The 56,302-nt window shown below is 72.3% G+C and carries 54 protein-coding genes and 1 riboswitch (2 of these 55 running past the window's edge); of the genes, 32 read left to right on the forward strand and 22 right to left on the reverse strand.

What is annotated here, in order from left to right:
- The 11 genes from QC385_RS23350 to QC385_RS23400 form a co-directional block, all read right to left on the reverse strand.
- Positions 1–406, reverse strand: partial view of a pentapeptide repeat-containing protein gene (locus tag QC385_RS23350; protein ID WP_443032970.1) — the start only. 437 nt of this gene lie to the left of the window's left edge; the window shows 406 of its 843 coding nt (coding positions 1–406); the start codon lies at positions 404–406; the stop codon falls past the left edge of the window.
- Between the two features lie 40 nt (positions 407–446).
- Entirely contained in the window at positions 447–1,340 is an 894-nt protein-coding gene (gene sigJ / locus QC385_RS23355) for an RNA polymerase sigma factor SigJ (protein ID WP_279543284.1), read from the reverse strand.
- Between the two features lie 29 nt (positions 1,341–1,369).
- The gene (locus QC385_RS23360; RefSeq protein ID WP_086846014.1) at positions 1,370–2,104 is read right to left on the reverse strand and encodes a PIG-L deacetylase family protein; all 735 of its coding nucleotides are present in this window, start codon (positions 2,102–2,104) and stop codon (positions 1,370–1,372) included.
- A gap of 50 nt (positions 2,105–2,154) precedes the next feature.
- Positions 2,155–3,456 carry an alpha/beta fold hydrolase gene (locus QC385_RS23365; protein WP_279543285.1) on the reverse strand — a complete coding sequence of 434 codons (1,302 nt, stop codon included), beginning with the start codon at positions 3,454–3,456 and terminating at the stop codon, positions 2,155–2,157.
- 121 nt (positions 3,457–3,577) lie between these two features.
- A complete protein-coding gene (locus QC385_RS23370) occupies positions 3,578–4,603 on the reverse strand; it encodes a LacI family DNA-binding transcriptional regulator (protein WP_279543286.1) in 1,026 nt (341 codons plus the stop codon).
- An 87-nt stretch (positions 4,604–4,690) separates the two neighbouring features.
- Positions 4,691–6,115, reverse strand: a complete 1,425-nt coding sequence (locus tag QC385_RS23375; RefSeq protein WP_279543287.1) for a BNR repeat-containing protein — start codon at positions 6,113–6,115, stop codon at positions 4,691–4,693.
- A gap of 17 nt (positions 6,116–6,132) precedes the next feature.
- A complete protein-coding gene (locus tag QC385_RS23380; RefSeq protein WP_279543288.1) occupies positions 6,133–6,453 on the reverse strand; it encodes an L-rhamnose mutarotase in 321 nt (106 codons plus the stop codon).
- Positions 6,454–6,485: 32 nt separating this feature from the next.
- Positions 6,486–7,571, reverse strand: a complete 1,086-nt coding sequence (rhaS, locus tag QC385_RS23385; protein WP_086846005.1) for a rhamnose ABC transporter substrate-binding protein — start codon at positions 7,569–7,571, stop codon at positions 6,486–6,488.
- 30 nt (positions 7,572–7,601) lie between these two features.
- Positions 7,602–8,594, reverse strand: coding sequence for an ABC transporter permease (locus QC385_RS23390; protein ID WP_279543289.1), 993 nt, complete (start codon positions 8,592–8,594; stop codon positions 7,602–7,604).
- On the reverse strand, positions 8,587–9,627 hold the full coding sequence (locus tag QC385_RS23395) for an ABC transporter permease (protein WP_279543290.1): 1,041 nt from the start codon (positions 9,625–9,627) through the stop codon (positions 8,587–8,589). The genes QC385_RS23390 and QC385_RS23395 overlap by 8 nt, the downstream gene beginning before the upstream one ends.
- Positions 9,624–11,141 carry a sugar ABC transporter ATP-binding protein gene (locus QC385_RS23400; protein ID WP_279543291.1) on the reverse strand — a complete coding sequence of 506 codons (1,518 nt, stop codon included), beginning with the start codon at positions 11,139–11,141 and terminating at the stop codon, positions 9,624–9,626. The genes QC385_RS23395 and QC385_RS23400 overlap by 4 nt, the downstream gene beginning before the upstream one ends.
- 270 nt (positions 11,142–11,411) lie before the next feature.
- Here QC385_RS23400 and rhaI point away from each other — a divergent pair, with 270 nt between their 5' ends.
- From rhaI to QC385_RS23430, 6 genes are all read left to right on the forward strand, one after another.
- Entirely contained in the window at positions 11,412–12,572 is a 1,161-nt protein-coding gene (gene rhaI / locus QC385_RS23405) for an L-rhamnose isomerase (protein WP_279543292.1), read from the forward strand.
- Positions 12,573–12,679: 107 nt separating this feature from the next.
- Positions 12,680–14,719, forward strand: coding sequence for a bifunctional aldolase/short-chain dehydrogenase (locus QC385_RS23410; RefSeq protein WP_279543293.1), 2,040 nt, complete (start codon positions 12,680–12,682; stop codon positions 14,717–14,719).
- Positions 14,716–16,164 carry a rhamnulokinase gene (locus QC385_RS23415; RefSeq protein ID WP_279543294.1) on the forward strand — a complete coding sequence of 483 codons (1,449 nt, stop codon included), beginning with the start codon at positions 14,716–14,718 and terminating at the stop codon, positions 16,162–16,164. Before QC385_RS23410 ends, QC385_RS23415 begins: the two co-directional genes overlap by 4 nt.
- 71 nt (positions 16,165–16,235) lie before the next feature.
- Positions 16,236–16,991, forward strand: coding sequence for a (Fe-S)-binding protein (locus QC385_RS23420; protein WP_279543295.1), 756 nt, complete (start codon positions 16,236–16,238; stop codon positions 16,989–16,991).
- Positions 16,988–18,466: a LutB/LldF family L-lactate oxidation iron-sulfur protein gene (locus tag QC385_RS23425; protein ID WP_279543296.1), complete on the forward strand. Its 1,479-nt coding sequence runs from the start codon at positions 16,988–16,990 to the stop codon at positions 18,464–18,466. The genes QC385_RS23420 and QC385_RS23425 overlap by 4 nt, the downstream gene beginning before the upstream one ends.
- Entirely contained in the window at positions 18,463–19,110 is a 648-nt protein-coding gene (locus QC385_RS23430; protein WP_279543297.1) for a LutC/YkgG family protein, read from the forward strand. Before QC385_RS23425 ends, QC385_RS23430 begins: the two co-directional genes overlap by 4 nt.
- 1 nt (position 19,111) lies before the next feature.
- Here the strand turns inward: QC385_RS23430 and QC385_RS23435 are convergent, their stop codons facing one another.
- Positions 19,112–19,906, reverse strand: coding sequence for an SDR family NAD(P)-dependent oxidoreductase (locus QC385_RS23435; protein WP_279543298.1), 795 nt, complete (start codon positions 19,904–19,906; stop codon positions 19,112–19,114).
- Between the two features lie 145 nt (positions 19,907–20,051).
- On the opposite strand from QC385_RS23435, the gene QC385_RS23440 reads away from it, so the two are divergent.
- The 7 genes from QC385_RS23440 (at position 20,052) to QC385_RS23470 (ending at position 27,308) form a co-directional block, all read left to right on the forward strand.
- Complete coding sequence (locus QC385_RS23440; protein ID WP_279543299.1) at positions 20,052–20,513, forward strand: GMC oxidoreductase; 462 nt, start codon at positions 20,052–20,054, stop codon at positions 20,511–20,513.
- Positions 20,514–20,534: 21 nt separating this feature from the next.
- Complete coding sequence (gene iolE / locus QC385_RS23445) at positions 20,535–21,455, forward strand: myo-inosose-2 dehydratase (RefSeq protein WP_279543300.1); 921 nt, start codon at positions 20,535–20,537, stop codon at positions 21,453–21,455.
- Positions 21,452–22,738, forward strand: a complete 1,287-nt coding sequence (locus QC385_RS23450) for an FG-GAP repeat domain-containing protein (RefSeq protein WP_279543301.1) — start codon at positions 21,452–21,454, stop codon at positions 22,736–22,738. Before iolE ends, QC385_RS23450 begins: the two co-directional genes overlap by 4 nt.
- 137 nt (positions 22,739–22,875) lie before the next feature.
- Positions 22,876–23,661, forward strand: a complete 786-nt coding sequence (locus tag QC385_RS23455; RefSeq protein WP_279543302.1) for an ABC transporter ATP-binding protein — start codon at positions 22,876–22,878, stop codon at positions 23,659–23,661.
- A 3-nt stretch (positions 23,662–23,664) separates the two neighbouring features.
- Positions 23,665–24,975: an FtsX-like permease family protein gene (locus tag QC385_RS23460; protein ID WP_279543303.1), complete on the forward strand. Its 1,311-nt coding sequence runs from the start codon at positions 23,665–23,667 to the stop codon at positions 24,973–24,975.
- 120 nt (positions 24,976–25,095) lie between these two features.
- Entirely contained in the window at positions 25,096–25,953 is an 858-nt protein-coding gene (locus tag QC385_RS23465; protein ID WP_279543304.1) for an AAA family ATPase, read from the forward strand.
- Positions 25,950–27,308, forward strand: a complete 1,359-nt coding sequence (locus QC385_RS23470) for a vWA domain-containing protein (RefSeq protein ID WP_279543305.1) — start codon at positions 25,950–25,952, stop codon at positions 27,306–27,308. Before QC385_RS23465 ends, QC385_RS23470 begins: the two co-directional genes overlap by 4 nt.
- 29 nt (positions 27,309–27,337) lie before the next feature.
- On the opposite strand, the gene QC385_RS23475 is transcribed toward QC385_RS23470, so the two are convergent.
- The 3 genes from QC385_RS23475 to QC385_RS23485 form a co-directional block, all read right to left on the reverse strand.
- Positions 27,338–27,697, reverse strand: coding sequence for a cupin domain-containing protein (locus QC385_RS23475; RefSeq protein ID WP_279543306.1), 360 nt, complete (start codon positions 27,695–27,697; stop codon positions 27,338–27,340).
- Between the two features lie 61 nt (positions 27,698–27,758).
- Entirely contained in the window at positions 27,759–28,739 is a 981-nt protein-coding gene (locus QC385_RS23480) for a pyridoxal-phosphate dependent enzyme (protein WP_279543307.1), read from the reverse strand.
- Positions 28,736–29,428, reverse strand: a complete 693-nt coding sequence (locus QC385_RS23485; RefSeq protein ID WP_279543308.1) for a helix-turn-helix transcriptional regulator — start codon at positions 29,426–29,428, stop codon at positions 28,736–28,738. The genes QC385_RS23480 and QC385_RS23485 overlap by 4 nt, the downstream gene beginning before the upstream one ends.
- 168 nt (positions 29,429–29,596) lie before the next feature.
- Here QC385_RS23485 and QC385_RS23490 point away from each other — a divergent pair, with 168 nt between their 5' ends.
- From QC385_RS23490 to QC385_RS23505, 4 genes are all read left to right on the forward strand, one after another.
- Entirely contained in the window at positions 29,597–30,520 is a 924-nt protein-coding gene (locus tag QC385_RS23490) for a metal ABC transporter solute-binding protein, Zn/Mn family (protein WP_279543309.1), read from the forward strand.
- A complete protein-coding gene (locus tag QC385_RS23495) occupies positions 30,517–31,365 on the forward strand; it encodes a metal ABC transporter ATP-binding protein (RefSeq protein WP_279543310.1) in 849 nt (282 codons plus the stop codon). The genes QC385_RS23490 and QC385_RS23495 overlap by 4 nt, the downstream gene beginning before the upstream one ends.
- Entirely contained in the window at positions 31,362–32,243 is an 882-nt protein-coding gene (locus tag QC385_RS23500) for a metal ABC transporter permease (RefSeq protein WP_279543311.1), read from the forward strand. Before QC385_RS23495 ends, QC385_RS23500 begins: the two co-directional genes overlap by 4 nt.
- A gap of 325 nt (positions 32,244–32,568) precedes the next feature.
- A complete protein-coding gene (locus QC385_RS23505; protein WP_279543428.1) occupies positions 32,569–33,369 on the forward strand; it encodes an alpha/beta fold hydrolase in 801 nt (266 codons plus the stop codon).
- 7 nt (positions 33,370–33,376) lie between these two features.
- Here QC385_RS23505 and QC385_RS23510 read toward each other — a convergent pair whose 3' ends face one another.
- Entirely contained in the window at positions 33,377–34,216 is an 840-nt protein-coding gene (locus QC385_RS23510; protein WP_279543312.1) for a (2Fe-2S)-binding protein, read from the reverse strand.
- A gap of 187 nt (positions 34,217–34,403) precedes the next feature.
- Between QC385_RS23510 and QC385_RS23515 the strand changes: the two genes are divergently transcribed.
- The 4 genes from QC385_RS23515 (at position 34,404) to QC385_RS23530 (ending at position 40,345) form a co-directional block, all read left to right on the forward strand.
- Entirely contained in the window at positions 34,404–35,576 is a 1,173-nt protein-coding gene (locus QC385_RS23515; protein ID WP_279543313.1) for an ATP-grasp domain-containing protein, read from the forward strand.
- Complete coding sequence (locus QC385_RS23520) at positions 35,573–37,303, forward strand: IucA/IucC family protein (RefSeq protein ID WP_279543314.1); 1,731 nt, start codon at positions 35,573–35,575, stop codon at positions 37,301–37,303. Before QC385_RS23515 ends, QC385_RS23520 begins: the two co-directional genes overlap by 4 nt.
- Positions 37,304–37,397: 94 nt before the next feature.
- Positions 37,398–39,134: an IucA/IucC family protein gene (locus QC385_RS23525; protein ID WP_279543315.1), complete on the forward strand. Its 1,737-nt coding sequence runs from the start codon at positions 37,398–37,400 to the stop codon at positions 39,132–39,134.
- Positions 39,131–40,345: a type III PLP-dependent enzyme gene (locus QC385_RS23530; RefSeq protein WP_279543316.1), complete on the forward strand. Its 1,215-nt coding sequence runs from the start codon at positions 39,131–39,133 to the stop codon at positions 40,343–40,345. The genes QC385_RS23525 and QC385_RS23530 overlap by 4 nt, the downstream gene beginning before the upstream one ends.
- A gap of 63 nt (positions 40,346–40,408) precedes the next feature.
- Here the strand turns inward: QC385_RS23530 and QC385_RS23535 are convergent, their stop codons facing one another.
- The 3 genes from QC385_RS23535 to QC385_RS23545 all read right to left on the reverse strand — a co-directional run bounded on the left by QC385_RS23535 (position 40,409) and on the right by QC385_RS23545 (position 42,502).
- Entirely contained in the window at positions 40,409–41,041 is a 633-nt protein-coding gene (locus QC385_RS23535; protein WP_279543317.1) for a sigma-70 family RNA polymerase sigma factor, read from the reverse strand.
- Between the two features lie 169 nt (positions 41,042–41,210).
- Entirely contained in the window at positions 41,211–41,897 is a 687-nt protein-coding gene (locus QC385_RS23540) for a hypothetical protein (protein ID WP_279543318.1), read from the reverse strand.
- 128 nt (positions 41,898–42,025) lie between these two features.
- Positions 42,026–42,502, reverse strand: a complete 477-nt coding sequence (locus QC385_RS23545; protein WP_279543319.1) for a DUF4396 domain-containing protein — start codon at positions 42,500–42,502, stop codon at positions 42,026–42,028.
- 90 nt (positions 42,503–42,592) lie between these two features.
- Here QC385_RS23545 and QC385_RS23550 point away from each other — a divergent pair, with 90 nt between their 5' ends.
- Positions 42,593–43,390 (forward strand): SDR family NAD(P)-dependent oxidoreductase, encoded by a 798-nt coding sequence (locus tag QC385_RS23550; protein WP_279543320.1) that lies wholly within the window; start codon positions 42,593–42,595, stop codon positions 43,388–43,390.
- A gap of 17 nt (positions 43,391–43,407) precedes the next feature.
- Here the strand turns inward: QC385_RS23550 and QC385_RS23555 are convergent, their stop codons facing one another.
- Positions 43,408–44,256, reverse strand: a complete 849-nt coding sequence (locus tag QC385_RS23555) for a class I SAM-dependent methyltransferase (RefSeq protein WP_279543321.1) — start codon at positions 44,254–44,256, stop codon at positions 43,408–43,410.
- 190 nt (positions 44,257–44,446) lie between these two features.
- Here QC385_RS23555 and QC385_RS23560 point away from each other — a divergent pair, with 190 nt between their 5' ends.
- The 9 genes from QC385_RS23560 to QC385_RS23600 all read left to right on the forward strand — a co-directional run bounded on the left by QC385_RS23560 (position 44,447) and on the right by QC385_RS23600 (position 53,673).
- The gene (locus QC385_RS23560) at positions 44,447–45,244 is read left to right on the forward strand and encodes a VOC family protein (RefSeq protein ID WP_279543322.1); all 798 of its coding nucleotides are present in this window, start codon (positions 44,447–44,449) and stop codon (positions 45,242–45,244) included.
- Between the two features lie 78 nt (positions 45,245–45,322).
- Complete coding sequence (locus QC385_RS23565; protein WP_279543323.1) at positions 45,323–45,859, forward strand: GNAT family N-acetyltransferase; 537 nt, start codon at positions 45,323–45,325, stop codon at positions 45,857–45,859.
- 26 nt (positions 45,860–45,885) lie between these two features.
- Positions 45,886–47,736: an ABC transporter permease subunit gene (locus QC385_RS23570; protein WP_279543324.1), complete on the forward strand. Its 1,851-nt coding sequence runs from the start codon at positions 45,886–45,888 to the stop codon at positions 47,734–47,736.
- Positions 47,737–47,767: 31 nt separating this feature from the next.
- Positions 47,768–49,096, forward strand: coding sequence for an MDR family MFS transporter (locus QC385_RS23575; RefSeq protein WP_279543325.1), 1,329 nt, complete (start codon positions 47,768–47,770; stop codon positions 49,094–49,096).
- A 165-nt stretch (positions 49,097–49,261) separates the two neighbouring features.
- On the forward strand, positions 49,262–50,686 hold the full coding sequence (locus QC385_RS23580) for a serine/threonine-protein kinase (protein ID WP_279543326.1): 1,425 nt from the start codon (positions 49,262–49,264) through the stop codon (positions 50,684–50,686).
- 90 nt (positions 50,687–50,776) lie between these two features.
- Positions 50,777–50,961, forward strand: a riboswitch (cobalamin riboswitch).
- Between the two features lie 30 nt (positions 50,962–50,991).
- Complete coding sequence (locus tag QC385_RS23585) at positions 50,992–51,693, forward strand: energy-coupling factor ABC transporter permease (protein WP_279543327.1); 702 nt, start codon at positions 50,992–50,994, stop codon at positions 51,691–51,693.
- Positions 51,690–52,058 (forward strand): energy-coupling factor ABC transporter substrate-binding protein, encoded by a 369-nt coding sequence (locus QC385_RS23590; protein ID WP_279543328.1) that lies wholly within the window; start codon positions 51,690–51,692, stop codon positions 52,056–52,058. Before QC385_RS23585 ends, QC385_RS23590 begins: the two co-directional genes overlap by 4 nt.
- Positions 52,059–52,063: 5 nt before the next feature.
- Positions 52,064–52,813 (forward strand): cobalt ECF transporter T component CbiQ, encoded by a 750-nt coding sequence (cbiQ, locus tag QC385_RS23595; protein WP_279543329.1) that lies wholly within the window; start codon positions 52,064–52,066, stop codon positions 52,811–52,813.
- On the forward strand, positions 52,810–53,673 hold the full coding sequence (locus QC385_RS23600; RefSeq protein ID WP_279543330.1) for an energy-coupling factor ABC transporter ATP-binding protein: 864 nt from the start codon (positions 52,810–52,812) through the stop codon (positions 53,671–53,673). The genes cbiQ and QC385_RS23600 overlap by 4 nt, the downstream gene beginning before the upstream one ends.
- A 219-nt stretch (positions 53,674–53,892) precedes the next feature.
- Here QC385_RS23600 and QC385_RS23605 read toward each other — a convergent pair whose 3' ends face one another.
- Complete coding sequence (locus QC385_RS23605) at positions 53,893–55,020, reverse strand: amidinotransferase (RefSeq protein WP_279543429.1); 1,128 nt, start codon at positions 55,018–55,020, stop codon at positions 53,893–53,895.
- Positions 55,021–55,204: 184 nt separating this feature from the next.
- Between QC385_RS23605 and QC385_RS23610 the strand changes: the two genes are divergently transcribed.
- Positions 55,205–55,861 carry a maleylpyruvate isomerase N-terminal domain-containing protein gene (locus tag QC385_RS23610; RefSeq protein ID WP_279543331.1) on the forward strand — a complete coding sequence of 219 codons (657 nt, stop codon included), beginning with the start codon at positions 55,205–55,207 and terminating at the stop codon, positions 55,859–55,861.
- Positions 55,862–55,975: 114 nt separating this feature from the next.
- Here QC385_RS23610 and QC385_RS23615 read toward each other — a convergent pair whose 3' ends face one another.
- Positions 55,976–56,302: the final stretch of a hypothetical protein gene (locus QC385_RS23615; protein WP_279543332.1), read on the reverse strand. The gene runs 342 nt beyond the window's last position; only the last 327 of its 669 coding nucleotides appear in the window; its start codon lies off the right edge, out of view — the gene reads right to left on this strand; its stop codon occupies positions 55,976–55,978.

The following is a 56,302-nucleotide window of genomic DNA, read 5'->3' on the forward strand; positions in this document are numbered from 1 at the left end:
CGGCGTGGACGGGACGGGCCGCGGGCAGGGAGAGAGCCTCGGTCAGGTACCACAGCAGCTCGTGCAGCTGCCGGACGACCGGGAAGACGTCGAACATGCGGCGGGCGTGCTCCGGCGGTGCGGACCTCCAGTCCCGGCCGCCGAAGGTGATCTGCGAGACCTGCTGCCCTGCGCCGAAGCAGTCGTAGACCGTGCAGCCGGTGAACCCCTTCTGCCGCAGCCGGGCGTGGATGCCGCAGCGGTGATCGCTCTGGAGGTTGCGGCAGGGGGTGCCGGCGTCCTTGTCGACCGCGAAGTCGGCCGAGGCCGCGAAGGGCAGGGCGACGCAGCACAGTCCGAAGCACCGCTCGCAGTCGCCGCGCAGTTCCCCCCGCGCGGCCTTGTGATCTCGCATGCCGTTCAGCATACGAAATGACAACCCGCCGAGCTCATCGCCCCGCTTTGAGTCAGCCCGCGAGGCCGGGTGCCTCCAGGCGCTCCAGCCGCTCGGGGTCGGCCAGGATGTACATGCCGGTGATCCGGCCGTCGGCGATCGTGACCCCCATGACCGACTGCACGTGTCCCTGGGGCGCGTTCACGACCCCGACCGAGCCGTTGACCAGCACCAGCTCCGCGGACTGCGCGAACCGGGCGAACATGAGCGCCTGCTCCGCCACCGCCTTCGCCCCCTGGAGGGCCTTGGACACGGCCGCGCCGCGCACCAGGGCGCCCGAGTCGGCCCGCAGCACCACGTCCGGGTGCAGGAGCGCGAGCAGCGCCTCGAAGTCCCCGCCGCGCGAGGCGGCCAGGAAGGCGTCGAGGACCTCCTTCTGCCGGCCTAGGTCCGGCTCGGCCGCCGGGGTGGCGCCGCGCACTCGGCGCCGGGCGCGGCTCGCCAGCTGCCGGGTCGCGGCCGGGCTGCGCTCCACGATCGGCGCGATGTCGTCGAACGGCACGGCGAACATGTCGTGCAACACGAACGCGAGCCGCTCGGCGGGCTCCAGGTTCTCCAGGACGACGAGCAGGGCCAGGCCCACCTCGTCGGCGTGCAGCACCTCCTGCTCCGGGTCGATCTGCGACAAGGGCCTGAGCACCGGGTCCGGGACGAAGGTGTCGTCCATGGGTTCCTCGCGGCGCGCGGTACGTGAGCGCAGGAGGTCCAGGCACACCCGGCCGGTCACCGTGGTGAGCCAGCCGCCGAGGTTGTGGATGTCGCCGGCGTCGGTGCGGCCGAGCTTCAGCCAGGCCTCCTGGACGGCGTCCTCCGCCTCGGCGAGCGAGCCGAGCATGCGGTAGGCGACGGCCTTCAGCCGCCCCCGGTGCTCCTCGAACTGCTCGGCCAGCTCCTTGCTGTCTGTCATGGTCTCCCCCGTCTCCCCTGTCATCCGCGTCATCTGCCGAACAGTTCGAACGCCACCGCCGGCCTGCCCCCGAACCGCTCCCCGGTGGCCTCGGCGTGCTGGGTGAGGAAGCCCCGGACGTAGGTCTCCGGGTCCTCGTCGGTCAAAACCTCGATGTAGGTGCGGTGTTCCAGCAGTGAGCGCACCGCGCGTTCCATGCCGGGCGTCGCGTCGACCGCGTGCGTGGGGGTGCTGGAACCGGCGACGGCGACCCAGCGCACGCCGTCCCACGGTTCGAGGCCCCGCTCGGTGAGCTCCGGGAAGATCCACCGGTTGCCCGCGTCGCCGGCCGCGTCGAGCGTGGCACGGCCGACGGCCACGTGGTCCGGGGTGTTCCAGGCGACGCCGCCCCAGGTGTCCCGGTGGTTGAGCGTGATGACCAGCTCGGGCCGGTGCCGGCGGATCGCGGCGGCGATGTCGCGGCGCAGAGCGGTGCCGTACTCGATGACACCGTCCTTGTGGTCGAGGAACTCCACGGCCGACACGCCGACCACCGCCGCGCTCGCCCGCTGCTCCCGCTCCCGCAGCGGCCCGCACCGCTCGGGTTCCAGTGTGTCGATGCCCGCCTCGCCCCGGGTGGCCAGCACATAGGCGACCTCGCGGCCCTCGTCGGTCCAGGCCGCGATGGCCGCCGAGCAGCCGTACTCGAGGTCGTCGGGGTGGGCCACGACCGCGAGGGCACGCCGCCAGTCGTCGGGCATGGGCTGGAGTTGAGTGGTCGTCATGTCGGCAGACTAATCCGCGCCGCCGACATCATCACGCGCCCGGCACGGCATCACGCCTCGTTCCGCACGAGCGCCAGCAGCCGGTCCAGGACCCGTTGACCGCCGGTGCGCACGCCGTCGTGCTCGAACTCGTCCGTGACCCAGGTGCGCAGGCCGCGGATCGTGCGGGCGGTGCGCAGGGAGTGGGCGGTGTCCACGTACATGTCGTCGTGGTAGACGGCGGCGACGACCGGTACGTCGTTCGCGGCGAGGCGGGCCGGGTCGTACAGGGGCGTCCAGTCGGTGCGGGCGGCGAGCAGGTCGGCGGTCTCGCGCAGGGGGCGCAGCGCCGGGTCGCAGTCGAACATCCAGGGGTGGATCGACTCACCGGTGAACAGCAGCGGTTCGTCACCCGCGAGGGCCTTCGCGGCGTCGAACTGCGGGAACTCGGCGCGGACCCGCTCGGCCGACCAGGCGGTGGGCCGGGCGTCCTGGCCGTAGATCGACTCATGGATCAGGGCGTACAGCGGGTGGCGGGCGTAGGACAGCATGCCCTGCGCCTGCTCCTGGAACGCGTCGGAGAGCGTGAAGCCCTCCGGCGTGCGGACGAAGGCGTTCTCGAGGAGGTAGTGCAGGCGGTGGGTGCCGTCGCCGGTGCCGAGGACGATGCCGAGGGACTGGAAGGCCTCGACGGTGAGCCGGTAGCCGTTCGGCAGGACCACGTCGTGGGTCAGGAGGTGGTCGGCGATGCGGCGAGCACGTTCGGCGTCCAGCGGATAACGGGCGTAGTGGGCGGTGACCTTGCGTTCGATGCGCGGGAAGGCGGCCCGGTAGACGTCGTCGGCATGGGCGTCCAGGGAGGGCAGTCCGCCGGTGATCACGGCGGTGGCCAGGCCCTCGGGCGAGAGGGAAAGGTAGGTGGTCAGGCAGAAACCGCCGAAGCTCTGGCCGAGGACGGTCCAGGGGGCGCCGCCGGTGACCTGGGCGCGGATGGCCTCGCAGTCGCGGACGATCGAGTCGGCGCGGAAGTGCGTGAGGTAGTCGGCCTGTGCGGCGGGACCGCCGCGCAGCGGGAGCGTCTGCCGGTTGGCGGGCGTGCTGTGGCCGGTGCCGCGCTGGTCGAGCAGGAGCACGCGGTACTCCTTCAGCGCGCGGCCGAGCCAGCCGGGCCTGCCGACGGAGCGGTCCGCGCCGAAGCCGGGTCCGCCCTGAAGGTAGAGCAGCCACGGCAGGTCCTGGTGCGCCTTGTCACTCGCGACGACCTCGCGGGCGTACAACTCGATCGTCTCGCCCCCGGGGTGGTCGTGGTCGAGGGGGACGGTGAAGCGGCGGTCGGTGAGGACGACTCCGGGCTGGCGGTAGCTGAGGGTCAACAGGGCTCCCGGGACGGACGGATTTTCGGACCGCGTCCCAGTTCATCACAGGGAACGTCCGCGGGTGGCCCCTTCGGATCATGAAATCTTCCTGAACGACGGTTCAGGTTCAGCGGACGGGTCAGCGGGCGGACAGACTGGAGCGGCGGACCACCAGCTCGGGCTGGAGCACGACCCGCCGGTGCTCGTGCGGCCGGGCCGGGCCGTCCTCCTCCGTCTCCTCCAGGAGCAGGTCGGCCGCCATCGCGCCCATGGTGACGGCGGGCTGCCGTACCGAGGTGAGCGGGACGGCGGCGGCCGCCGCGAACTCGATGTCGTCGTAGCCGACGATGGCGAGGTCGTCCGGGACGCCGACACCGGCCGCGTACATGGCCTGGAGGACACCGAGCGCCAGCAGGTCGTTCGCGCAGAACACGGCGGTCGGCCGGTCGGCGAGGCCGAGCAGGCGGGCACCGGCGTCGCGGCCCGCCGCGACGTCCAGCCGTTCGGTGGGCAGCTCGCGCAGCGCGTCGGGGCCGAGCCCGGCCTCCGCGAGCGCTTCGAGGGCGCCCGTGCGCCGGTCGCGGACCTGGTTGAGGCCGGGCGGGCCGCTGACGTAGGCGATGGAGCGGTGCCCGGCGTCGACGAGGTGGCGTACGGCCAGGGCGCCGCCCGCGACGTCGTCGACGGAGACCGAGCACTCGGTGGTGCCCTCGGCGACCCGGTCGACCAGGACGAAGGGGATGCCGTGCCGGCGGAACGCCTCGATGTTGCGGCCCGTGGCGTCGGCCGGGGTGAGCAGCACGCCGCGCACGCGCTGCTCGGCGAAGAGCGACAGGTACTCGGCCTCCTCGCCCGGGTTCTGGGCGCTGTTGCAGACCATCACGCCGAGTCCGGCCTGCCGTGCGGCGCGTTCGGCGCCGCGGGCCACGTCGACGAAGAACGGGTTGCCCATGTCGAGGACGAGCAGCCCCATGATCCGGCTGCGGCCCGCGCGCAGCTGGCGCGCGGACTCGCTGCGGACGTAGCCGAGCCGGTCTATCGCGGACAGCACGCGGGCCCGGGTCTCGGTGGCGACCGTGTCCGGGCGGTTGATCACGTTCGAGACCGTGCCGACGGAGACTCCGGCGACGCGGGCGACGTCCTTGATACCCACCGACTGGGCCATCGGGCAGGGACCTCCTGGTGAGATGAGGGGGGCGGCGGCCGGAGCGGCTTCACATTACCGGCATGCCGCCCCGGCGACCGGCTTCGGTCAGGCGGGCAGGCGGAAGTCGACCACGCGCAGCGCCGAGGGCGTCGTACCGCTGGACTTCTCCTGGTACATGAAGGACAGCACACCGTCCTGCGCGACGCGTGTCTCGTCGATGACGACCTCACCGAAGGCGTTGAGGCCGCTGCCGTCGAACAGGATCTTCCAGTCGGTGTGCCCGGAGGCCGCCGAGGCAGCGGCGATCCGGCCGAACGGGAAGATCGCGTAAGCGTTGTTGTATTTGTCCATGACCAGCTTGGTGCGCTGGCTGGAGTTCAGCGGCACCGGTATCTCGGTTTTCTGCCAGGGGCCGGAGGAGCTCTTGCGGACGAGGAAAGCGCGACCGTTGGCCGTGCGGTTGGCGACGTAGTTCGTCGTGCACTGGCCGAAGCGGCCGGGGACGTAACTGATGATGGCGTGGGGGCGGCCGGCCGAGTCGGTCCACTGGCTCTCCTGGTTCATCAGGGAGTGGTCCGGGTTGAGCGGGTCCACGACGAGACCGGCGTCGTTGACGGAGACCCGGTCGGAGCCGCCGGTGGTGCCGACGACGGCGCCCGCGTTGTTGCGCCAGGTGCGGCCCAGGTCATCCGAGTAGACGTAGCCGGTGTCGTGGTTGGTGATGCCGCCGCTGTTGCACATGACGCTGTTGCTCTGCTCGCGCCAGGTGAACATGGCGTGCAGACGCCCGTTGCGGTCGTAGTCGATGCCGTGCAGGTACATGTTGCGGGCGGTCGAGGAGCCGTGCTCGCTGGTGTACGTGCCGGTGGAGCTGGTCCACTCGCCGAGGTTGGTCCAGGACGTGCCGTTGTACTCGGCGAGGGCGTTTCGACCGTTGCCGGAGATCCCGGCGCGGTAGCTCAGCTGGAGCTTGCCGTCGGGCATCGAGATGAACTGCGGGTAGGTGAACTGCGAGGTCAGCGCCAGGCCGTCCAGGGTGGACTGGGGCGCGCCGAAACGGCTCGCGGTCCAGCTCAGCCCCCCGGGATTGTCCAGGAGCCCGGCGACCGACTTGACGTAGGTGAAGCCGTCGCTGTGGGAGTCCATGTTGAGGTGAAGCCGGCCGTCGGCCTTGGAGACGCCCATGGAGATGACGTTGTGGGAGTCGTTGTACCGCAGGGTGTGCCCGACCTTGACCGTCGACCAGGTGCCGGCGCCGAGGGCCCGGCGTCCGACCACGGCGTTGCGGTCGGCGGTGTACCAGACGGCGTACTGGTAGCCCTTGTAGGTCAGCAGGCCGTTCTTCTGGAACGCGTTGTTGTTGACCAGGCCGTCGTACGACACGAAGAACAGGGCCTGGCTGTCGAGCGTGGTGGTGCCGGTCCGGGTGACGGAGGGGCCGGGGTCGGCGGCCCGCGCGGTGCCGGAGGCGAAGGCGGGGGTCACCACGGCTCCGGCCAAAGCGGCGGCCAGCAGCGTACGTCTGTGCATCTCATGAACTCCATTGTTCAGGCGAGGTGGAACACTTCCGTGAGCGGTTTCATGGCCTCGTCGGGCCGGGCGCCGTCCAGCGACTCGAAGAACGGCGCCATCTCCGCCTGCCAGCGGGCGTTGACGTCGGTGGCTTCCATACCTGCCTGGGCGGCCGCGAAGTCCTCGGTCTCCAGGTAGCCGACGAGCAGTCCGTCCTCGCGCAGGAAGAGCGAGTAGTTGTGCCAGCCGGTGTCCGAGAGCGCCCGGAGCATCTCGGGCCAGACGGCGGCGTGCCGCTCGCGGTACTCGTCGAGGCGGTCCGCCCGGACCTTCAGCAGGAAGCACACGCGCTGCATCAACAGCCCTTTCCGTGATCGGGACGCGGTGATCAGAAGTTGAACTGGTCGATGTTCTTGGCGTCGAACACGGTCGGCTTGCCGAGGCTGATCACGCCGTCCTTGCCGATGGTGTACTCGCCCATGGAGCCGGCCTTGAAGGTCTCGCCCTCCTTGCCGGTGATCTGCCCGGAGGACAGGGCGACGGCGGTACGCGCGGCCAGCTCGCCGAGCTTCGCCGGGTCCCACAGCTCGAACGCCTCGACGGTGCCGTTCTTGACGTACTTGCGCATGTCGTTGGGGGTGCCGAGGCCGGTCAGCTTGACCTTGCCCTTGTACTTGGAGCCCGACAGGTACTGGGCGGCGGCCTTGATGCCGACGGTGGTCGGGGAGATGATCCCCTTCAGGTTCGGGTACTCCTGGAGCAGGCCCTGGGTCTGCTGGAAGGACTGCTGGGCGTCGTCGTTGCCGTACGCGGTCTTCACCAGCTTCATGTTCTTGTACTCGGGCTTCTTCAGCTCGTCCTTCATGAAGTCGATCCAGGTGTTCTGGTTCGTCGCGGTCTGCGCGGCGGACAGGATCGCGATCTCGCCCTTGTAGCCGATCTGCTTGGCGAGCAGCTGCACCTCGGTACGGCCCAGGTCCTCGGCGGAGGCCTGCGAGACGAAGGCGTTGCGGCAGTCGGGCGTGGTGTCTGAGTCGTAGGTGACGACCTTGATGCCGTTCTTCATGGCCTGCTTGAGCGCGGTGCACAGGGCGCCCGGGTCCTGCGCGGACACGGCCATCGCGTCGACCTGCTGCTGGGTGAGCGTGTTGACGTAGCTGACCTGCCCGGAGGTGTCGGTCGCGCTGGACGGACCGACCTCCTTGTAGCTGGAGCCGAGCTCCTTCAGCGCCTTCTCGCCGCCCTTGTCGGCGGAGGTGAAGTACGGGTTGTTGACCTGCTTGGGCAGGAAGCCGACGGTCAGCCCCTTCTTCAGCTCGGCGTTCGGGTCGGCCTTGCCGGCCGCGGCGGCGGAGCCGCCCTCACTCTGCACGTCCTTCTTGGTGGTGCCGCCACCGCAGGCGGTGAGCGCCAGCGCGAGAGAGGTGGCGGTGGCGAGGGCCGCGCAGCTGCGGCGGAGGGTTGACTTACGCATGACGATGATCCTTTACGAGGAAGGGCTGGGTTACGAGGTCGGAGTCGAGGCGGCTCTACGGCCCGCCCTCGCTACGGAGATCTGCCGTGCGACCCGGGGGCCGAGCACGGACAGGACGAGCAGAACGCCGGTGACGACGATCTGCGACTGGGCGGAAACATCCTGGAGGCTCATGACGTTCTGGAGCGCCCCGAGCAAGAACACCCCGGCGATGGCGCCACCGAGCGTCCCCTTGCCACCGTCGAAGTCGATGCCACCGAGCAACACCGCGGCCACAACGGACAGTTCGAGCCCCGTCGCGTTGTCGTACCGCGCACTCGCGAAGTGCAGCGCCCAGAAGATGCCGGTGAGCGACGCCATCAGGCCCGTCACCGTGAACAGGATCAGCTTCTGCCGCTTGACCCGGATGCCGGCGAACCGCGCCGCCTCCTCACTCGCCCCGATCGCGAACAGCGACCGCCCGAACGGCGTGGCGTGCAGCGCGACCACGGCGATGGCGAGCAGGACGAGGAACGGCAGGAAGGCGTCCGGGACGAACGTGTCGCCGATGCGCCCGGCCGCGAATTCCAGGTACTGGGTGGGGAAGTCGGTCACCGCGTCCGACCCGAGCACGATCTGCGCGACGCCCCGGTACGCGGCGAGCGTGCCGATGGTGACGGCGAGGGACGGCAGCCCCAGCCTGGTCACCAGCAGGCCGTTGATCAGCCCGCACACGACACCCAGCAGCAGGCAGATCGGGATGATCGTCTCGATGGCCATGCCCTGGTTCCACAGGGCGCCCATCACGGCACCGGACAGACCCGCCGTCGAGGCCACCGACAGGTCGATCTCCCCGGAGACGACCAGCAGGGTCATCGGCAACGCGATCAGCGCGATCGGCAGCGTGTTGCCGATGAAGAACGACAGGTTGAGCGCGTTGCCGAACCCGTCGACGAAGCCGAAGGAGAACAGCAGCACCACGATCAGCAGGGCGCCGACGACCGTGTCCCAGCGGACCGCTCGGCTCAGGGAGATGTCAGCCATGGCGGGCGTTCCTCTTCTTCAGGGCGGAGGCCACGCGCAGCGCGACGATCCGGTCGACCGCGATGGCGAGGATGAGCAGGATGCCGTTGATGGCCAGCACCCACACGGAGCTGACGCCGAGGGCGGGCAGCACACTGTTGATGGAGGTCAGCAGCAGCGCGCCGAGGGCCGCGCCGTAGACGCTGCCGGAGCCGCCGGTGAAGACGACACCGCCGACCACGACCGCGCTGACGACGGTGAGTTCGTAGCCGTTGCCGGTGCCGGAGTCGACGTTGCCGAACCGGGCGAGGTACATGGCGCCGGCGAGTCCGGCGAGGGCGCCGCAGAAGGTGTACGCGGCGAGGATCCGCTTGCGCACGGGGATGCCGGCGAGGCGGGCGGCCTCGGGGTTGGAGCCCAGTGCGTACAGCTCGCGGCCGCTGGCGAAGTGCTTGAGGTAGTAGGCGGTGGCGATGAGGACCGCCAGCGCGATCAGCGCCAGGTACGGCACCGCCGAGATGCCTCCGGAGCCGAAGTCGACGAACCCGCCGGGCAGATCGGCCGCGGTGATCTGGCGGGAGCCGACCCAGATGGAGTCGATGCCGCGGATGATGTAGAGCGTGCCGAGGGTGACGACGAGCGCGGGCACCTGGCCGAGGCTGACGAGCAGGCCGTTGAGCAGTCCGAAGCCGATGCCGAGCAGGACCGCCAGCGCGATCGCCACGACCGGGTTGCCGCCGCCATGGAGATACGTTCCGGCGGCGAAGGCGCTGATGCCGAGCGTGGACCCCACGGACAGGTCGACGTTGCGGGTGATGACGACGAGGGACTGACCGGTGGCGACGAGCACGAGGATCGTCGCGTTCAGCAGCAGGTCCTTGATGCCCTGTTCGGACAGGAACTGGCTGTTGCCGACCTGGGTGACGGCGATCATGACCAGGAAGACGACGAGGATGGCGAGTTCGCGCATCTTGAAGACGCGGTCGACCAGCCGGGTGCCGCTCGACTTGGGCACGTCGGCCACGGGGGCCTCTTGGGGAGTGACGACCGTCATGCGGCGGCCCTCCCGGTGGCTGCGGCCATCACGGTTTCCTCGGTGGCGTCGGAGCGTGGGATCTCGGCGGTGAGCCGGCCCTCGTGCATGACCAGCACGCGGTCGGCCATGCCGAGGATCTCGGGCAGGTCGGAGGAGATCATCAGGACGGCCACGCCGTCGGCGGCCAGTTGTGACAGCAGCCGGTGCACCTCGGCCTTGGTGCCGACGTCGATGCCGCGGGTCGGCTCGTCGACGATCAGCACCCTGGGGCCGGTGGCGAGCCACTTGGCGAGCACGACCTTCTGCTGGTTGCCACCGGAGAGGGTGTTGACGGTGTCGGCGATCCGGGCGTACTTGACCTGGAGCTTGACGGCCCAGTCGAGGGAGCGGCTGCGCTCGGCTCCGCGGTCCATCAGGCCCGCCTTCACGGTGGTGCGCAGCCCGGTCAGCCCGATGTTCCGCTCGATCGACATGTCCATCACCAGGCCCTGGGCGCGCCGGTCCTCGGGGACCAGGGCGAGTCCGGCGGACATCGCGGTGGACGGGGCGCCGTTGACCAGGGCCTTGCCGTCGACGGTGACCTCGCCGGCGTCCCAGCGGTCGATGCCGAACACGGCCCGGGCGACCTCCGTACGCCCGGCGCCGACGAGTCCGGCGAGGCCGACGATCTCGCCGTGCCGTACGTCGAAGGAGACGTCGGTGAACACACCCTCGCGGGTCAGGCGGCGCACGCTCAGGGCGACTTCGCCCGGCTGCACGTCCTGCTTGGGGTAGAGCTCGTCGAGGTCGCGGCCGACCATGCGGCGCACGAGGTCGTCCTCGGTCATGCCCTCCAGCGGCTCGCTGCCGACCAGGGCGCCGTCGCGCAGGGTGGTGACCCGCCGGCAGATCTCGAAGATCTCCTCCAGCCGGTGGGAGATGAACAGCACGGCGGCGCCCTGTTCGCGCAGGGTGCGTACGACGCCGAAGAGGCGGGCGACCTCGCTGCCGGTGAGCGCGGCGGTCGGCTCGTCCATGATCAGGACGCGGGCGTCGAAGGAGAGGGCCTTGGCGATCTCGACGATCTGCTGGTCGGCGATGGACAGGCCGCGGGCGGGCCGGTCGGGGTCGAGTTCGACTCCGAGGCGCTCCATGAGGGCGGCGGTCGCGTTGTGGGTGGCCTTGTGGTCGATCCGGCCGAGGGCGCGCCGGGGCTGGCGGCCCATGTAGATGTTCTCGGCGATCGACAGGTCGGGGAAGAGCGTGGGCTCCTGGTAGATCACGGCGATGCCGGCGTCGCGGGCGTCGCCGGGGCCGTGGAAGGTGACGGGCGCACCGTCGAGCAGCACCTGGCCGGCGTCCGGCCGGTGCACTCCGGCGAGTGCCTTGATGAGGGTGGACTTGCCGGCACCGTTCTCACCGGCGAGCGCGTGCACCTCCCCGGGGAACAGCTCCAGGGAGACGTCCCGCAGTGCGCGGACCGCGCCGAAGGACTTGGAGACGTCCTTCAGTGCCAGAACCGGGGCCGGACCCGTGGTGGACGGGTGGGTCATGGGGGCTCCTCGACGACGCCGGCGGGACGGCCTCTCGGCGTCGTGGGCGTCGTGAAAGGTTTCAACTGGGTTGCCGGGACGTTAGGCGGGGCGCGCATGTCACGTCAATGGGTTCCGGTCGAAAATGTTTCGAGGACAGAAGGTCACGCCCTGATCACGAGTAACCGTGTTGACCGGAGGGGTTGACACCCCTTCGGGGGGCCCATAACTTCGCCTCCTGAATCGTTTCATTCGGTGGTCATTACGACCCGATGCCTCAGGAGCCCTGACGTGACCGAGCTCGCCGCGGTGAAGGCCGCTCTCAAGACCCAGGCAGTCGAGACGCCGTCGTGGGCGTACGGGAACTCGGGCACACGCTTCAAGGTGTTCGCGCAAGCGGGTGTGCCGCGCAATCCGTACGAGAAGCTGGACGACGCGGCGAAGGTGCACGAGTTCACGGGGGTCGCCCCGACGGTCGCCCTGCACATTCCGTGGGACAAGGTCGACGACTACGCGGCGCTGGCGAAGCACGCCGAGCAGCGCGGGGTGAAGCTCGGCGCGATCAACTCCAACACCTTCCAGGACGACGACTACAAGCTCGGGAGCATCTGCCACCCGGAGGCTTCTGTGCGCCGCAAGGCCGTCGACCACCTGCTGGAGTGTGTCGACATCATGGATGCGACCGGGTCCGGCGATCTGAAGCTGTGGTTCGCCGACGGGACGAACTATCCCGGGCAGGACGACATCCGGGCCCGGCAGGACCGGCTCGCCGAGGGGCTCGCGGAGGTCTACGAGCGGCTGGGCGACGGGCAGCGGATGCTGCTGGAGTACAAGTTCTTCGAGCCGGCCTTCTACTCGACCGATGTGCCGGACTGGGGCACGGCGTACGCCCACTGCCTGAAGCTCGGGCCGAAGGCTCAGGTCGTCGTCGACACGGGGCACCACGCGCCGGGGACCAATATCGAGTTCATCGTCGCCACGCTCTTGCGGGAGGGGAAGCTCGGGGGGTTCGACTTCAACTCGCGGTTCTACGCGGATGACGACCTCATGGTGGGCGCGGCCGATCCCTTCCAGCTGTTCCGGATCATGTACGAGGTGATCCGGGGCGGGGGGTTCTCGCCCGAGGTCGCGTTCATGCTCGACCAGTGCCACAACATCGAGGCGAAGATCCCGGCGATCATCCGGTCGGTGATGAATGTGCAGGAGGCGACGGCGAAGGCGCTTCTCGTCGACCGGGAGGCGCTGGGTGAGGCGCAGAGGTCGGGAGACGTGCTCGGGGCGAACGCCGTGGTGATGGACGCGTACAACACCGATGTCCGGCCTCTTCTCGCCGAGGTGCGGGGGGAAATGGGGCTCGACCCGGATCCGATCGCCGCGTATCGCCGTTCCGGGTGGGCGGAGAAGATCGCCGAGGAGCGCGTCGGTGGACAGCAGGCCGGCTGGGGGGCGTAAGCGTCCGCCGGGTTCTGTTCGATTCGGACTGCGGGCCGCATGTGGCTGGTCGCGCAGTTCCCCGCGCCCCTGAGGGCACCACCCACTCTCTCTGAAAAGGAACTGTCATGGCACCCCACCCCGAAGCCGCAGCCCTCCTGGCCCGTTCCCACCGGCTCGGCTCCGATCCCCGCAACACCAACTACGCGGGAGGCAACGCCTCCGCCAAGGGCACCGAGACCGACCCCGTCACCGGCGGCGATGTCGAGCTGATGTGGGTGAAGGGGTCCGGCGGTGACCTCGGCACGCTCACCGAGGCGGGACTCGCCGTGCTCCGGCTGGACCGGATGCGGGCGCTCGTCGACGTCTATCCGGGGGTGGAGCGCGAGGACGAGATGGTCGCCGCGTTCGACTACTGCCTGCACGGGAAGGGCGGGGCGGCGCCGTCCATCGACACCGCCATGCACGGGCTGGTCGAGGCCGCCCACGTCGATCACCTCCACCCGGACTCCGGCATCGCACTGGCGTGTGCCGCCGACGGGGAGAAGCTGACCGCCGAGTGTTTCGGGGACAGTGTCGTGTGGGTGCCGTGGCGGCGGCCCGGGTTCCAGCTGGGGCTGGACATCGCGGCCGTGAAGGAGGCCAATCCGCAGGCCATCGGGTGCGTTCTGGGCGGGCACGGGATCACGGCCTGGGGTGACACGTCCGAGGAGTGCGAGCGGAACTCGCTGCACATCATCCGGACCGCGGAGAAGTTCCTCGCCGAGCGCGGCAAGGAGGAGCCCTTCGGGCCGGTGATCGAGGGGTACGCCGCGCTGGGTGCCGGGGAGCGCCGGGAGCGGGCCGCCGCGCTCGCACCGTACGTCCGTGCCCTCGCGTCCCAGGACCGGCCTCAGGTCGGGCACTTCAACGACTCCGAGGTGGTTCTCGATTTCCTGGCGAGCGCCGAGCATCCGCGGCTGGCCGCGCTGGGCACCTCCTGCCCGGACCATTTCCTGCGGACCAAGGTGCGGCCGCTGGTCCTCGACCTGCCGCCGACGGCTCCGCTCGACGAGGCCATCGCCCGGCTCAAGGAGCTGCACGCCGAGTACCGCGAGGAGTACGCCGCCTACTACCAGCGGCACGCCGAGCCCGACTCCCCCGCCATGCGCGGCGCCGACCCGGCGATCGTGCTGGTCCCGGGCGTGGGCATGTTCAGCTTCGGCAAGGACAAGCAGACCGCGCGGGTGGCGGGCGAGTTCTACGTCAACGCCATCAATGTGATGCGCGGGGCGGAGGCCGTGTCCACGTACGCGCCCATCGAGGAGTCGGAGAAGTTCCGCATCGAGTACTGGGCGCTGGAGGAGGCCAAGCTCCAGCGGATGCCGAAGCCCAAGGCGCTAGCGACGCGGGTCGCGCTGGTCACGGGTGGGGGCAGCGGCATCGGGAAGGCGATCGCGCACCGGCTGGCCGCCGAGGGCGCCTGTGTCGTCGTGGCCGATCTGAACGGGGAGAACGCGGCCGCGGTCGCCGAGGAGCTGGGCGGTCCGGACAAGGCCGTCGCCGTGACCGTGGACGTGACGTCCGAGGAGCAGATCGCCGAGGCGTTCAAGGCTGCCGTGCTGGCCTTCGGCGGTGTCGATCTGGTCGTCAACAACGCCGGTATCTCGATCTCCAAGCCGCTGCTGGAGACCTCGGCCAAGGACTGGGACCTCCAGCACGACATCATGGCGCGCGGGTCCTTCCTGGTGTCGCGGGAAGCGGCGCGGGTGATGATCGCGCAGGAGCTGGGCGGCGACATCGTCTACATCGCCTCGAAGAACGCCGTGTTCGCCGGGCCCAACAACATCGCCTACTCGGCCACCAAGGCCGACCAGGCCCACCAGGTGCGGCTGCTCGCCGCCGAGCTGGGTGAGCACGGCATCCGGGTCAACGGGGTCAACCCCGACGGTGTCGTGCGCGGCTCCGGGATCTTCGCCGGCGGGTGGGGGGCCCAGCGGGCCGCCGTGTACGGGGTCGAGGAGGAGAAGCTCGGCGAGTTCTACGCCCAGCGGACCATCCTCAAGCGTGAGGTGCTTCCCGAGCATGTCGCGAACGCGGTCTTTGCCCTCACGGGCGGCGATCTGACCCACACCACCGGGCTGCACGTCCCGGTCGACGCCGGCGTCGCGGCCGCCTTCCTGCGGTGAGCGCGGCCGTGAAGTCGTACGCCGCGGTCGACCTCGGCGCGTCCAGCGGGCGCGTCATGGTCGGCCGCGTCGGCCCCGACAGCCTGGTGCTGACCGAGACGCACCGCTTCCCGAACCGGCCCGTGCGCGTGCCCGAGGGGCTGCGCTGGGACGTGCTCGGTCTGTACGCGGGAGTGCTGGAGGGGCTGAAGGCGGCCGGGCAGGTCGACTCCGTCGGGATCGACAGCTGGGCCGTGGACTACGGGCTGCTCGACGCGGACGGGGCGCTGCTCGGCAATCCCGTGCACTACCGGGACTCCCGGACGGAGGGGGTCGCGGAGAAGGTGTGGGCGTCCGTTCCGGCGGAGGAGCTGTACGCGGCGACCGGGTTGCAGTACGCGCCCTTCAACACCCTGTACCAGCTGACGGCCGCCCGGTCCTCGGCCCAGCTGTCCTCCGCCGGGCGGCTGCTGCTCATCCCCGACCTCCTGACGTACTGGCTCACCGGCGAGCAGGGCACCGAGCTCACCAATGCCTCGACGACCCAGCTGATCGATCCCCGGACCCGCGACTGGGCGTACGACATCGCCTCGCGGCTGGGTGTCGACCTGAGCCTGTTCGCGCCGCTGCGGCAGCCCGGTGATCCGGCGGGTGTGCTGCGGGAGGCGGTGCTGGAGGAGACCGGGCTGACCGGGCCCGTGCCCGTGACGGCGGTCGGGTCGCACGACACCGCGTCGGCCGTGGCCGCCGTACCCGCCGGGCGGGAGCGGTTCGCGTACATCTGCACCGGCACCTGGTCCCTGGCCGGACTGGAGCTGGACGCACCGGTGCTGACCGAGGAGAGCCGGGCCGCCAACTTCACCAACGAGCTGGGGCTGGACGGCACCGTCCGCTACCTGCGCAACATCATGGGCCTGTGGCTGCTCCAGGAGTGCGTGCGGGCCTGGGGCGAGCCGGACCTGGGCGCGCTGCTGCTGGAGGCCTCCAAAGTGGAGGCACTGCGGTCCGTGGTGGACGCGGGCGACGCGGCGTTCCTCGCGCCGGGGCGGATGCCGGAGCGGATCGCCGAGGCGTGCCGGGTCTCGGGGCAGCCCGTGCCCGAGTCGCAGGCCGAGGTGACGCGCTGCATCCTCGACTCCCTCGCCCTGGCCCACCGCAAGGCGGTCCAGGACGCGCAGCGGCTCGCCGGGCATCCGGTGGACGTGGTGCACGTGGTGGGCGGCGGTACGCGCAACGCTCTGCTGTGCCAGTTGACCGCCGACGCCTGCGGGCTGCCGGTGGTGGCGGGACCGACGGAGGCGGCCGCCCTGGGGAACGTGCTCGTGCAGGCGCGGGCCCACGGTCTCGCCGGTGACCTGACGGGGATGCGGCGGCTGCTCGTCCGTACGCAGCCGCTCACGCGGTACGAGCCGCGCGGCAGCACCGAGCGGTGGCGCGCCGCGCAGGAGCGGCTCGCCGGGCGCTGACGGGGTCTCCCCCAGGCCCCGTCCCCGGACTACGCTGCAACTCATCCGATGATCGAGCACAAGGAGCCGCGATGCGTGTCGCCCTGTTCCTGACCTGCGTCAACGACACGCTGTATCCGGACACCGGGCGCGCCGTGGTGAAACTGCTGACCAGACTGGGCGTCGACGTCGACTTCCCGATGGCGCAGACCTGCTGCGGCCAGGCGCACTACAACACCGGATACCGCCACGAGGCCGAACCGCTCGCCCGGCACTTCTCCGATGTCTTCGGCGAGTACGAGGCGATCGTGACGCCGTCCGGGTCGTGCGGGGCGATGGTCCGGGAGCTGTATCCGCGGATGGGCGAGCGGGCCCGGGCCGAGGGGCGCGGGGACACCCTCGCGGCCACGCTGGCGCCGGTGGTGCCGAAGACGTACGAGCTCACGGAGTTCCTGGTCGACGTGCTGGGCGTGACGGACGTCGGGGCGTACTACCCGCACAAGGTGACCTACCACCCGACCTGTCACGGACTGCGGGGACTGGGGCTCGGCGAGCGGCCGCGGCGGCTGCTCCAGGCCGTGAAGGGGCTGGGGCTGGTCGAACTGCCGGGGGCCGACGAGTGCTGCGGGTTCGGCGGCACCTTCGCCGTGAAGAACGCCGACGTCTCGGCGGCCATGGGCGCCGACAAGGTGCGCAACGCCGAGTCGACGGGCGCCGAGGTGCTGTGCGCGGCCGACAACTCCTGCCTGATGCACATCGGAGGGACGATGACCCGGCTGCGGACCGGCATGCGGCCGGTGCACATCGCGGAGATCCTGGCGAGCACGGAGGAGGAACCGGCCGTATGAGCGGGACGTTCGTCGGGATGCCGGCGTTTCCGGAGGCCGCGCGGGAGGCCGTGGGCAACAAGACCCTGCGCGGCAACCTGCGGCACGCCACGCACACCATCCGCGCCAAGCGGGCCAAGGCCGTCACGGAGGTGTCCGACTGGGCCGAGCTGCGCGAGGCGGGCAAGCGGATCAAGGACCACACGCTGCTTCATCTCGACCGTTACCTCGAGCAGTTGGAGGAGGCGGTGACGGCGGCCGGCGGCGTCGTCCACTGGGCCGCCGACGCGGCCGAGGCCAACGAGATCGTCACCCAGCTCGTGAAGATGACGGGCGAGTCGGAGGTCGTCAAGGTCAAGTCGATGGCCACGCAGGAGATCGGGCTCAACGAGGCGCTGGAGGCCGAGGGCATCCGCGCCTACGAGACCGATCTCGCCGAGCTGATCGTGCAGTTGGGCAAGGACCGTCCCTCACACATCCTGGTCCCGGCCATCCACCGCAACCGCGGCGAGATCCGCGACATCTTCTCCCGGGAGATGAGCGAGTGGGGCCGCCCGGCCCCCGAGGGGCTCACCGACACGCCCGCCGAACTCGCCGAGGCGGCCCGGCTGCACCTGCGCGAGAAGTTCCTGCGCGCCAAGGTCGGCATCTCCGGCGCCAACTTCATGGTCGCCGAGACGGGCACGCTGGTGGTGGTGGAGTCGGAGGGCAACGGCCGGATGTGCCTGACGCTGCCCGAGACGCTGATCTCGGTCGTCGGCATCGAGAAGATCGTGCCGACGTGGCGGGACCTGGAGGTGTTCCTCCAGACCCTCCCCCGCTCCTCGACGGCGGAGCGCATGAACCCGTACACCTCCACCTGGACCGGGACGACCGACGCGGACGGGCCGAGCACCTTCCATCTGGTGCTGCTGGACAACGGCCGCACCGACACCCTCGCCGACGAGGTCGGCCGGCAGGCGCTGCGCTGCATCCGCTGCTCGGCGTGTCTCAACGTGTGCCCGGTGTACGAACGGGCCGGCGGCCACGCCTACGGCTCGGTGTACCCGGGGCCGATCGGCGCCATCCTCAGTCCCCAACTGCGGGGTACGGGCAGCGAGATCGACGCCTCGCTGCCGTACGCGTCCTCGCTGTGCGGCGCGTGCTACGAGGTGTGCCCGGTCGCCATCGACATCCCCGAGGTGCTGGTGCATCTGCGGGAAAGGGTCGTCGAGGGCGGAGAGGTCACCCGCGAGGGCAACAAGGTGGTGCTGCGGCCCGCGAAGGGGCATGCCGCCGAGCGGGCGGCGATGCGCGCGGCCCGCTGGGCGTTCACGCACCCGGGCGCGCTGCGCACCGGCCAGCGCGCCGCCTCCCGGACCCGGCGCTTCCATCCCCGTACGCTGCCCGGGCCCGGGCGGGCCTGGAGCGGGACCCGCGATCTGCCCGCGGTGCCCGCCGAGCCGTTCCGGGACTGGTGGCAGCGGACTCGTGGTGGGAAGGACGGGGACAGGTGAACAGCAGGGAGCGGATTCTCGGGCGGGTGCGGCGTGCGCTGGCGGACGTGCCCCGCGATGACGTGCCGTACGAGCAGGCCGTCGCGCGCGACTATCTGCGGGAGCACGGGGACCGGAGCGTCTCGGAGACGGTGGAGCTGCTCGCCGAGAACCTGGCGGACTACCGGGCGATCGTGCACCGCACGGACACCGAGGGGCTGGCGGGGCTGATCGCGGGGCTCCTGGAGAAGCGCGGGTCGGCGTCGGTACTCGTGCCGCCCGGGCTGGACGAGGGGTGGCTGGCGGCGACCGGTGTGACGCGGGTGACGGACCGGGCGGAGAGCACGCCGCACGAACTCGACCGAGTGGACAGCGTGGTGACGACCTGTGCGGTCGCGATCGCGGAGACCGGGACGATCGTGCTGGACGGCTCGCCCGACCAGGGGCGGCGCCGGATCACTCTCGTCCCCGACCACCACATCTGTGTGGTGCGTGTCCCCGGCCAGGTCGTGTCGTCCGTGCCCCAAGGGCTCGAACGCCTCGACCCTGCGCGCCCGTTGACGTGGATCTCCGGGCCGTCGGCGACCAGTGACATCGAGCTGGACCGGGTCGAGGGGGTGCACGGTCCGCGCACGCTGGAGGTGGTGCTGGTGGGGGACTCCTGACTCAGGGCAGGATCGAGTCCACGTAACCTCCGTCGACCCGCAGGGCGCCGCCCGTGGTCGCCGAGGCCTGGTCGGAGGCGAGGTAGACGACCATGTTGGCGATCTCCTCCGGCTCGATCAGCCGCTGGAGCAGGGACTGCGGCCGGTGCTGCCGCATGAAGGCGCGCTGGGCCTCGTCCCAGGGCAGGTCTCGGTCGACCAGCTGGTAGACGAAGTCCTCGACGCCGCCGGTGTGGGTCGGCCCGGCGATGACGGAGTTCACCGTGACGCCGGTGCCGGCCGCCTGCTTGGCGAAGCCCCGGCTCACCGCCAGCAGGGCGGTCTTCGACATGCCGTAGTGGATCATCTCGGCGGGGATGACGACCGCCGAGTCGCTGGCGATGTACTGGACGCGCCCCCAGCCGCGTTGGCTCATGCCGGGCAGGACCAGACGGGTGAGGCGCACGGCGGCCAGGACGTTCACCTCGAAGTAGCGCCGCCACTCCTCGTCGCTGATCTCCAGCGGGTCCGCGGACTCGAAGACGCCGAGGTTGTTGACGAGGATGTCCACCTGGCCCAGGGCGTCCAGCGCCTGCCGGGCACCCTCGTCGGTGGTGACGTCGGCGGCCACGGGCACCAGGTCGGCGCCGGGGACTCCACCCTGCATCCGGTCCACGGCCTCCTGCACCCGCTGGGCCGAGCGGCCGTTGACGCCCACCCTGGCCCCCGCCCGCGCCAGGCCCGCGGCGATCGCGGCGCCGATGCCCTGCGTGGAGCCGGTCACCAGAGCGGTGCGGCCCTTCAGATCGATCTGCATGCCGTGTCAACCCTTCGCGTAGTGGAGTGATCGGGTACCCGCGGCCCTTGCCCGGGCATCCCTCCAAGTCATACCGAAGGGGGTGCGCCGGGACGCCGGTACGCGCCGGGGGCTCGGGGGCACGAGCGACGGCGCCGGAGCACCTGTGGGCGCACTGGACCGGCTCATCGTCGACCTGCGGTGGTTCGGGATGTCCCGGCCGCGCCGCAGCAACCGCATCACCTTCAGCAACCACATCAAGGACACCTTCGGCATGCCCCAGCCGACGTTCCACTTCCAGCTCACCCGGGAGGAACGGGCCGACTGCGGCCGGATGATGGACCACATGATGCGGGTCGCCGCCCAGCTCGGCGGCTTCATGCCCGGCTCCGAGCCGCAGTTCCTCACTCCCGGCCTGCCCCTGCACATCGCCGGCACCACGCGGATGGGCAAGATCCGCAAGACCAGTGTCGTCGACCCCAACTCGCAGGTCTGGGGCGTCAAGAACCTCTTCCTCGGCGGCAACGGCCTGCACCCGTTCGGCAACGCCGCCAATCCCACGCTGACCAGTTGCGCCATGGCGCTCCAGTCGGTCGAGCAGATCAAGCGCATCCTGCCCAGCGCCTGAACACGTCACGGAGGGACGACCATGACCCAGATCAGGCTGCCCGACACGCACATCGGCATCACCCCGACCGGCTGGACCAACGACGACTTCCCGCTGCTGGGCGACGACCTCACCTTCGAACAGTGCGTCAGCGAGATCGCGTTAGCGGGCTTCGAGGGGTGCAGCATCGGCCACAAGTTCCCGACCGACGTGAACGCGCTGAACGAGGCCCTCGGCCTGCGCGGGCTCAGCGTCACCGAGCCCTGGGTGAGCACGTTCTTCACGGTGCCCGGCATGCGCGAGCGGACCATCGCGGCCTTCGAGGAGCGGATGGACTTCCTCGACGCGATCAAGGGGCCGGTGAAGACCAGGAGCATCGGAGTGGCCGAGTTCGGCAACTCCATCCACCTGATGCCCATCAGCCTCAGCGCCTCCAAGCCCGTGTTCACGGAGGACCACTGGAAGGCGCTGGCCGAAGGCCTCGACGAGGCCGGCAAGCTGGCCCGGGAGCGCGACTTCCAGCTGGTCTACCACCCGCACATGGGCACCGGGGTGCAGACCCAGGGCGAGGTGGACACGCTGATGCAGCGCACCAACCCCGAGTACGTCCACCTGCTGCTGGACACCGGCCATCTGTACTGGGCCGGCGGTGACCCGGTGACGGTGGTCGAGGCGCACGCGAGCCGGATCCGGCACGTGCACCTGAAGAACATCCGCAAGGCCGTGCGCGACCGGCCCCAACTGGCCTCGGCGAGCTTCGAGGAGTTCGTCCGGGCCGGGATCTTCACGGTGCCGGGCGACCGCTCCGGCGGGGTTCCCTTCCCGGCCGTCCTCACCGCCCTGGAGTCCAAGCAGTACAAGGGCTGGCTGGTCGTCGAGGCCGAGCAGGACCCGCACGGGCCGCGCCCGCCGCTGTACTACGCCAAGCTGGCCCGTGACTACCTGAGGGGGCTGGGGCTGTGAGCGCATACGCCACACCGAGGTTCACCGAGTCGGTCATCGACGCCGACCCCCGTGACGGCTACTTCCTCCAGGCCGTCGACATCGACGGCGACGGACGTCCCGACCTGGTCGCCTCTGGGCTCAGCCAGGGCCAGGTCGTCTGGTACCAGAATCCGTCCTGGACCAAGCGGACCATCGCGGACTTCGGCGGCCACAAGCCGGTCGCCCTCGACGCGGCCGACCTCACCGGCGACGGCCTGCCGGACCTGGTCCTCAGCCACGACTACGGCAACTGCATGTTCGACTGCGGCCCGCAGGACGGCAAGATCTCCTGGCTCCAGAACCCGGGCACGTCACAGCCCGACGGGCCGTGGAAGCGCAGGCACGTCGCCGACCTGGTCTCCACCCACCGGGTGCGGCTCGGCCACTTCACCACCGACCGGCGTCTCCAGCTCGCCGCGTTCCCGGTGGTCGGGCCGCAGGGCGGCGCGGCCGGCGTCCACTCCCCCGTGCACATCATGGTGTACGACCTGCCCGACGACGTGCTGAGCGCCGAGGGCTGGACGGGCCGGGCCGTGGACACCTCGCACTTCACCGTGGTGCACGGCGTGGTGGCGGCCCGCTTCCCCGGCACCCCGCGACCGGACCGGGAGTCGTTCCTGCTGGCCGGCGGCGAGGGAGTCAGCTGGCTGGGCCCCGGCCCCGGAGCGAACGGCCCCTGGCAGCACTTCACCCTCGGTACGGGCGTGCCGCCGCAGAAGTCGCCGGAGCTGGGCCGGTACTTCCAGGGCAGCGGGAACCTCGCGGTCGGCCGGATCGGCGGGCGGTCCTGCGCGGTGATCGTCACGCTGGAGCCGTTCCACGGGAACACCGTCGCGGCCTACGTACGGCCCGACACCACGGCCTCGCCGTTCGCCAGGCCTTGGCGGCGCAACGTGCTGAAGGTGTTCGCCCACCCCCAGCCCAAGCTGGACGCGACCGGGCACCATGTGGTCGTCGCCGACTTCGACAACGACGGGGACGACGAGTTCCTGATCGGCATGCGGGGCCCCGCGCCGGCGCAGGGCGTCTGGTACCTCAAGCTCGACGCGCAGGGGAACACGCTCGTCGAACAGCAGGTGAGCACTCAGTCCACGGCACGTATCGCCATAGCGGACTTCAACGGTGACGGCAGGCTGGACTTCGCCATCACCGCCTACGACACCGTCGGCTACTACCGGGCCAAGGACCCGAAGGTGCGCCTCTACACCAACACCTTCGCCTGGCCCTCGCCGGTCACACCGCCGCCGGGCGGCGACGGCTGACGACCGCCCGCGTCGCGGGGTGTCGCTGAGTACACCCCGCGATACGGGTTCTGCGGCCAGTGTGGCCGGGTCGCCTTCTCCGTAGCGTCGTCGGCGAGGCACAGGGCGTGCCGGACGAAGGACGAAGGGGGACGACGATGCTGCGCACCGGCTCACGACAGGATCAGGGCCCGGGACCCGCCGCCGAGGCGCTGCGGCTGGTCAAGGTCACCAAGACGTACGGGAGCGCCGACAGTGCCGTGACCGCCCTGGACGCTGTGACGCTCGGTCTGGGGCGTGGCACGTTCACGGCGGTGATGGGGCCGTCCGGTTCCGGCAAGTCGACGCTGTTGCAGTGCGCGGCAGGGCTGGACCGGCCCGACAGCGGGATCGTGCGGGTCGACGGCACGGAACTGACGGGCGGCGGCGAGGCCGAGCTGACGCGGTTCCGGCGCGGGCGGATCGGATTCGTGTTCCAGCAGTACAACCTGCTGGAGACGCTGACCGTCGCGCAGAACACGGTGCTGCCGCTGAAGCTGGCGGGGCGGCGCGTGGACCGGCGGCGGGTCCGGGAGGTGCTGGCGTCCGTGGGGCTGGGCGACCGGCTCGGGCATCGACCGGACCAGTTGTCGGGCGGTCAGCGTCAGCGCGTCGCCATCGCGCGGGCGCTGGTCACCGAGCCACGGGTGATCTTCGCGGACGAGCCGACGGGCGCGCTGGACACGCGCAGTGCGCGGGACGTGCTGCGGCTGCTCCGGGAGGCGGCGCGGGAGCACGGCCGAACGGTGGTCATGGTGACGCACGACCCGGTCGCCGCCTCGTACGCCGGCAGCGTGCTCTTCCTCGCGGACGGCAGGCTGGCGGGCCGCATGGACGACCCGACGGCGGACGCGGTCGCCGAGCGGCTGGCGCACCTGGGCGACGACGTGCCGGCGGGGGTGTGAGGCGTGTTCGTTCTCGCGATGCGGTCGATACGGCAGCGGCCCGGGCGGTTCCTGGCGACCCTGCTGTCCGCGTTCCTGGGCGCGGTGATCATCATGACGTTCAACTCGATGCACGACACGGCCGGGCAGCCGGGCGTGGACCCGGTGAGCGCGGAGACCCTGTCCACCGCTGCGGGCGTGGTCGGCGGCTACGGCACCCTGCTGGTGTTCTTCGCGATCGCCTCGACGCTGACGGTGAACGTTCGCCAGCGGGCCGCCGAGATGGAGCTGTTGCGCTGTTCGGGGGCGACTCCGGCGCAGATCAAGCGGATGGTGGTGGGTGAGGCGGTGGTCGTGGCCCTGGTGGGCGCGGCCCTGGCTGCCGGGCCGGCGATGCTCGGTGGCCGGGCGCTGCTCGACATGTTCCGGGACAGCGGTCAGGTCGCCCGGTCCGTCGACCACTCCTTCGGCCCGGTGGCGTCGCAGTCCGGTGCCGGCATCACGCTGCTCGCCGCCGCGGGTGCCGCGTTCCTCGCCGTGCGGCGGGCTACGGGCGGGGGCCGGCGTCGGGGCCGGGCGCGGACGGTTCTCGCCTACGCGGCTCTGGTGGCCGGTGCCATGTCGGTGACCTCGACGTTCGTGTTCTCGGCGACGGACGCGGCGCTGATGGCGCCGCCGGCGTACGGGGCGATCCTGCTGTCGGTCGGGTGCGCGCTGATGGCGCCGCGGCTGCTGGCGGGGGTGCTGGACCGGCTGCCGCTCGGCGGCGCGAGCGGCTGGCTGGCGGTGCGCAATCTGCGCGAGCGGGCCGGGCAGCTCGCCGGGATCCTGATGTCGCTGATCCTGTTCACCGCCGTCGGCACGGCGACGCTGACCATGCAGGCCGTGGAGAGCGACGCCGTCGCGGCCTCGGGGGCGGTGAAGTCGGTCGACGCGAAGAACCTGGAGACGCTCAACTTCACGGTCGTCGGCATCATCGTGGTCTTCGTCTGCGTGATGCTGGTCAACTCCCTGTACGCGGCGACCACGTACCGGGAGCGGGAGTTCGGGCAGCAGCGCCTCGCCGGGGCCACCCCCGGGCAGGTGCTGGGCGTGGTGGCGGCCGAGGGGCTGGTCCTGACGGTCACCGGGGTGTGCTTCGGCACGCTGGCGGCGCTGGCGGGGATCGTCCCGTTCACCGTGGTCCGCACGGATGCGGTGCTGCCGGGCCAGGCGTTCGGCGTGTGGCTCGCGGTCGTGGCGGTCGCGGCGGCGGTGACGCTGGGGACGGGCCTGGCCACGGCCCGGCGGGTGCTGCGCACTCCCGCGGTGCGGGCGGTGGCGTCGGCGGCGTGAGCGACGACACGGCGGGGGCCGGCCGCTTCGGCGGCAGACCCCCGTGACAGCGTCGCTGAACAAGCGCTTAGATAGGTACTCCTGTCCGTCCGCTGTCGCCGCCGACCTGGGAGGCCCCCGTTGTTCAACTCCGTCGACGACGTCTCCGCACGTCTGGCCGAGACCGGCTATCTCGCCTCGCCCGCCGTCGCCACGACCGTCTTCCTCGCCGACCGGCTGGGCAAGCCGCTGCTGGTGGAGGGCCCGGCAGGCGTCGGCAAGACGGAGCTCGCCAAAGCCGTCGCCCAGGTCGCAGGCGCCCGACTCGTGCGCCTCCAGTGCTACGAGGGGGTCGACGAGTCCCGGGCGCTGTACGAGTGGAACCACGCCAAGCAACTCCTGCGCATCAGCGCGGGCCGCGACGAGTCGTGGGACGAGACACGCACGGACATCTTCAGCGAGGAGTTCCTGCTCACGCGGCCGCTGCTGACCGCCATCCAGGGCGAGGACCCGAAGGTGCTGCTGATCGACGAGACCGACAAGGCGGACGTCGAGGTGGAGGGCCTGCTCCTGGAGGTGCTCAGCGACTTCCAGGTGACCGTGCCCGAGCTGGGCACCATCACCGCGACGCGCCGCCCCTTCGTCGTCCTCACCTCCAACGCGAGCCGGGAGCTGTCCGAGGCGCTGCGCCGCCGCTGCCTCTTCCTCCACATCGGTTTCCCCGAGGAGGAGTTGGAGCGCCGGATCGTACGGCTGAAGGTGCCGGGGCTCGACGAGGCGCTGGCCCGCTCGGTCGTCCGGGTCGTGGGCGCGCTGCGGGCGATGGACCTGCGCAAGGTGCCGTCGGTCGCTGAGACCATCGACTGGGCCCGCACGCTGCTCGCGCTCGGCGCGGACTCCCTGGACGAGACGGTCGTGCGGGCCACCCTCGGCGTGCTCCTCAAGCACCAGGACGACGTGCTCAAGGCGACCGCCAAGCTCGACCTGGACGCCCTGTGACCACGCCGGCCGGAGTCGCGGAACGGCTGACGTCCCTGGTCGGAGCCTTGCGCGCGCACGGCGTCCGGATCGGCACCGGCGAGACGGTCGACGCGGCGCGGGCGGTCGAGGCACTCGGCCTCGCGGACCGGGAGCTGCTGCGCGAGGGGCTCGCGGCGACCCTGCTGCACGGCACCGGGCAACGGCAGGTGTTCGACCCGGTCTTCGACCTGTACTTCCCGCGCGGCGTCGGCGGCCCGGAGGAGAAGGCCGCGGGCCGGGACGATCTGCGGGACCGGCTGGCGGCCGCACTCGCCGCCGACGACCGGGCGCTGCTGGGCCGGCTGGCGGTCGAGGCGGTCGACGGTTTCGGCGGCTACGGTTCCGCGCCGGAGTCGGACGGCTGGTCGTCGTACCAGACGCTGGAACGGCTGCGCCCGCAGACCCTGCTCGCCCGGGTCCGCGACGACGTGCGCGGTCGGGGCGGGAGTTCGGGGTTCGCGGACCGGCTGCTGGAGGACGAGATCCGGCGGCGCATCGAGAGCTTCCGCGCGCTGGTGGCCGCGGAGGCGCGGCGCCGGGTCGCCGAGCGGCGCGGCCGGGACGAGATCGCCCGGCGGGCGGTGGCCCCGACCGCCGACCAGGTCGACTTCCTGTTCGCCGGACAGGCCCGGCTGGCCGAGCTGCGGCGGACCGTTCAGCCGCTCGCCCGCAAGCTCGCGACCCGGCTCGCCGCCCGGCGCCGCCGCGCTTCCCGGGGCTCGATCGACCTGCGGCGGACCCTGCGCGGTTCGCTGTCGACGGGCGGCGTGCCGATGAAGCCGGTGCTGCGCAGACGGCGTCCCGTCCGCCCCGAACTGGTGCTGCTGTGCGATGTGTCGGGGTCGGTGTCCGGTTTCTCGGACTTCACGATGCTGCTGGTGCAGGCGCTGCACGACCAGTTCAGCAAGGTGCGGGTGTTCGCCTTCGTCAACCGGATCGACGAGGTGACCGGACTCCTGCGGCACGGCGCCGCGGACCCGGAAGGGCTCGGTGCCCGTATCGAGGCGCAGGCCACGCTCACGGGCTGGCACGGCAGCAGCGACTACGGCATGGCGCTGGGCGAGTTCGCGGAGCGCTACGCCGACGCGGTCGGCCCGCGCACGACCGTGTTCGTCCTCGGTGACGCCCGCACGAACATGAGCGACCCGAACCTGCCGGCCGTGCGGCAGATCGCCGAACGGGCCCGCCGCGTCTACTGGCTGAACCCCGAGCAGCGCTCGCGCTGGGGCACCGGCGATTCCGCCGCGCCCGCCTACGCCGAGCTGGTCGAGATGCACGAGTGCCGCACCGCCCGGCAGCTGAGCGCGCTGGTGGGGCGGCTGCTGCCGGTGTGATCAGGCGGCCCGTACGAAGGACGGCGAGGCTAGTCCTTCTTGGCGTAGTCCTTGGCCATGCTGCCCGCGAAGTCGTAGACCACGCACTGCTCGTCGCCGACGACCCAGGCGTCGTGGCCGGGCGGGCAGACGAACACGTCGCCGGGTCCCACTTCGCCTTCCGCTCCGTCGTCCATGCGGATGCGCATGCGGCCCGAGAGGACATAGCCGTTGTGGTGGATCTGACAGCTGTCGGTCCCGGCGATCGGAGCCACGGACTCGGACCAGCGCCAGCCTGGTTCGAACGTGGCCATGGCGAAGTCCAGACCCGTCATGTGGACGGCTTCCAGATGGCCTCGGGGGTAGTCGCGCCGCTCGTCCGGCTTGTCGATCGTCTTCACCTCAAGCATGACGCTCCTCCTCCGTGTGGGGTGTGCTTCCATCGTCCGTCCGTCGAGCGGGCCGCGCCATTCAGCGGGTACCGGTGCCGCAGAGCCGGGCGAAGCGCTCGGCGTCGATGTTTCCGCCGGAGACGATGACGCCGACGCGGCCCGGGAGGGGACCGGCGCGGCCGGTGAGCAGGGCGGCCAGCGGGGTGGCGCCGCTCGGCTCGACGACGATCTTCAGGCGTTCGAAGGCGAAACGCATCGCGTCCCGGATCTCGTCGTCGGTGACCAGGACGACGTCGTCGACGAGCCGCCGGTTGACGGAGAAGGTGAGTTCGCCGGGTGTGTGCAGGGCCTGCCCGTCGGCGATGGTGTGCGGCACCGGGATGCTGATGCGCCGGCCCGCCTCCAGTGAGCGCTTGGTGTCGTCCCCGGCCTCCGGTTCGACGCCGATCATCCGGATGCCCCGGTACAGGCCCTTGGCGACCGTGGCGCTGCCGGCCATGAGCCCGCCGCCACCGACCGGTGTCAGCATCGCTCCCAACTCCCCCGTCTCTTCGAGGAGCTCCAGTGCGGCCGTGCCCTGACCGGCCATGATGTGCGGATGCTCGTACGGCGGGATGACGGCGAGGCCCCGCTCGGCGGCCAGGGCCTCGGCGATGGCGACGCGGTCGCCGGTGTAGCGGTCGTAGGTGACGATCTCGGCGCCGTAGGCGGCGGTGGCCGCCCGCTTCGACGGCGGGGCGTCCTCAGGCATGACGATCACGGCGGTGGTGCCGAGCTCGCGGGCGGCCAGGGCGACGGCCTGGGCGTGGTTGCCGGAGGAGTAGGCGGCGATGCCCCGGGAGAGCTGGTCGGGGGTGAGGCGGGAGGCGGCGTTGTAGGCGCCGCGGAACTTGAAGGCGCCGACGCGCTGGAAGTTCTCGCACTTGAGGTGGATCTCGGCGCCGGCGAGTGCGTCCAGGGTCCGGGAGCGCAGGACGGGCGTGCGGTGGGCGACGCCCCGGAGCCGGGCGGCGGCGTCCCGGACGTCGTCGGGGGTGACCGGTGGGGTGGTGGTCGTCACGCTTGTCCTCCAGCGGAAGTGTCGGAAGCCGTGCCGTGCGCGGCCCGGGCCTGGGAGAGGTAGTTGTAGGCGGAGGCGCGGGAGATGCCGAGCCGGGCGGCGACCTGCTCGACGGCGCCGCGCACGGCGAAGACACCGCGTGCGTCCAGGCCGCCGAACAGCTCCAGGCGCTCCGCGCGGTCGAGCTCCACCCAGCTGCCCCGCTGTTTCGACTGGTGGGCGTCGACGAGGGCGTCGACCACGGAGTCGATGTCGTTGCCGAAGGTGGTGGTCGGCGGCTCGGCGGGGGCGGCGCCGAGTCCGGCGAGGGCGCCGAGCAGACTGTGGACCTGACTGACGGCGCCGACGTCCACGTTGACGCAGAGCGCGCCGAACACGGCTCCCGTGGAGTCCCGCAGCACCATCGTGGAGGACTTCACCAGGGTCCCGTTCCGGGTGCGGGTGACGTAGTTCAGTTCGTCGGCCGCCTCGTCCCCGTGGGCGAGGACGCGCATCCCGATCTCGCTCATCGCGCCTCCCACCGTCCGCCCGGTCACCGATCCGGCTACGGCGACGACCGACTTCTCCGGGTTCCGGTAGTCGTGCAGCACGACCTCGCAGACCGGTCCGAAGGTCGCGGCGATCCCGTCGACGACCGGTGTCAGCGCGGCGAGGATCGCGTCCCGTTCCGCTGCCAGAGTCTCTCGCATGGACCTAGACTACAGGTCCAAGAGTTGGACTAACAGTCCAGTCGAACCCCGGTCAACAACTGGCAATGGTTTTCACATGACTTCGACCAGAACCCGCTCTTGACATTCATTGCCATCTAGCGTGGCTCCTGCCGGACACCCCCGCTGCACATCCGCCATGGAGGAGCCATGCCCCCGTCGTCCACGACCCGCCGCCTGGCGCTGCTCACCAGCGCGTCACTGGCCCTTCTCGCGGGCTGCGGCAGCTCGGCGGACTCCGCCGACGCCGGGAGCGCCTCGGCCAAGGTGCCCGTGGTCGCCTCCACGAACGTCTACGGCGACATCGTGCGGAGCATCGGCGCCGACAAGGTCGACGTCACCTCGGTCATCAGCGACCCCGACCAGGACCCGCACTCCTACGAGGCCGACACGCAGAACCAACTGGCCCTGTCCAAGGCGAAGGTCGTCGTCGAGAACGGCGGCGGCTACGACGACTTCGTCGACCGCATGCTGAAGAGCGGCCACAACGACTCCGCCCAGGTGATCGACGCGGTGCGGGTCTCCGGCAGGACCGCGCCGAAGGGCGGCGAGCTGAACGAGCACGTCTGGTACGACTTCCCCACCGTCGCCCGAGTCGCCGACCGCATATCCGCGGCCCTCGCCAAGGCCGACCCGGCCGACGCGGCCGCCTTCAGGAAGAACGCCACCGCCTTCAAGGCGAAGCTCACGCCGTTGGAGGCGAAGGAGGCACGGATCAAGAAGGAGCACGGCGGTGAGGCGGTGGCGATCACCGAGCCCGTGCCGCTGTACATGACCGAGGCGAGCGGCCTGGTGAACAGGACGCCCGCGGCGTTCAGCGAGGCGATCGAGGAGGGCGACGACGTCTCGCCCCGGGTTCTCCAGGAGAGTCTGGCCCTGTTCAGCGGCAGGAAGGTCAAGGTGCTCGTCTACAACGAGCAGACCTCCGGCCCGCAGACCGAGAAGTCCGAGGCGGCGGCCAAGGCGGCCGGCATCCCCGTCGTGCCCGTCACCGAGACCCTGCCGAAGGGCGAGGACTACCTCGGCTGGATGACCGCCAACGTCGGCGCGCTCGCGAGCGCGCTGGCCAAGTGACCCCGGGGTCCGGGCAGGACGGAACTCCTGTCGTCAGTCTGCGCGGCGCGGCCCTGTCGTACGGCGACCGCACGGTGTGGAGCGGCCTCGACCTCGACGTACGGCCCGGGGAGTTCCTGGCCGTGCTGGGGCCGAACGGAGCGGGCAAGACCAGCTTCGTACGGGCGCTGCTGGGCCGCCGGCCGCTGTCCGCCGGGACGCTGACCGTCCTTGGCCGGCCCGCTCGCGAGGCCGCCCGGCACATCGGCTACGTCCCGCAGCAGGCGGCACTGTCCGCGCAGGCCCTGCTGCGCGCCCGGGACCTCGTGCGGTTCGGCATCGACGGGCACCGCTTCGGGCCGCGCCCGCGTACCGGCGCGGTCCGCCGCAGAGTTGACGAGATCCTCGAGTCGGTCGGGGCCGCGGCCTACGCCGATGTCCCGCTCGGGATGCTGTCCGGCGGCGAACGCCAACGCGTGCGCATCGGGCAGGCCCTGGCGACCGACCCGCGCGTCCTGCTGTGCGACGAGCCGCTGCTGTCCCTCGACCTGAACCACCAGCGGGCCGTCACCGGGCTGATCGACGCCCGGCGCCGCTCCCACGGCACGGCGGTCGTCTTCGTGACCCACGAGATCAACCCGGTGCTGGGGATGGTCGACCGGGTGCTGTACCTGGCCCCCGGCGGCCACCGGGCCGGCACCCCGGACGAGGTGCTGACCTCCGAGTCGTTGTCCCGGCTCTACGGCACGCAGGTCGACGTGGTGCGTGTGCGGGGCCGGGTCGTCGTCGCCGGGGCCCCCGACGGGCCCGCCGCGCCGCCGCACCATCCGGGGCAGGTCCACGAGACGGACGGAGCGCGCGCATGACGCTCGCCGGCGGGGTCTGGCAGCAGATCTTCGACTTCACCGACTACGGCGAGCTGCTGGCCCTGGTCCGCAACTCCCTCATCGCCGGCGTGGCACTCGGTCTCGTGGGCGGGCTGGCCGGGGTCTTCGTCCTGATGCGGGATCTGCCGTTCGCGGTGCACGGCATCAGCGAGCTGTCCTTCGCGGGCGCGTCGGCCGCCCTGCTGCTGGGCGTGAACATCGTGGCGGGTTCGATCGCCGGTTCGCTCCTCGCGGCCGGCGCCATCGGGGTGCTGGGGACACGGGCCCGGGACCGCAACTCGGTGATCGGCATCATCATGCCGTTCGGGCTGGGCCTCGGCGTGCTCTTCCTCGCCCTCTACAAGGGCCGGGCGGCCAACAAGTTCGGCCTGCTCACCGGCCAGATCGTCGCCGTGGACACCCCGCAGATGTCGTGGCTGCTCGGCACGTCCGTGCTGGTGCTGATCGCGCTGGCCGTCATGTGGCGCCCGCTGACCTTCGCCAGCACGGACCCGGATGTGGCTCGGGCACGCGGGGTGCCGGTGCGTGCGCTGTCCTTCGCGTTCATGCTGGTGCTCGGGCTCGCGGTCGCCCTGTCGGTGCAGGTCGTCGGCGCGCTGCTGGTGCTCACGCTGGTCGTCACCCCGGCCGCGGCCGCCGCCCGCGTCACCGCGTCGCCGGTGCTGCTGCCCGTGCTGAGCGTGCTGTTCGCCGTGGCCTCGATCGAGGGCGGCATCCTGCTCGCGCTGGGCAGCAGCATCCCCATCAGCCCCTACGTCACGACGATCTCGTTCGGCGTGTACGCGGTGTGCCGGGTGACCGGGACGTACCGGGCCCGGCGGTGGGGAGCGCGGCGGACGGCCGCGGGGGCGAGCTGACCCGGTGTGCGGCCACGGTCGTCACAGGGCCGGGAACCGCGGTGCGGAAGGGCGGGCCGCCGGTCGGCGGCCCTGCCCGTGCCGTGCGTGTGCTGGGCGGTGGGGCCGAGGGCGGCGGCGAAGGCCGCCGCGGTGCGGGTGCCGGTCGCCCGGTGGTCAGCGAGCCTGGCGGAGTGCCACCGAAACGGCATGCCGCCGCCGGACATGCGTCGCGCGGCCGTCGGCGGGAGGCTGGTGGTGTCAGCACGGGAGGGTGTCCCGAGGAGATCGTCATGGACAGGGCCGTTGGAGCCGCACCCGTTCCGGGAGGCCGGCCGTGGGACGAATGATCGACGCCGACGGTGTGGAGCTCTGGGTCGAACGACGGGGCGAGGGACCCGACGTCCTGCTCATCTCGGGGCTCGGGGATCCGGCCGAGGCCTGGCAGCCGCAGCTCGACGGGCTCGCGGACCGCTACCGGCTCACGGCCTTCGACAACCGTGGCGCCGGGCGTACGCCACTGCCCGAGGGGCCGCTCTCCCTGGCGCGGATGGCCGACGACGCGTCGGCACTGCTCCGGGCGTTCCAGGTACCGGCTGCCCACGTCGCCGGCTTCTCCGGGGGCAGCTTCATCGCACAGGAGCTGGCGCTCCGCCACCCTGACGTGGTCCGCAGCCTCGTCCTCATGAGCACGATGGCTCGCCCGGACCCCTACTTCCGCGCCATGACGCGCTACTGGCACTGGATGGTCGAGCGCGCCCCGGACGAACGCGCCATGCTCGAGGCGTTTTTCCTGTGGATCTACACGCCCCGCGCCCACGCCGACGGCATGGTCGACCGGTTCGTCGAGGAGGCGCTCGCCTTCGAACACCCGCAGTCCGTCGAGAACTTCCAGCGTCAGCTCGCGGCGTTCACCGACCACGACACGCTCGACCGTCTCGGCCGGATCACCGCGCCGACCCTCGTCCTCGCCGGTGAACTCGACCTCGCCACGCCGCCGCGCCTCGGCCGCGTGGTCGCGGACAGCGTCCCGGACGCCGAGTTCGAGGTACTGCCCGGGGAGGCCCATCAGCCCTTCCAGGAGGTGCCGGACGTGTTCAACGCCCGGGTCGACGCGTTCTGGCGTGGGGTGGAGGCAGGAGGCTGACGACTCGTCAGGACTCCAGTCGGCGCAGACGTTCGGCGTCGCAGGTGCGGGGGCAGGTGGCGCAGGCCTCGTCGGGGCGAATGGCGTAATAGAGGCAGCAGCCCGTGCGGGTGCGGGTCGGGTGGTGGCGGCCGTCGGTGCCCGTCAGGAGGCGGAAGTCGGCTCCGGCCGGGTAAGGGCTGACGGGTTCGGGGAGCAGGGCGGTGGCGGCGCGCACGGCGTCGTCCTCGCGGCCGAGGGTGCGGCCCAGGTACCAGATCCCGGAGACGAGATCGTCGCCGACCATGCCCCACAGGGCGCGCGGGCCGCGGCGTACGGCGGGGCCGAGGGCGGCGAGCAGCGGGCGCATGTGGTCGGCGACGGCGGCGCGCAGTTCGGCCCGCAGGGCCTCCTCGTCCGCGACGGTCACCGCCCCGGGCAGCGCGGCGACGGGGTCACCGGGCAGACACGCGACGCGGGGCTCGGGCGTGATCGTGTACGTCCCGGCCGCGAGGTCCAGGCGCACCGACTGGGGGCGTACGCGGGGCACGCGGCGCTCCAGGTACCACACGCCGCTCATCAGCAGGGCGATGGACCAGGCGTAGTCGTGCAGGGCGCGTGAGGCGGCGATGTGGGGGCGCGGAGTGTGGCCGTGGCGCGTGCGGATGCGGGTCGCCTCGGCGTCCACGAAGGCGTCGAGGGATTGCTGATCCGACGTCAGTTCTTCGGCCGAAAGCGCGCGTTGGTTCACAGCCGTCCGGGGGTCCGCGATCTGGACGTCCAGCGTCTCACAGACGCCGGTCAACCGCCGGTAGTCGGCGGCGAGGACGGAGGTGAGGGCCGGCGGTGACTCCAGGACAGTGCGCATCGATCACTCCTACGGGCAGTTGCAACCCGTGGTTGGATAGGCAAGGCTAACCTAAGGTACAAGATCGTCGGCGTGCTCATGGACGTCCGCCGATCAAGGGCCGTCCATGTCACAGGGGTCCCGCGGCACACCGCTCGCGCCTCGACCGAGCGGCCGTCGCCGACCCCGCCTCTCCCGGAAGACCGCCATGCGCCTGTACCTTCTCGCCCTCAACCCGACCGACTCCGTCACCGAGGGTTTCCTGCCCGCCGCCGCCCGGCTGGGCCTGGACGTCACCGTGCTCACCGACCAGCCCGGCGCGCACCGGAGAACATGCCCGGACATCGAGGTTCTGGAGTGCGACGTGCGGGACTTCCGGGCCGTCGTGGCGCGCGTGTCGGGCCGCGACCGTCCCGACGCGGTCTTCACCAACAGCGACCACCTCCAGACCCAGGCCGCCCTGGCCGCCGCCTACTTCGGCCTGCCGGGCAAGGACTGGCGCGCCGCCCTGCGCTGCAAGGACAAGGCGGAGATGCGCCGCCGGCTGGCCGCCGCAGGAGTGGACACCGTCTGGTCGGCGGAACTCACCGAACCGGCCCCGCTCGACGCGCCCTACCCGTGTGTCGTCAAGCCCCGCGAGGGCGTGGCCAGCGAGGACGTGGTGCTCGTCGACGGGCCCGAGGACCTGGTGACCCGCGCCAAGGAGATCCTGGAGCGCCGCCCCGGCACGACGCTGGTGGTCGAGGAGTACCTCCCCGGCGAGTTGCACACCCTGGAGTCCCTGGGGGACGGCCGGGTCCGGCATGTCCTGGGGGGCTTTCGCACCGAGCTGTCGCCGCCGCCGTACTTCGTCGAGACACGCCTCACCTTCGTCCCGGCCCACCCCGAGCCGGTCGTGGCGCAGGTCCTCGGGCAACTCGACGCGCTCGGCGTCGGGTTCGGCGCCTGCCACACCGAGTTCGTGGTGCACGAGGGCCGGGCGCGGATCATCGAGGTCAACTACCGGAACATCGGCGACCAGTGCGACCTGCTGCTCGCCCGGCTCCTCGGCATTCCGCTGTTCGAGCTCGTCCTCGGCACGCACCTGGGCGAAGCGCTCCCTGCCGACCTGGGTGCCCGCCGCGACGGTGCCGCCCTCGTGGAGTACCCGTGTGCCGACCGGGCCGGAACCCTGACCGAAGCACCGGCCGCCGCCGACCTCACCGTAGGCGGTGTGCGTCTGATGTACCGTCCGCTGCGGGCCGTGGGCGAACGGCACGAGCTGTACCGCACCAACCGGGACTACCTGGGCGTCCTGCGGGCCACCGGCGCCGACCAGGAGAGCGTGGACCGTGTGGCGGCCGATTTCCTGGCCGCCTGCCGCTGGGAGATCCAGGCGTGACCGTACCGCCGCCCCCGCCGGACGCCTGCGCGGCCGGGCTGCTCACCCGGGTGCTGAGCGCTCTCCTGCGCGAGGACGTCGTCGGGCTGCGCTCCCGGAGCACCCTCGTCCACCGCCCGGACGGGCCCTGGCTGCGACTCGCCGCCGGCTACGACGCGCTGTTGCTGCCCGTCGCCGAGGACGGCTTCCAGAGCGCGTACGCCGCGCGGCTGCCGCTCCTGCGTCGCGCGTCGGACGGCGCCGAGCTGACGTCGTACGACGACGTGCTGGGCGCGCTGCGCGCGCTCGCCGATCCCGAGGACCGGGGCGGCTTCGACGCCTTCGCCGAGGAGTGCCGGCAGACACTGGCCACCCTGCGGCTGCACGCCGAGACGCGCGACGACCTCGCGGCGGAGCTGACCTCCCGCCACGGGACCGACCCCGCGTGCTGGACGGGCCTGGACGCCGGCCTGGCCTTCGACGCGCTCGCCGCCCGCCTGGACCATCCGGTGTACCCGACCGGGCGTGGCCGGGCGGGACTGGCTCAGGACCAACTGCGGTCGTACGCGCCGGAGTTCCATCCGCGGTTCCCGCTGCGCTGGCTCGCCGTGCCCCGGGACGCCATCCATGTCGCGGGCGCCCTCCCGGAGTCGTGGCCCACGCCCGCGCGGCTCGGCCTGGCCGGACTGGACCGCACGCACCTCGCCCTGCCGGTGCACCCGCTGACCGTCGGCCCCCCGCTCGACGAGGCGTTACGGGCGACCGGCCTGCGCGGGCGAGCGGTGCCGGCCGAGCACAGCGGCGTCGACGTCGTACCGACCCTGTCGATGCGCACGGTGGCGACGGCGGCCGATCCGACGCTGCACCTCAAACTGCCCCTGGCCACCTCGTCGTTGGGACTGCGCAACAAGCGGTCCGTCAAGCCCGGCACCCTCGTCGACGGGGCCGTCGGGCAGCGGCTGGTCCAGCGGATCGTCGCCCGCGAGCCGCGCTTCCGGGACACGATCCTGCACGCCGACGAGACGACGTACGCCCACGCCGGTCACGAAATGCTGGCCGTGCTGTGCCGCCGCTACCCCGCCGGTCTCGCGGACTCGGTCGTCGTACCGATGGCGGCGCTGCTCGCGGAGGCACCGGACGGGCGGCTGGTCCTCGACCATCTCGCCGGCCGCTTCCACGACGGCGACCCGCTCGCGCTGCTCGACGCCTGCCTGACCCTGCTGTTCGACTGGCAGACCACACTGTTCGGGTACGGCGTCGCGCTGGAGTCGCACCAGCAGAACATCTCGCTGGTCCTGCGGCCGGGCAGCCTCCGGCTGCTGTTCAAGGACAACGACGGGCCACGCGTCAACACGCGGCGGCTGCACGCCAGGCTGCCCGGCGCGTGGGAGTTCGACGACGCGCGGGTCCTCGGCACGGACGACGGGCCGGTGGCCGACCTGTTCGCCACGATCACCGTCCACCTGTGCGCGGGTGCCTACGCGTTCGGCCTCGCCCGGCACGGGCGCGCCCGGCTGCCGGTGCTGCTGCGGCTGGTGCGCGAACGGCTGGCCGAGGCCGTGGCACGGCTCGGGGGCGAGGCGGGGGACGTCCTGCGCGCCCGGGTGCTCGACGCGCCGGAGCTGCCGGTGAAGGCGATGGTCACGGCCGGGACGCTGCTGAGCAAACAGCGGTCGGGCGCCGCCGACATCAACAAGCACTACACCACCGGCCCCAACTACCTCCTCCCCTCCCGGAGTACGTCATGAGAGCCGTGAGCCGCAGCCGCAGCGCTACTGCCGCGTCGTCCCTCTCACTGATCCCGTCCCCGCATCGAACCCGCGCACCCCGCTGGAGCCTGCCATGCCCTCGCTGACCGAATCGCCCGGCACCACCGCCGCCGCCCCGGTCTCCCTGCCCACCGCCGACGACGTGGTGGCGCACACCCTGCTGAACTGCCTGCTGCGCGAGGTGTCCGGGCCCGAGCGCCAGACCGTCGTCGCCGACGGGCACCTGCTGCTGCGGCTGCCCCGCCGCGGGGTACTGCTGCGGGTCGCCCTGCGCCGGACGTCGCTGCTCGGCGCACACCGGTTCACCGGCCCGGTGCGCGAGGAACGGGACGGCGGCCGGACGGACGTCGACTGGCGGCGACTCGCCGAGTACATGCGCGACGAGCTGTCGCTGCGCACCGGGGTGCGCAACGAGGAGTTCCTGGAGCAGGTCGCCTCCAGCCACGCGGCCGTCGCCGCCGCCCTCGCCGCCGGGCACGCCTGGGACGTGCCGGACGACCCGCGGTCCGCCTACCTCGCCTCCGAGCAGTCCCTCCTCTTCGGGCACCGATTCCATCCCACGCCCAAGGCCCGCAGCGGCGACCGGCGTTCGTGGGCCGCGTACGCACCCGAAGCGGGCGCCTCCTTCCCGCTGCGGCACCTCGCGGTGCGGGAGCACCTGATCACGCAGGAGAGCGCCGAACCGTCGGCCACCGCCGTCCTGGACCGGCAGCGCGCGGACGTCCCGGACGGCTACCGGCTGCTGCCCGCCCACCCCTGGCAGTACGAGACGCTCCGGGAAGACCCGCTGCTGCGGGCCGCCCTGGACCGTGGTGACGTGCTCGACCTGGGCCCCGGCGGGCGGCCCTTCGCGGCCACCGCGTCCGTGCGCACGCTGTACGACGGGGAGACGTTCCTGAAGTTCAGCCTGAACGTGCGGATCACCAACTGCCTTCGCAAGAACAGCAGTTACGAACTGTCCGGGGCGGTGGCCCTGACCCGGGCCCTGGCCCCGGTGCTGTCCGGCCTCGCCGGGCGCTTCCCCGGCGGTGCCGTGCTCCGCGAGCCCGCCTACCGCACGCTCGCCCTGCCCGGGCCCGGCGGCGCACCGGACCGCGACCTGCTGGAGGGCTTCGGCGTGATCGTCCGCGAGGGCCTGCCGCGGCGGCTCGCGCCGGGCACCACTCCCCTGCTCGCGGCCGCCGTCGCCGACGAGTACCCGACCAGTGCCGCCCATGTCTCCCGCCTGCTCGCCGGAGCGGACGCGGCGGCGGCGCTCGACTGGTGGTCGGCGTACCTGGACCTGCTCCTGCCGCCCGTCCTGGCCGCCTACTTCGACCACGGCGTGGTGCTGGAGCCGCACCTCCAGAACGTGCTGCTCTGCGTCGACGACGCCGGACGGCCCGCCCAGGTCCTCTTCAGGGACCTGGAGGGCACCAAGCTGCTGCCCGAGCGGCACGCGGACACGCTGGCCGCGCTGCCGCCCGAGGTGGCCGGGCCGATGACGTACGACGCGCGGCGCGGCTGGGACCGGGTCGTGTACTGCCTGCTGGTCAACCACGTCGCCGAGCTGCTCGCGGCCCTCGCCGACCTGCATCCGGAGGCGGAGCCGGCGCTGTGGGCACGGGTGCGCGACACGCTGCGGGCGTACGCCGGCCGGCACGGCTGCCCGCCCCGCCTGGCCGCCCTGCTCGCCGGGGTGCCGCTGCCCGCCAAGGCCAACCTGCTCACCCGCTGGGAGCGCAAGGCGGACCGGGCGGCGGGTTACGTCCGGCTGCCGTCGCCGCTGGGCGAGGACGTGCTGCACGAGGCGAAGAGGAGCTCGCGATGACCACGGCCCACCTGACGCCCGCGGTACGGGATCGTGTCCTGTCGCTGCCGCCGTCACGGCTGCCGGCCTACGTCTACGACCTGGCGGCGCTGCGCGCGCACGCCGCCGGGGTCCGGGCCGCGCTGCCCGGACGGGTCGAGCTGTACTACGCGGCGAAGGCCAACCCCGAGCCGGAGATCCTGGCCGCGCTGGAACCCAGCGTCGACGGTTACGAGGTCGCGTCGGGCGGTGAACTCGCCCATGTCGCCGAGGCGGTGCCGGGCCGGCCGCTGGCCTTCGGCGGGCCGGGCAAGACGCCGGACGAGGTGACGGCCGCGCTGGAGCTGGGCGTCGGACGGTTCCACGTCGAGAGCGCACACGAGCTGCGCGTGCTGGCCGAGCTGGCACGCCGCGTCGTGCCCCGGCGACGGGTCGCGGTGCTGCCGCGCGTCAACCTGCCGGTCCCCGACGGCTCACTGGCGGGGAGCTCGCTGGCGATGGGCGGGCGGCCGACGCCCTTCGGCATGGACCCGGCCCGGGCCGAGCCGCTGCTCAGGGACCTCGCCGACGGCACCTACCCGCAGCTCGAACTGCGCGGCGTCCACGCCCACTTGGCGAGCGGGCTGGAGGCGGCCGAGCTGCTGGCGGTGGCACAGGGCGTGGTCGGCTGGGCCACGGGACTCGGCGTGCCGATCGCGGAGGTGAACGTCGGGGGCGGCATGGGCGTCGACTACGCCGACCCGCAACGCCGCTTCGACTGGGCCGCGTACGGCGAGGGCCTGGCCCGCCTCACCGAGGCCCACCCGGAGCTGACGCTGCGGATCGAGCCCGGGCGGGCGCTCACCGCGTACTGCGGCTGGTACGCCACGGAGGTGCTGGACGTGAAGGACAGCCACGGCGAGGAGTTCGCCGTCCTGCGGGGCGGCACCCACCATCTGCGCACCCCGGCGACGAAGGGACACGACCAGCCCTGCTCCGTCCTCCCGGTGGACACCTGGCCGCACCCCTGGCCACGGCCGTCGGCACGCGGCGGTCGCGTGACCCTGGCGGGGCAGCTGTGCACACCGAAGGACGTGCTGGCCCGCCGGGTGCCCGCGCGGGATCTCAGGGCCGGGGACCGGGTGGTGTTCTCGCTGACGGGTGCCTACGCGTGGAACATCTCGCACCACGACTTCCTGATGCATCCCCGGCCCGGGTTCCACTTCCTGTCCGGCGACGCCCCGGCACTGTGAACCGCTCGCGGGCGGGCCGGCGCCCACCGGACGGATCCGGTGGGCGCCGCGGGCCGGGACGCGTCAGGCCGCGGCCAGGGCCGGTGACGCGACCGGTGGCGGTTGCTCCGCCTCGGCGAGCAGGGCCATGAGCGTCGCCCGGGCGCGGGCCACCCGGGAGCGGACGGTGCCGACCGGGCAGTCGCTCAGCTCGGCGGCCTCCGCGTACGGCAGACCGAGCAACTGCGTGAGGACGAACGCCTCGCGCCGCTCGTCCGGCAGCGAGGCCAGCAGCTCCAGCAGCGCCACGCCGTCGTCGAAACCGGGCAGGCCCCGCGGCTGGGCGAGTTCGACCGCCAGCTCCCAGTCCGGCAGGTCGGCCCGGCGGGGGCGTACGGCGGTGTACCGGAGGCTGTCGGCCACCGCACGCCGGGCGATCGCCAGCAGCCAGGCGCGCGCCGAGGAGCGGCCCTCGAACCGGTGCAGGCTGCCCAGGGCCCGCAGGAACGTGTCCTGCGCCAGATCGTCCACGGCCTGCGGATCGGCGCACAGATGGGCGACGTAGCGGATCACGTCGCGGTGCAGGGCCCGCACGAAGTGGTCGACGGCGGCCGAGTCGCCGCCGCGGGCGGCCAGCGCCCAGGCCGTTATCGACTCGTCGGCCGACGCCGGACGTTCTCTCGTCTCGTGCGAAAGGGGCAGGGCAGGAGTGATCACCTGGTGTCCTTCTCCGGATTCCAGGACTACGGCAGGGCGAGCACGCGGACATACGGGATGCGGGGCGTGCGCGCGGCTGCGCGGTCCGGTGAGTGAGGGATGGGGCGTACGGGCGTACGACCGGAACCGGGGCGACAGCAGGGGCCGCCCCGGGACTTACCGGCTGCCGTCAGACGGCAGCGGCCCTCACGGGTGGTCCTCTCGAGGTGATCGCGTGAACGAGAAGGAGAAGGCGCGGCGCCCGGTCCGAGGACCACCGCCGCACGCGCACGGGCGGGGGCGGCGGTGCGGGCAGGGCGAGCAGGAGCCGCAGCGGCGCGGCCAGCCGGCCGCCCAGGGCACGCAGGAGACGGAAGACGGCCCGCTCTCCGTGCCCCAGGCACAGGCCGCACAGCAGGGCGGCGAGCAGGTGGGCGGCGAGCATGCCGAGGGACGAGTCACCGTCAGCGGCGTGACCCGCGTGCCCCATGTGCCCGGACATGGACATGGGGGCCGGCGGTATGGGATCCATGGACCCCATGTCGTGCCCCATGGATCCCATACCGTCGGCACCCATGTCCATGGAGCCCATGCGCAGGGGCGCCGGGCCGCCCGACGCGCCGGCCGCCGGCGCGAGCGAGAACGCCGAGTGCAGGGCCGTCTGGACGGTCACGGCGACGGCGACGACCAGCCGCAGTCCGCGCTCGCGGCCCGCCAGGCACCAGCCCACCACGCTCGTCAGGACCCAGCCGGCCAGGAGCGTGGCGAGGGGCACGTGGTCGCCGGACATCATGACGTGTCCCAGGGCGGCGAGCACGACACAGACGGCCGCGAACACCGCGGCCCGTACCGTGCGAGCACACCACCCAGCCGTCATGGCGCCTCATCCTCGCATCCGGCACCGCTCCGTCACCCATGAGTACGGACATCGCCCGGGCCCGGCACTCAATCCACGCCATGTGATCCAGACCACTGCCGGCGAAGGGGAGGCATCCCCACTTCCGATCAGTGGTGGGCGTGCACGACGGCATGCCCCTTGCCCCGGCCGATCATCCACTTGTTGACCGGCGTCGTGATCAGGAAGGCGACAGCGAAGCCGCCCAGGAGCGCGGACCAGAACAGGCCGTCCGTCAGATGGGCGTCCATCGCGCCGGGGGTGAGGGCGATGATCGCGTTGTCCACGAGTTCCATCACAGTGATCGAGACCGTGTCCGCGGCCAGGGCGACCCGGATCGCCGCCCCGAGACCCAGACCGGCCCGCAGGACCGCGAACAGGGTGAACGAGTAGCCGAAGAGGAACGCGAGCCCGATGGCCAGGACCATCGTGGGCACGTTGCCCCACTCCAGCGCGGTGCCGATCACCATGCCGAGGATCTCGCCGATCGCACACCCGGTCAGACAGTGCAGCGTCGCCTTCACGGCGGTCCCCCAGGTCGCCGTTCCGTGGGGGCGCCCCTCGTGGTCATGAGTGGAGTGATCCATGACTCCGAGCATATACCCCCCAGGGGTATTCGCACCAGAGGTGGCACTGCGGCCACCGGCTCCCCGGCGCACCGCTCTAGAGTGCTCGTCATGACGACACCAGCGACGCGGGCCACCCAGGCTTATCTCTCCGACTTGTTCTCCCTGCACGGCCGGGTCGCGGTGGTCACGGGCGGCAGTTCCGGCATCGGCCGGGCCATCACCCGTGCCCTCGCCCGCGCCGGGGCGAGCGTGGTGGTCGTGGCTCGCGGTGAGGCCGGACTGATCGCGACGGTCGAGGAACTGACGGCCGAGGGCTGCCGCGCCGCCTGGGTCAGCGCGGACCTGAGCTCGCGCGAAGGGGTGCGGACGGCCGCCGAGCGGGCCGTCGAGGCGTTCGGGGAACCCGACATCCTCGTCAACAGCGCCGGGATCAACGTGCGTCCGCCGATGGACGAGCTCACCGAGGACGTCTGGGACCTCACCATGGCCGTCAACCTGGACGCGCCGTTCCTGCTGGGCCAGCGTTTCGGCCCCGGCATGGCGGAGCGCGGTCACGGCCGGATCCTGCACATCAGCTCGCAGCAGGCACACCGGGCGTTCGTCCAGAGCGGTGCCTACGGCGCCTCCAAGGGCGGCCTGGAGTCACTGGCGCGGTCCCAGGCCGAGGCGTGGTCGTCGCGCGGCGTCACCTGCAACGTCCTGGTGCCGGGCTTCGTCATGACACCGCTCAACACGCGGCTGTCGTCGGATCCGGAGAAGGTGGCCGCCCTCGCCGAGCGCACGCTGGTCGGGCGGAACGGACTGGCCGAGGACTTCGCGGGAGCGGCGGTGTTCCTGGCGAGCCAGGCCTCCGCGTACATCACCGGGCAGGCGGTCTTCGTCGACGGCGGCATGTCGGTGCACTGACCCCCGGCGCCTCCCGGTCAGCGCCCGGAGGAGTCCTTCCGCCAGACGAAGACCTCCGTGCTCGGCCCGCGTTCGGAGAACCTCCCCGCCGAAGAGGCCTCCCGCAGCAGCCGGCGCAGGTCCCCTTCGAAGCCGTCCCGGCGTCCTTCGAACAGATGCGGCGCCGAGAACGACATGGAGAACACCCAGGCGACGACATCGTCGACGGTCCGCTCCAGCATCTGCCCGCCGGGTACGACCAGACGCCGGGGACCGGTGAATCCCGCCCGGGCGAACACCGCGGCCTCTCCCCCGGCCGTGCCCTGCGGCAGCACCCCGCGGCCCGCTCGCCGCACGGGGCCCAGGTACCGCTTGACCAGTTCGTCCACCGCCGCATAGGGGACCGGCGGGTGCGGCAGGCCGTCCAGGGTGCGGTGCTCCGTCTTCAGGTCCGCGATGTGCACCAGGGCGCCGCCCGGCTGGAGCATGTCCCTGACGGTCGCCGCGACCAGGTCGCGGTCCATCCAGTGGAAGGACTGCGCGAAGGTGGCGACGGCGAACGTGCCGAGCCCCGCGGGCAGGGTTTCCGCGCGGGCCAGGACCCACCGGGCCTTCTCCCCCACTCCCCGGTCGGCGGCCCGGCGTCCGGCTTCGGCGATCATCCCGCGGTCGGGGTCCACGCCGACGATCTCGCCGAACAGGTGCGCGAGGCTGAGGGCGATGGTCCCGGGCCCGCAGCCCACGTCGATGAGGCGCCCCTCCCCGTCGGGCCGCAGCGCCTCGGCGAGCGCGTCCGCGAGCCCGGGGGCGTACGGCGGCCGCCCCCGCTCGTAGTAGGCGGCGGTCCCCGAGAACAACGTCTCGTCCCACTCCCAGCCGGCCACCACGCCGCCACCACCCTCACCGCACGGAACTCCACGATCACCCGGCCGGGCGATGATCCCGATGATTCCACGGCCCGGCAACCGGCCGGGGGCACAGGACCGTTGATCCGCCGGCCGGGCAGCGGCCGAGGGGCGACGGTCAGCGCCCGGTGTCAATCTGGGGACACCGAATCTGCGGAAGGGAAGCATCGCCATGATCACCACGGAGTTCGCCCCCGGTTCCCCCTGCTGGCTCGACCTCGGCGCTCCGGACGTCCGGGCCGCGGCGGCCTTCTACGGCGCCGTGCTCGGGTGGGACTACGAGTCCATGGGCGAGAGCGAGGACTTCGAAGGCGGCATGTTCCGGAAGGACGGCAAGATCGTCGCCGGTCTCGGCAAGCTCACGGAGGAGGGAGCGCGCCCGGCCTGGATGCTCTACTTCAGCGTCCCCGACGCGGACGCCACGACCGAGGCCGTGCAGCAGGCCGGCGGCACCGTCCGGGTGGCGCCGATGGACCTCGACGACTGGGGCCGGATGGCGCAGTACAGCGACCCGCTGGGCGGCCAGTTCGCCGTCTGGCAGCCGGGCACGACCAAGGGCGTCGACCTGGTCGACGAGCCCGGCTCGCTGTCGTGGACCGAGCTCTACACGAGCGACGGGGCGGGCGCGAAGGAGTTCTACGGCGGCCTGTTCGGCTGGCAGTTCAGCGACATGCCGTTGCCGGGCGGCGGGGGCACGTACACCCTCATCACCCCCGCGGGGCTGCCCGAGGAGCGCATGCACGGCGGCCTCATGGAGCTCGGCAAGGAGGACCTCTCGCTGGCGAACGGCCGGCCCTACTGGCACCCGGTCTTCGCCGTGGAGGACTGCGACGCCGCGGTGGCCAAGGTCACCGAGAACGGCGGCAGCGTGCAGATGGGGCCCGAGGACGCGGAGGGCGTCGGCCGGCTGGCGGTCTGCGTCGACCCGGCGGGCGCGGACTTCGTGGTGCTCACCCCGGCCGAGAGCTGAGCGCGGCCGCCGGCTGTGTGTGCTGAGCCACGTCACCTCGGCACTCTCAGCCGCACAGCTATTGCATATGATGTGCAAATGCGCGACTACAGCATCAGGGCGGCCACGGCGGAGGACATCGACGGGGCTCGGGCAGTGATGCTCGACGCGGTGTACCGCGACTTCGGGACGGGATACGTGCCGGGCTGGCACGCCGACATCATCGATCCCGCGTCCTACTACGTCGCACCGCCGCGGCACACGCTACTGGTCGCCATGGACGAGCGGGACGGGACGGTGGCGGCCACGGCGGCGCTGGACGCGCGCGGCCCGGCGCATCCGCCGAACCCGCGCTGGCTGGCCGAGCGGTTCCCCTCGGGCGAGACCGCACAGCTCCGGCGGGTGTACGTGCGCCCCGAGCACCGGCGGCGGGGGCTGGCCCGGCGGCTGGTGGAGGGGCTGCTGGACGTCGCGCGGGCCGACGGCGGTTACCGGTCCGTGTATCTGCACACGTATCCGCACTCGCCCGGCGCGATGGGCCTGTGGCGGACCCTGGGCAAGGTCGTGTGCGACGAGCGGGAGGAAGTGCCCGGCGGCGGCAGCGGCGTGGTGCACTTCGAGATCCCCTTCGCCTGAGCGGCACGACGGCGCTGAACACCTCGATGTCACCCCTGTCCAAGGCCCTGGCCGCCCTGCGCGTGCTCGCGCGCGGCGGCGGCCCGACGCTGCTGTGGCGGGTCGTGCTCACGGCCGGCCTGGTGGGCGCGATCGGCCTGCTGCCGTGGCTGTCGCGCACCGACCCGGCGCTGACCGTGCTCAAGGCCCGCTCGGCTGACCGTGATCCGACCCCTGAGACGCTGCGTGCCATCCGCGACGAACTCGGGCTGGACGACGGCCCATTGGTCCTGCTCGGCCGCTGGCTGGGCGGGCTGCCGCACGGGGACGCCGGCACGTCGTGGGTCTCCGGCGCCCAGGTACTGCCCTCCGTAGCACAGGCGCTCGGTGCGTCGTTGCTGCTGATGTCCGGTGCCCTCGTCGTCGCCGCGGCCACCGCGTCGGCCGTGTGCGCCCGTACGCTCCGGCTCGGTTCGCGGGGCCGGCTCGGCACGCGCGGTACCGGCGGCACGGGGACCGCGATGCTGGCCGCGCTGCCCGAGTTCCTCGTCGCCTCGGTGCTCGCCTCGGTGATCGGCGTGCAGCTGGGCTGGCTGCCGGCCCTGGGCTGGTACGGGCCGCAGTGGATGGTGCTGCCCTCGCTGGCCCTCGGCCTGCCCGCCGGTGCGGTCCTCGGGCGGATGCTGGACGACCTGCTGCCCGGCACGTTCGCCGAGCCGTGGGCCCTGGCCGCCGCGGCCCGCGGTGTCCCGCCGAAGTCCGTGGCGCGGCAGGCGGTGCGCCGCTGTGTGCCCGGACTGCTGCCCAACCTGGGCCTGTTCGTGGTCGGTCTGACCGGCGGATCGGTCGCCGTCGAGCAGGTCTTCGACATCCCGGGCCTGGGCCGGCTCACCCTGCACGCCGCCCTCGCCCAGGACCTGCCGGTCCTTCAGACCGGCACGCTCGCCCTGGTCCTGCTCGCGGCCACCGCCGGCGTCCTCGCCCGGCTGACGGCCCGGCAGCTGATCGGCCCGGCGCTGCGCGACGGCGCCCTGCACTCCCTGCACCGGCCCGTCCCGCCCCCGCCCCGTACCCTGCCCCTGCTGTACGGGGCGCTGCTCGCCGCGGTCATCGGCCTCGGCCTGCCGCGCGACGCGCTCGCCCTCAACCCCCTCGCCCGGCTGCGAGCCCCCTCCGCGGAGCACCCGTTCGGGACGGACGCGCTGGGCCGGGACGTCCTCGCCCGGGTCGCCCACGGCGCGCTCAACACCCTCGGCACGGCGCTCGCGGTGAGTGCCGCCGCCCTGGCGGCCGGGCTGCTGCTGGGGCTGCTGCCGCGACTGTCCGGGCCGCTGGTCGACACCGTCAGTGCCGTACCGCCCGTCCTGGCCGGGCTCCTCGTCACCGGCGTCACGGGCAGCGGCCCCTGGGCGCCCGCCCTCGCCGTCGGCGTCGTGGCCTGGTCCCCGCTGGCCGCCCACACGTCCTCCCTGCTGCGTCAGGAGCGCGCGACCACGCACCTGGCCGCCACCCGCGCGCTCGGCGCCGGGCGTTGGTACCTGCTCCGGCACGAACTGCTGCCCGCCGTACTGCCGCCGGTGACCCGGCACGCCCTGCTCCGGCTGCCCGGCGTCGCGCTGAGCCTCGCCGCGCTCGGTTTCCTCGGCCTCGGCGCGCAGCCGCCGTCCCCCGAGTGGGGCCTGCTGCTCGCCGAGAACCAGCCGTACGCCGAGCGCGCCCCGTGGGCCGTCCTCTTCCCGGCGGCCGTCCTCGCCCTGCTGGGGGCACTCGCGGTGACGGCCGCCGGCGGCGTACGGCTGCCCCGGCGGCGTGGGCGTGCTGGCAGCCCCGCCGGGCCGCCCGGCGACCGGCTGATCCCTGCCCCGCGGCGGCGGCCGAACCGTCCCGACGCCCCATGACTCCTGTGCCCACCCCTACGAGGGAAGAACGATGACCGGCCTCATATCCCGCGCCCTGGCCCGCCGGGCCGTCCACGCGCCCACGGGCGAGACCTCCGACGACGGGACGCCCAAGGCCCCGCGCGAGAGCACCTGGCGGCTCTGGCGGGGCCTGTCCCCGCTGCTGCGGCTGCTGATCGTGACCCAGCTCGCCTTCAACATCGGCTTCTTCGCCGTCCTGCCGTTCCTCGCCGAGCACCTCGGCACCGCGATCGGCATGGCGGGCTGGCTGGTCGGCTTCGTCCTCGGCCTGCGCACCTTCAGCCAGCAGGGCCTGTTCGTGGTGGGCGGCTCACTCGTCGACCGCTACGGCGTACGCCCGGTCGTGCTGGCGGGCTGCGTCCTGCGGATCGCCGGGTTCGCGTGGCTCGGGTACGCGGAGGCGAGCTGGACCGTGATCGGCGCCGTGCTCGTGATCGGCTTCGCCGCCGCCCTGTTCTCGCCCGCCGTGGAGTCCGAGGTGGCCCGCCAGGCGGTGGTCTGGGAGGAGGAAGGGCACGGCTCACGCACCCGTCTCCTGGCCCTGTTCAGCGTGGCGGGCCAGGCCGGGGCCTTCGTCGGGCCGCTGCTCGGCGCGCTGCTGCTCGCCGTCGACTTCCGCACCGCGTGCCTCGCCGGTGCCGCGGTGTTCGTGCTCGTCCTCGCCGGGCATCTGCGGCTGATGCCGCAGCACATCCCCGGCAGGGTCCGCGTCCGGCAGCGGGGCGGGGCGCGCCTGTTGCTGCGCAACCGCCGCTTCCTGGCCCTGTGCTGTGCGTACGGTACATACCTGCTGGCCTACAACCAGCTGTATCTGGCCCTGCCGGACGAGGTGGAGCGCGCGACGGGCTCCCAGGCGCCGCTGTCCTGGCTGTTCGCCCTGTCCTCGGTGCTGGTGGTGTTCGCTCAACTGCCCCTGACCCGCTGGGCCGGCGACCGGCTCGACCTGCGCCGCTCCATGACCGCCGGGCTGCTGCTGATCGCGTCCGGTTTCGCGGTGGTGGCCGCGGCGCGGCCCGCGGGCTGGACGGGTGCCGCCGGACTGCTGCCGGCCGCGGGTTTCGTCGTGCTGCTCACCGTGGGGCAGATGCTGGTCGTGCCCGCCGCCCGCGCCTGGGTGCCCGACCTCGCCGAGGAGGGCCGGATCGGCCTCTACATGGGTGCGCTGTCGTCCGTCTCGGGCCTGATCGTCCTCGCCGGCAGCGCGGCCACCGGCTCCCTGCTCGACACCGGCCTCCCGGCAGCCGTCCCCTGGCTGGTCCTCGCGGCCGTACCCGCCCTGGCGGTGACACTGCTGCCGCGCCGGAAGGAGCGGGCGCGGGGGGCGGGCGCGGCGGCCTGACGGCGCGCGGAGGGTTCCGGCGCCCGACGGCGCAAGGAAGGGGAACAGTGGTCACGCGGCGCCAGTATCCTGGGTCGGCTGCGGCACCCCCCACCAACCTCCGCTCCGACGCGGGGAGTTACGGCCTGCGGCGAGGACCTTCCCACGAGCAGAGGACGAGGACGAGTGCTGCTAGCGGGCCGCTACCGGCTGGACGTTGAGATCGGGCGCGGCGGAATGGGAGAGGTCTGGCGTGCGTACGACGAGACGCTCGCCAGAGCGGTGGCCCTCAAGCTGCTGCTGCCTCAGGACACCGACGCCACGGCGGCGTCCCGGTTCCGTCTGGAGGCCCAGACGGCCGGGCGTCTCAATCACCCCAACGTGGTCGGTGTCCTGGACTTCGGCGAGTACGACAACCGGCTGTACCTGGTGATGGAGCTGGTCGAGGGCGACAGCCTCGCCCGGGTGCTGTCCGTCTCCGGCGCGCTCCCGGCCGAGCGGGTGGCGGGACTCGCCGCGCAGGCCGCAGCGGGGCTCGCCGCCGCGCACCAGCAGGGCATCGTGCACCGGGACGTCAAACCCGCCAACCTCCTGCTGGACGCGGGCGGGACGCTGAAGATCGGCGACTTCGGCATCGCGCGCTTCCTCGACGACCCGGGCGCCGCGCTCACCGCCACCGGCCAGATCGTCGGCACCGGCCTCTACCTCGCGCCCGAACGCGCCCTGGGCCGGCCTGCGGGTCCCGCCTCCGACATGTACTCCCTGGGGTGCGTGCTCTACCAGCTCCTCAGCGGCCGCCCGCCGTTCCAGGCCGACACCGCCGTCGCACTCCTCCACCAGCATCTCGACAACGTTCCCGTACCGCCCCGCGAGCTCGGTGTCACCGGTCTGCCGCCGGCCTTCGAGAGCTACCTCCTCGCCCTGCTCGCCAAGCAGCCCGAGGACCGGCCCACGGCACAGCAGGCCGCCGAGTGGTTCGCCGGCGGCGCCTGGCAGGGGCTGCCCGAGCCACTGCCGGAGGCGGCGTCCCCGGTGCCGTCCTCCGGGCCGGGACCGTACGCGGCGTCCCCGGTGCCCTCCTCCGGGCCGGGACCGTACACGGCGGCCGGCACCGGCGCCCCGGCCACGTACGCGCTGCCCACGGGGTCTCGCACCGCCCCGGGCGGGCGTTCACGTCGCTCCGCACCCCGTAACGGCCCCGGCAACCACCGGAGGCTGGCCGCGGCGGTGGCCGCGGCGGCGCTGTTCCTCGCCGCGATGCTCGCCGGCATGATGTGGTTCTCGCCCGACAAGACCGCGACGGAGGGTACGGAACCCGACGCGTCGCCGTCCGCGAGCAGCCCGGCCGCCGTCTCGTCCGCCGGCTCCGCCGAGCCCCTCTCCTCCGCCCCGGCGCCCGCCACGACTCCCCCCGCCGGCACAGTGGCCGATGTCACCCCCTCCCCCGCGGCCCCCGGCACCCCGACCTCCGCCGAACCGACGCCCGGCCTCTCGAGCCCGACGCCGGAGGCGATCAGCGACCCGCCGCAGAAGGCGGACAAGCCCAAGCAGGAACAGACTCCGCAGTCCTGGGAGAACGGGGAGGACGATGACGGAGAGGGCGACGACTGAGCCCTCCTGCGCCGGTGTGCGAGCGGTCGCCCCTTCACGCGCCCCCTCGCGCGCCCCCTCGGCTGGCTTGTCATGGCCCTTATCCCGGCATTACTGTCACCACGCCTTGGTGAACGGGAAATCCGGTGTGATGCCGGTGCGGCCCTCGCCACTGTGATCGGGAAGTCCGGCTCCAGCCCTCGCGGGCAGCCACTGGGTTCTCACGAACCCGGGAAGGCGGAGTACGGGCGGTGGGACCCGTGAGCCAGGAGACCGGCCAAGGCGCGTCAACCATCCACGAGGTGCTGGAGAGGGTCTGCTGAGCCATGCACATTGCCGAGGGTTTCCTGCCTCCGGCGCACGCGGCCGCCTGGGGTGTCGCGTCTGCGCCGTTCGTCGTCCACGGAGTCCGGTCGCTCACCCGTGAGGTGCGCGAGCACCCCGAGAGCACCCTGCTCCTCGGTGCCTCCGGCGCCTTCACGTTCGTCCTGTCCGCCCTGAAACTGCCGTCCGTCACCGGCAGCTGCTCCCACCCCACCGGCACGGGCCTGGGAGCCATCCTGTTCCGGCCGCCCGTCATGGCGGTGCTGGGCACGATCACCCTGCTCTTCCAGGCACTGCTGCTCGCGCACGGCGGTCTGACCACGCTGGGCGCCAACGTCTTCTCCATGGCGATCGTCGGCCCCTGGGCGGGATACGCGGTGTACCGGCTGCTGCGGCGGTACGGCGCGCCGCTGATGGTCGCCGTGTTCTTCGCGGCGTTCGTCGCCGACCTGTCCACCTACTGCGTCACCAGCGTGCAGCTGGCGCTCGCCTTCCCCGACCCGGGCAGCGGGTTCCTGGGCGCGCTCGGCAAGTTCGGCTCCATCTTCGCCGTCACCCAGATCCCGCTCGCGGTGAGCGAGGGACTGCTGACGGTCCTCGTGATGCGGCTGCTGGTGCAGTCCAGCAAGGGCGAACTGACCCGGCTGGGTGTGCTCATCGCCGGCAAGCAGTCCCGCGGCGAGACCGAGGCGGTGGCCCGATGAGCAGGAACACGAAGATCAACATCCTGCTGCTGCTCGTCGTGGTCGCGCTCGCCGTGCTGCCGCTCGCGCTCGGTCTCGGCGACCACAAGGAGGAGCCCTTCACGGGCTCCGACGGCGAGGCCGAGACGGCGATCACCGAGATCGAGCCGGACTACGAGCCCTGGTTCTCGCCCCTGTACGAACCGCCGTCCGGTGAGATCGAGTCGGCGCTGTTCTCCCTCCAGGCGGCTCTCGGCGCCGGTGTCCTCGCCTACTACTTCGGCCTGCGCCGGGGCCGGCGGCAGGGTGAGCGGCGGGCGCGGGACCGGGACTCCGAGAGCCCGGCGGCCGGTGCCGCCGAGGAGTCCACGGCCGAAAGGGCCTGAGCCGCGTGCTGCCGATCGACGCGGCGGCGCACAGCAGCCGCTGGCGCCGCCGCCATCCCGTGGACAAGGCCGTGCTCGGGCTGGGGCTGACCCTCCTGGCGATCTCGCTGCCGCCCTGGCCGGGCGCGGCTCTGGTGCTGCTGACCGCCCTGGTGGTGCTGCTGGGTCCGGCGGGCGTGCCCTGGCGGAGGCTGTGGCGGGCCTACCGGGTGCCGCTGGGTTTCTGCGTGACCGGCGCGCTGACGCTGCTCGTGCAGGTCGGCGGGCCGGAGGGTTTCGTGTCCCTGGCCGGCGACGGGCCGCTGCGGGCCGGGGAGTTGCTGCTGCGCACCTCGGCGGCCTCCCTGGGGGTGCTGCTGTTCGCGTTCACGACCCCCATGTCCGACCTGCTGCCGCGTCTGGTCCGGGCCGGGGTGCCGGCGGCGGTCGTCGACGTCGCGCTCGTGACGTACCGCATGAGCTTCCTGCTGCTGGACTCCGTGCGCCGGGTGCGTGACGCGCAGGCCGCCCGGCTCGGGCACACCACGCGGGCCGCCGCCTGGCGTTCGCTGGGCGGTCTCGGCGCCACCGCGTTCGTCCGGGCCTTCGACCGGGCGGTCCGTCTCCAGGACGGTCTCGCCGGGCGCGGTTACGACGGCACCCTGCGCGTCCTGGTGCCCGAGGCCCGCGTCTCCGTCCGCTTCACGGCCGCCAGTTGCGTACTCCTCGCTGCGCTGGCCGTCCTCACCTTCGTACTGGAAAGGCCGCCGGCATGAGCGAGCCCGCCCTCGTCGCCCTGCGGGGCGCGTCCTTCGCCTACGAGGACGGCCCGGCCGTGCTCAGCGGCCTCGACTTCGAGATCCGCGAGGGGCGCGCGCTCGCGCTGCTCGGCCGCAACGGCAGCGGCAAGACCACGCTGATGCGGCTCCTCAGCGGCGGACTGCGGCCTCACGCGGGCCGGTTGACGGTCGACGGGCAGCCGGTGACGTACGACCGCAAGGGCCTGACCCGGCTGCGGACGACCGTCCAGCTGGTGGTGCAGGACCCGGACGACCAGCTCTTCGCGGCGTCCGTCGAGCAGGACGTGTCGTTCGGGCCGCTGAACCTCGGTCTGGACGACACGGAGGTGCGGGCGCGGGTGGCGGAGGCGCTCGCCGCCCTGGACATCACCGCCCTGGCCGACCGGCCCACCCATCTGCTCTCCTACGGGCAGCGCAAACGCACCGCCATCGCGGGCGCGGTCGCCATGCGACCCCGGGTCCTCGTCCTCGACGAGCCGACGGCAGGACTCGACCCCGACGGCCAGGAACGGCTCCTCACCACACTCGACGGACTCCGGGAATCCGGCACCACGGTGGTGATGGCCACCCACGACGTCGACCTCGCCCTGCGCTGGGCCGACGACGCGGCGCTCCTCACCCCGTCCGGAGTCCGCACCGGGCCCGCCCCCGAGGCACTGGCCCGCCCCGAGCTCCTCCGGGAGGCGGGCCTGCGACTGCCCTGGGGTGCCGCCGCGGCGGAACTCCTCCGCGCGCAGGGGCTGTTGACGGGCGCGGAGCCGGGTCCGCGTACGCCCGCCGAACTCGCAGCCCTCGCCGCCGTCGCGGCCGGACGGCTGGGGGCGCACGGAGGCTGAGGGCCGCCCCGCTTCGCCACCACGCGATTGCGGGCTCGTCCCGGGGCCGTCTCGGCCGTGGAGCGGAGGGTGCCGTCAGCCCAGGCCCGGCGGTGTCCGGTCGGCATGCCCAGCTCGCGCTCGAGGGCGGGCCCGTCCATCGGGCCGGCCGGTCACCGTCGGGGACGGCCCGCGCACCTGCCGGCACCGCCGGCAATGGGCGCCGGCGTGTGACGCAGGTCAGTCGAAGTAGGACTGGAGCGAGCCGCGGCGCCGGATGTCGAGCGTGGCGCAGTGGAACGAGCCGCCGAACGGCGCGTAGTGCAGCAGGTCGCACGGGATCGGCTCGAAGCCCCATTTCTCCAGGGCCCGCAGCATGCCGGTGTGGTGCCGCTCCGCGATCACCCGCCGTTCGTCGATCATGAGCACGTTCATGCTGAGCCACTTGCCGCACATCGACGTGACCTTGAGCAGGGCCTCGTCGATCGGGTCGGGCTCGGGGGCGACCAGGACGTCCCAGGAGCTCAGGACGCCGGGCAGCCGGTCGACGTCGACGTACTCGGGGTTGACCAGCACCTTTCCGGGCGCGAGCAGCACGAACGTGGTGTCGATGTGCATGGGCGCGCGGCAGCGGCTCTCGATCTCGTGGATGCGGTACTGCGGCCCGAGATGGCGGCGCAGCCAGTCGATGCCCATCCGGTTGGTGACGTTGCTGCGCGTGACGAACAGGTCCCGTCCGGCCCGGACGAAGTCGGCCGCGTCGAAGACGGGCTCGAACTCGGTGAGGATGTACCTCATCGGCTCGCCGTTCTTCGGGATCCGGAAGTCCGGATCGAACAGTTCGTCCGTGAGCTGCGGCTTGGGTGCCGCCGTCCAGCGCGCGCCGCGCCGGAAGTAGTCCTTGAGGAGCGGGCGGTAGGAGTGGGTCTCGAAGTACCGGCACGGCCAGGCCATCGGGGTTTCGATGATCTCGTCGCCGATCACGAGCATGCTGTCCCGCGGGCAGGTGTTGCAGAAGCCCCGTGAGCTCCAGTCCGGGGTGCCGTAACGGCGCCGGTGGTCGACCGCGTCCGGCCGTCTGACCGTGACACCGAGGGACTCCAGCAGGGCGACGAACCCGTCGATCTCCTGCTGGGCCTGCTCGACGAGCATGCGCGGATACCGCAAGCCGGCGGCCAGGCCCTGAAGCCGTCCGGCCCAGGTCGGCACGTTGCAGGTCACGACCGGGTGGTCGGAGGGGATCGTCGCGCCCTCGAGGCGCCCGACGATGATCTCCTCCAGTGGATCCCACTCGGTGTGCGAGTTGACCGGCGAGACGAGGGGCTCCACGGCCTCGTCCGTCGCGGCCGCTGCCCTGGGCCTCCCCATGATGGCCATGCCCACCACCTTCGGATCGCGGATTCGGTGATGCACCGCACTTACCAGGTTACTCAACGTGGCGTGCTGGCGCTGTGCACGTCAACAGTCGCGTTCGCTCGCATCGCCCGCGCGGGTGAGCCGGCCGCCCGCACAACGCTTGTCGGCCCTCGCGGCGTCGCACTACGTTGCCGATGTGGATCTCTTCGCACGTTCCTGGACGGCGTTGCGCGCGGCGATCGCCGACCTGTCCGACGAGGACTTCTCCCGGCCGTCCGGCTGTACCGGCTGGCTGGTGCGGGACCTGGTGTGCCATCTGGTCATCGACGCGCAGGACGTCCTGATCACCCTCGCCACCCCCGCCGACGGGGAACCGACCCGGGACGCGCTGACCTACTGGGAGATCTCCGACACGCCGCCGACCGGAGACGACCCGCTCGACGCGCTGACCGTCCGGCTGGCCGCCGCGTACGAGGAACCGCACCTGCTCAAGTTCCACCTGGACGACGTCGGCTCCGCCGCGGGCCGCGCCGCGGACCTCGCCGACCCCGGCCTCAGGGTCGGCACCCGCGACGAGATCCTCACCGTGGGCGACTACCTCTCCACGTACGTCCTGGAGTGGACGCTGCACCATCTCGACCTGATCGCCCACCTCCCGGACGCCGCGCCGCCGCCCTCTCAGGGCCTCGCCCGGTCCCGGGAGATGCTGGAGCGGATCGTGGGGAGCCCGTTCCCCCCGTCGTTCTCCGACCAGGACGCGCTGCTGGTGGGGACGGGGCGGCGACCGCCGACCGACGCGGAGCGGGCCGGCCTCGGCGCACTGGCCTCCGGGCTCCCGCTCTACCTGGGCTGAGCGGGCAAGCGGCCGCAGCAGGACACAGTGCTCGCACAACCGGGTCCAGGAGCAGTTGAGGCTCCTGGACCCGGCGGGATCGCGCTGACGTGGCTGACTCGGCCGGCCGCGGTGTCAGTGCCGCAGGGCCGGGGATCCGGCCGACGGCGTACGGCGGGTGGCGCTGCGGTAGGTGGAGATGCCCAGGGCGAGGAGCCAGTAGCTGAGGATCGCGCCCATCGAAGCGGTGGTGCCCCAGCCGTTCGCCGCGTAGAAGTTCGCCGGGTCGTTGCCGAAGAACAGGGACGGCACGAAGGCCAGGTTGACACCGGCCAGGACATAGGCGGAGCGGCTGGTCCAGCGCGGCAGCAGGTTCGTCCGGGAGATGCCGAAGCCCACCGCGACCAGGAACAGTGTCAGCAGCACACGGCCGATCGACCCGTAGAGGATGTAGGTGCCGCT

The sequence above is a fragment of the Streptomyces sp. DH10 genome, from assembly GCF_029813805.1.
Classification (GTDB): domain Bacteria; phylum Actinomycetota; class Actinomycetes; order Streptomycetales; family Streptomycetaceae; genus Streptomyces; species Streptomyces coeruleofuscus.

Excerpts from the sequence above, each read along its gene's own strand:
- QC385_RS23560 (WP_279543322.1), top strand. The coding sequence starts at position 44,447 with ATGATCACCACGGAGTTCGCCCCCGGTTCCCCCTGCTGGCTCGACCTC.
- QC385_RS23410 (WP_279543293.1), top strand. The coding sequence starts at position 12,680 with ATGGCACCCCACCCCGAAGCCGCAGCCCTCCTGGCCCGTTCCCACCGG.
- rhaS (WP_086846005.1), bottom strand. The coding sequence starts at position 7,571 with ATGCGTAAGTCAACCCTCCGCCGCAGCTGCGCGGCCCTCGCCACCGCC.
- QC385_RS23420 (WP_279543295.1), top strand. The coding sequence starts at position 16,236 with ATGCGTGTCGCCCTGTTCCTGACCTGCGTCAACGACACGCTGTATCCG.
- QC385_RS23485 (WP_279543308.1), bottom strand. The coding sequence starts at position 29,428 with ATGCGAGAGACTCTGGCAGCGGAACGGGACGCGATCCTCGCCGCGCTG.
- QC385_RS23525 (WP_279543315.1), top strand. The coding sequence starts at position 37,398 with ATGCCCTCGCTGACCGAATCGCCCGGCACCACCGCCGCCGCCCCGGTC.
- QC385_RS23375 (WP_279543287.1), bottom strand. The coding sequence starts at position 6,115 with ATGCACAGACGTACGCTGCTGGCCGCCGCTTTGGCCGGAGCCGTGGTG.
- QC385_RS23575 (WP_279543325.1), top strand. The coding sequence starts at position 47,768 with ATGACCGGCCTCATATCCCGCGCCCTGGCCCGCCGGGCCGTCCACGCG.
- QC385_RS23390 (WP_279543289.1), bottom strand. The coding sequence starts at position 8,594 with ATGGCTGACATCTCCCTGAGCCGAGCGGTCCGCTGGGACACGGTCGTC.
- QC385_RS23360 (WP_086846014.1), bottom strand. The coding sequence starts at position 2,104 with ATGACGACCACTCAACTCCAGCCCATGCCCGACGACTGGCGGCGTGCC.
- QC385_RS23565 (WP_279543323.1), top strand. The coding sequence starts at position 45,323 with ATGCGCGACTACAGCATCAGGGCGGCCACGGCGGAGGACATCGACGGG.
- QC385_RS23425 (WP_279543296.1), top strand. The coding sequence starts at position 16,988 with ATGAGCGGGACGTTCGTCGGGATGCCGGCGTTTCCGGAGGCCGCGCGG.
- QC385_RS23545 (WP_279543319.1), bottom strand. The coding sequence starts at position 42,502 with ATGGATCACTCCACTCATGACCACGAGGGGCGCCCCCACGGAACGGCG.
- sigJ (WP_279543284.1), bottom strand. The coding sequence starts at position 1,340 with ATGACAGACAGCAAGGAGCTGGCCGAGCAGTTCGAGGAGCACCGGGGG.
- QC385_RS23490 (WP_279543309.1), top strand. The coding sequence starts at position 29,597 with ATGCCCCCGTCGTCCACGACCCGCCGCCTGGCGCTGCTCACCAGCGCG.
- QC385_RS23380 (WP_279543288.1), bottom strand. The coding sequence starts at position 6,453 with ATGCAGCGCGTGTGCTTCCTGCTGAAGGTCCGGGCGGACCGCCTCGAC.
- QC385_RS23435 (WP_279543298.1), bottom strand. The coding sequence starts at position 19,906 with ATGCAGATCGATCTGAAGGGCCGCACCGCTCTGGTGACCGGCTCCACG.
- QC385_RS23370 (WP_279543286.1), bottom strand. The coding sequence starts at position 4,603 with ATGGCCCAGTCGGTGGGTATCAAGGACGTCGCCCGCGTCGCCGGAGTC.
- QC385_RS23570 (WP_279543324.1), top strand. The coding sequence starts at position 45,886 with ATGTCACCCCTGTCCAAGGCCCTGGCCGCCCTGCGCGTGCTCGCGCGC.
- QC385_RS23530 (WP_279543316.1), top strand. The coding sequence starts at position 39,131 with ATGACCACGGCCCACCTGACGCCCGCGGTACGGGATCGTGTCCTGTCG.
- QC385_RS23585 (WP_279543327.1), top strand. The coding sequence starts at position 50,992 with ATGCACATTGCCGAGGGTTTCCTGCCTCCGGCGCACGCGGCCGCCTGG.
- QC385_RS23550 (WP_279543320.1), top strand. The coding sequence starts at position 42,593 with ATGACGACACCAGCGACGCGGGCCACCCAGGCTTATCTCTCCGACTTG.
- QC385_RS23505 (WP_279543428.1), top strand. The coding sequence starts at position 32,569 with ATGATCGACGCCGACGGTGTGGAGCTCTGGGTCGAACGACGGGGCGAG.
- QC385_RS23400 (WP_279543291.1), bottom strand. The coding sequence starts at position 11,141 with ATGACCCACCCGTCCACCACGGGTCCGGCCCCGGTTCTGGCACTGAAG.
- QC385_RS23510 (WP_279543312.1), bottom strand. The coding sequence starts at position 34,216 with ATGCGCACTGTCCTGGAGTCACCGCCGGCCCTCACCTCCGTCCTCGCC.
- QC385_RS23600 (WP_279543330.1), top strand. The coding sequence starts at position 52,810 with ATGAGCGAGCCCGCCCTCGTCGCCCTGCGGGGCGCGTCCTTCGCCTAC.
- iolE (WP_279543300.1), top strand. The coding sequence starts at position 20,535 with ATGACCCAGATCAGGCTGCCCGACACGCACATCGGCATCACCCCGACC.
- QC385_RS23540 (WP_279543318.1), bottom strand. The coding sequence starts at position 41,897 with ATGACGGCTGGGTGGTGTGCTCGCACGGTACGGGCCGCGGTGTTCGCG.
- QC385_RS23395 (WP_279543290.1), bottom strand. The coding sequence starts at position 9,627 with ATGACGGTCGTCACTCCCCAAGAGGCCCCCGTGGCCGACGTGCCCAAG.
- QC385_RS23455 (WP_279543302.1), top strand. The coding sequence starts at position 22,876 with ATGCTGCGCACCGGCTCACGACAGGATCAGGGCCCGGGACCCGCCGCC.
- QC385_RS23590 (WP_279543328.1), top strand. The coding sequence starts at position 51,690 with ATGAGCAGGAACACGAAGATCAACATCCTGCTGCTGCTCGTCGTGGTC.
- QC385_RS23515 (WP_279543313.1), top strand. The coding sequence starts at position 34,404 with ATGCGCCTGTACCTTCTCGCCCTCAACCCGACCGACTCCGTCACCGAG.
- QC385_RS23605 (WP_279543429.1), bottom strand. The coding sequence starts at position 55,020 with ATGGGGAGGCCCAGGGCAGCGGCCGCGACGGACGAGGCCGTGGAGCCC.
- QC385_RS23500 (WP_279543311.1), top strand. The coding sequence starts at position 31,362 with ATGACGCTCGCCGGCGGGGTCTGGCAGCAGATCTTCGACTTCACCGAC.
- QC385_RS23475 (WP_279543306.1), bottom strand. The coding sequence starts at position 27,697 with ATGCTTGAGGTGAAGACGATCGACAAGCCGGACGAGCGGCGCGACTAC.